General features: G+C 56.5%; 34 protein-coding genes (1 of these 34 running past the window's edge). 26 read left to right on the top strand and 8 right to left on the bottom strand.

Annotated features, from left to right (window positions below):
• The 14 genes from ilvB to odhB form a co-directional block, all read left to right on the top strand.
• Positions 1–1,727, top strand: a 1,727-nt coding sequence (ilvB, locus tag ACFSW5_RS10925; protein WP_379272646.1) for a biosynthetic-type acetolactate synthase large subunit, incomplete at its 5' end; no start/stop codon positions are given.
• A gap of 1 nt (position 1,728) precedes the next feature.
• Positions 1,729–2,214 (top strand): acetolactate synthase small subunit, encoded by a 486-nt coding sequence (ilvN, locus tag ACFSW5_RS10920; protein ID WP_379272642.1) that lies wholly within the window; start codon positions 1,729–1,731, stop codon positions 2,212–2,214.
• 192 nt (positions 2,215–2,406) lie between these two features.
• Positions 2,407–3,399 (top strand): ketol-acid reductoisomerase, encoded by a 993-nt coding sequence (gene ilvC / locus ACFSW5_RS10915; protein ID WP_379272638.1) that lies wholly within the window; start codon positions 2,407–2,409, stop codon positions 3,397–3,399.
• Positions 3,400–3,551: 152 nt separating this feature from the next.
• Entirely contained in the window at positions 3,552–5,096 is a 1,545-nt protein-coding gene (locus tag ACFSW5_RS10910) for a 2-isopropylmalate synthase (RefSeq protein ID WP_379272635.1), read from the top strand.
• Between the two features lie 198 nt (positions 5,097–5,294).
• The gene (gene leuB / locus ACFSW5_RS10905; protein ID WP_379272631.1) at positions 5,295–6,374 is read left to right on the top strand and encodes a 3-isopropylmalate dehydrogenase; all 1,080 of its coding nucleotides are present in this window, start codon (positions 5,295–5,297) and stop codon (positions 6,372–6,374) included.
• Positions 6,375–6,514: 140 nt separating this feature from the next.
• Positions 6,515–7,063 (top strand): peroxiredoxin, encoded by a 549-nt coding sequence (locus ACFSW5_RS10900; protein WP_379272628.1) that lies wholly within the window; start codon positions 6,515–6,517, stop codon positions 7,061–7,063.
• 177 nt (positions 7,064–7,240) lie between these two features.
• Positions 7,241–7,681, top strand: a complete 441-nt coding sequence (locus ACFSW5_RS10895; RefSeq protein ID WP_379272624.1) for a GyrI-like domain-containing protein — start codon at positions 7,241–7,243, stop codon at positions 7,679–7,681.
• Between the two features lie 188 nt (positions 7,682–7,869).
• A complete protein-coding gene (locus ACFSW5_RS10890) occupies positions 7,870–8,286 on the top strand; it encodes a hypothetical protein (protein WP_379272622.1) in 417 nt (138 codons plus the stop codon).
• Between the two features lie 164 nt (positions 8,287–8,450).
• On the top strand, positions 8,451–9,257 hold the full coding sequence (sigI, locus tag ACFSW5_RS10885; RefSeq protein ID WP_379272872.1) for an RNA polymerase sigma factor SigI: 807 nt from the start codon (positions 8,451–8,453) through the stop codon (positions 9,255–9,257).
• Positions 9,251–10,726, top strand: coding sequence for an anti-sigma factor domain-containing protein (locus tag ACFSW5_RS10880; RefSeq protein WP_379272620.1), 1,476 nt, complete (start codon positions 9,251–9,253; stop codon positions 10,724–10,726). Before sigI ends, ACFSW5_RS10880 begins: the two co-directional genes overlap by 7 nt.
• A 186-nt stretch (positions 10,727–10,912) precedes the next feature.
• Entirely contained in the window at positions 10,913–12,295 is a 1,383-nt protein-coding gene (locus ACFSW5_RS10875) for an ATP-binding protein (protein WP_379272617.1), read from the top strand.
• Positions 12,296–12,437: 142 nt separating this feature from the next.
• Positions 12,438–13,943 (top strand): leucyl aminopeptidase, encoded by a 1,506-nt coding sequence (locus tag ACFSW5_RS10870; protein ID WP_379272612.1) that lies wholly within the window; start codon positions 12,438–12,440, stop codon positions 13,941–13,943.
• Positions 13,944–14,670: 727 nt separating this feature from the next.
• The gene (locus tag ACFSW5_RS10865) at positions 14,671–17,517 is read left to right on the top strand and encodes a 2-oxoglutarate dehydrogenase E1 component (protein ID WP_379272609.1); all 2,847 of its coding nucleotides are present in this window, start codon (positions 14,671–14,673) and stop codon (positions 17,515–17,517) included.
• Complete coding sequence (gene odhB, locus ACFSW5_RS10860) at positions 17,510–18,763, top strand: 2-oxoglutarate dehydrogenase complex dihydrolipoyllysine-residue succinyltransferase (RefSeq protein ID WP_379272606.1); 1,254 nt, start codon at positions 17,510–17,512, stop codon at positions 18,761–18,763. Before ACFSW5_RS10865 ends, odhB begins: the two co-directional genes overlap by 8 nt.
• A gap of 212 nt (positions 18,764–18,975) precedes the next feature.
• Here odhB and ACFSW5_RS10855 read toward each other — a convergent pair whose 3' ends face one another.
• The 3 genes from ACFSW5_RS10855 to ACFSW5_RS10845 all read right to left on the bottom strand — a co-directional run bounded on the left by ACFSW5_RS10855 (position 18,976) and on the right by ACFSW5_RS10845 (position 22,442).
• On the bottom strand, positions 18,976–21,081 hold the full coding sequence (locus ACFSW5_RS10855; protein ID WP_379272604.1) for a glycosyl hydrolase 115 family protein: 2,106 nt from the start codon (positions 21,079–21,081) through the stop codon (positions 18,976–18,978).
• 236 nt (positions 21,082–21,317) lie between these two features.
• Entirely contained in the window at positions 21,318–22,004 is a 687-nt protein-coding gene (locus ACFSW5_RS10850) for an LrgB family protein (protein ID WP_379272602.1), read from the bottom strand.
• A 3-nt stretch (positions 22,005–22,007) separates the two neighbouring features.
• Positions 22,008–22,442: a CidA/LrgA family protein gene (locus ACFSW5_RS10845; RefSeq protein WP_379272599.1), complete on the bottom strand. Its 435-nt coding sequence runs from the start codon at positions 22,440–22,442 to the stop codon at positions 22,008–22,010.
• 111 nt (positions 22,443–22,553) lie between these two features.
• Here ACFSW5_RS10845 and ACFSW5_RS10840 point away from each other — a divergent pair, with 111 nt between their 5' ends.
• Positions 22,554–23,441: a LysR family transcriptional regulator gene (locus tag ACFSW5_RS10840; protein ID WP_379272597.1), complete on the top strand. Its 888-nt coding sequence runs from the start codon at positions 22,554–22,556 to the stop codon at positions 23,439–23,441.
• A 110-nt stretch (positions 23,442–23,551) separates the two neighbouring features.
• On the opposite strand, the gene ACFSW5_RS10835 is transcribed toward ACFSW5_RS10840, so the two are convergent.
• Positions 23,552–24,292, bottom strand: coding sequence for a FadR/GntR family transcriptional regulator (locus tag ACFSW5_RS10835; protein ID WP_379272594.1), 741 nt, complete (start codon positions 24,290–24,292; stop codon positions 23,552–23,554).
• 202 nt (positions 24,293–24,494) lie between these two features.
• On the opposite strand from ACFSW5_RS10835, the gene ACFSW5_RS10830 reads away from it, so the two are divergent.
• Both ACFSW5_RS10830 and ACFSW5_RS10825 read left to right on the top strand, forming a co-directional pair.
• Positions 24,495–25,910: an FAD-binding oxidoreductase gene (locus ACFSW5_RS10830; RefSeq protein ID WP_379272591.1), complete on the top strand. Its 1,416-nt coding sequence runs from the start codon at positions 24,495–24,497 to the stop codon at positions 25,908–25,910.
• Positions 25,903–27,537 (top strand): (Fe-S)-binding protein, encoded by a 1,635-nt coding sequence (locus ACFSW5_RS10825; RefSeq protein WP_379272589.1) that lies wholly within the window; start codon positions 25,903–25,905, stop codon positions 27,535–27,537. Before ACFSW5_RS10830 ends, ACFSW5_RS10825 begins: the two co-directional genes overlap by 8 nt.
• Before the next feature lie 68 nt (positions 27,538–27,605).
• Here ACFSW5_RS10825 and ACFSW5_RS10820 read toward each other — a convergent pair whose 3' ends face one another.
• Positions 27,606–28,664: an ion channel gene (locus ACFSW5_RS10820; protein ID WP_379272586.1), complete on the bottom strand. Its 1,059-nt coding sequence runs from the start codon at positions 28,662–28,664 to the stop codon at positions 27,606–27,608.
• A 210-nt stretch (positions 28,665–28,874) separates the two neighbouring features.
• On the opposite strand from ACFSW5_RS10820, the gene hxlA reads away from it, so the two are divergent.
• The 9 genes from hxlA (at position 28,875) to ACFSW5_RS10775 (ending at position 39,057) form a co-directional block, all read left to right on the top strand.
• On the top strand, positions 28,875–29,504 hold the full coding sequence (gene hxlA / locus ACFSW5_RS10815; protein WP_379272581.1) for a 3-hexulose-6-phosphate synthase: 630 nt from the start codon (positions 28,875–28,877) through the stop codon (positions 29,502–29,504).
• Between the two features lie 5 nt (positions 29,505–29,509).
• A complete protein-coding gene (hxlB, locus tag ACFSW5_RS10810) occupies positions 29,510–30,079 on the top strand; it encodes a 6-phospho-3-hexuloisomerase (RefSeq protein WP_379272576.1) in 570 nt (189 codons plus the stop codon).
• 114 nt (positions 30,080–30,193) lie between these two features.
• Complete coding sequence (locus tag ACFSW5_RS10805) at positions 30,194–30,550, top strand: winged helix-turn-helix transcriptional regulator (protein ID WP_379272573.1); 357 nt, start codon at positions 30,194–30,196, stop codon at positions 30,548–30,550.
• Between the two features lie 468 nt (positions 30,551–31,018).
• The gene (locus ACFSW5_RS10800) at positions 31,019–32,023 is read left to right on the top strand and encodes a Gfo/Idh/MocA family protein (protein ID WP_379272571.1); all 1,005 of its coding nucleotides are present in this window, start codon (positions 31,019–31,021) and stop codon (positions 32,021–32,023) included.
• 162 nt (positions 32,024–32,185) lie between these two features.
• Positions 32,186–33,472, top strand: coding sequence for an ABC transporter substrate-binding protein (locus tag ACFSW5_RS10795; protein ID WP_379272568.1), 1,287 nt, complete (start codon positions 32,186–32,188; stop codon positions 33,470–33,472).
• Between the two features lie 90 nt (positions 33,473–33,562).
• Positions 33,563–34,498: a carbohydrate ABC transporter permease gene (locus ACFSW5_RS10790; protein WP_379272564.1), complete on the top strand. Its 936-nt coding sequence runs from the start codon at positions 33,563–33,565 to the stop codon at positions 34,496–34,498.
• 84 nt (positions 34,499–34,582) lie between these two features.
• Positions 34,583–35,419 (top strand): carbohydrate ABC transporter permease, encoded by an 837-nt coding sequence (locus tag ACFSW5_RS10785; protein ID WP_379272562.1) that lies wholly within the window; start codon positions 34,583–34,585, stop codon positions 35,417–35,419.
• A gap of 255 nt (positions 35,420–35,674) precedes the next feature.
• Positions 35,675–38,032: a beta-galactosidase gene (locus tag ACFSW5_RS10780; RefSeq protein ID WP_379272559.1), complete on the top strand. Its 2,358-nt coding sequence runs from the start codon at positions 35,675–35,677 to the stop codon at positions 38,030–38,032.
• Between the two features lie 191 nt (positions 38,033–38,223).
• On the top strand, positions 38,224–39,057 hold the full coding sequence (locus ACFSW5_RS10775; RefSeq protein WP_379272557.1) for a methyl-accepting chemotaxis protein: 834 nt from the start codon (positions 38,224–38,226) through the stop codon (positions 39,055–39,057).
• A 101-nt stretch (positions 39,058–39,158) separates the two neighbouring features.
• Here the strand turns inward: ACFSW5_RS10775 and ACFSW5_RS10770 are convergent, their stop codons facing one another.
• The 3 genes from ACFSW5_RS10770 to ACFSW5_RS10760 form a co-directional block, all read right to left on the bottom strand.
• The gene (locus ACFSW5_RS10770) at positions 39,159–39,533 is read right to left on the bottom strand and encodes an IDEAL domain-containing protein (protein ID WP_379272554.1); all 375 of its coding nucleotides are present in this window, start codon (positions 39,531–39,533) and stop codon (positions 39,159–39,161) included.
• A gap of 206 nt (positions 39,534–39,739) precedes the next feature.
• Positions 39,740–40,441: an ABC transporter permease gene (locus tag ACFSW5_RS10765; RefSeq protein ID WP_379272552.1), complete on the bottom strand. Its 702-nt coding sequence runs from the start codon at positions 40,439–40,441 to the stop codon at positions 39,740–39,742.
• A gap of 7 nt (positions 40,442–40,448) precedes the next feature.
• Positions 40,449–40,477, bottom strand: partial view of a glycine betaine ABC transporter substrate-binding protein gene (locus tag ACFSW5_RS10760; protein WP_379272549.1) — the 3' portion only. The gene runs 892 nt beyond the window's last position; only the last 29 of its 921 coding nucleotides appear in the window; the start codon falls outside the window, past its right edge — the gene reads right to left on this strand; it ends in the stop codon at positions 40,449–40,451.

Raw genomic sequence — 40,477 nt, 5'->3', positions numbered from 1 at the left:
CAACACTAAAGTCAAAAGAAGAGTTAAGAGAAAAAATGATGAAGCCGGAAGTGATTTCGGGTTCGGAGATTCTGCTTCGCAGCTTGGTGCTTGAAGGAGTCGAGTGCGTATTCGGCTATCCGGGCGGCGCGGTGTTGTACATTTACGATGCGATGCACGGATTCTCCGATTTCCAGCACGTCCTTACGCGCCATGAGCAAGGCGCCATCCATGCGGCCGACGGCTACGCCCGTTCGAGCGGCAAAGTAGGCGTCTGCATCGCGACCTCCGGTCCCGGGGCAACCAACCTGGTAACGGGCATTGCGACGGCGTACATGGACTCCGTTCCGCTTGTCGTCATTACGGGCAATGTCGTGTCGAGCCTGATCGGCACCGATGCCTTCCAAGAAGCGGACATTACGGGCATTACGATGCCGATTACGAAACATAGCTACTTGGTGCGCGACGTCAAGGATCTGCCGCGCGTCATCCACGAAGCTTTCCATATTGCCAATACGGGACGCAAAGGCCCGGTACTGATCGATATTCCGAAGGACGTATCTGCGGCCAAAACGCTGTTTACGCCGGTCACGGACGTGAGCCTGCGCGGGTACAATCCGACGGTTACGCCTAACAAGCTGCAAGTCGATAAGATGCACAAAGCGATCGCCGAAGCGAAGCGTCCGCTCATTCTCGCCGGAGGAGGCGTCGTGTATTCCGGCGGCCACGAAGAGCTTTACCAATTCGTAACGAAGACCGGCATTCCGATTACGACGACTTTGCTTGGTCTCGGCGGTTTCCCGAGCGGCCATGAGCTGTGGCTCGGCATGCCGGGGATGCACGGCACGTACACGGCGAACAAGGCGATTCAAAAGTCCGACCTGCTCATTTGTATCGGCGCCCGTTTCGACGACCGCGTCACGGGACGGCTGGACGGCTTTGCGCCAAACGCCAAAATCGTCCATATCGATATCGACCCGGCGGAGATCGGCAAAAACGTCGCGACGGAAATTCCGATCGTCGGCGACGTGAAGACGGTTCTGGAGCTCGCGAACCAAGGCGCGGCCTGGGCGGCGAACGCCGACGAATGGCGCGCGGAGCTGCAAGCTTCCAAAGCGCAATATCCGTTTACGTACGAGGATTCGGAGACGGAGCTCAAGCCGCAATGGGTCATCCAGCACATTCATGAAACGACGAACGGCGACGCCATCGTAACGACGGACGTCGGCCAGCACCAGATGTGGGCGGCGCAATATTACAACTTCAACAAGCCGCGCTCCTGGGTCACATCCGGCGGCCTTGGCACGATGGGCTTCGGCTTCCCGTCCGCAATCGGCGCCCAGATGGCGAACCCGGACCGCGTTGTCGTATCGATTAACGGCGACGGCGGCATGCAAATGTGCGCGCAAGAGCTTGCTATCTGCGCCATCAACAACATTCCGGTCAAAGTCGTGATCATTAACAACCAGGTGCTCGGCATGGTCCGCCAATGGCAGGAGCTGATTTACGACAACCGGTACAGCCATATCGACCTCGCCGGCAGCCCCGACTTCGTGAAGCTTGCCGAAGCGTACGGCGTCAAAGGCCTTCGCGCGACGAACAAAGAAGAAGCGCGCGAAGCTTGGAAGGAGGCGCTCGCCCATCCGGGTCCAGTCGTCGTGGAGTTCGTCGTTCGCAAGCACGAGAACGTCTATCCGATGGTTGCCCAAGGCAGCACGCTGGACGAAATGATCATGGGGGATGCGTAACATGAAGAAACATACGATTGCAGTTCTAGTGAATGACCAGCCCGGCGTTCTGCAGCGCGTTTCCGGCTTGTTCGGACGCCGCGGCTTCAATATCGAGAGCATCACGGTCGGCGCAAGCGAGGAGCAAGGCCTCTCCCGGATGGTTATCGTAACGACGGGCACCGACCAGATGCTCGAGCAGATTACGAAGCAGCTTTACAAGCTGATCGACGTAATCAAAGTCGTCGATCTTAGCGCCAATCCGATGGTCGCGCGCGAGCTCGCTTTGATCAAAGTGAGCGCCGAGCCGAACGTAAGGCCGGAAATTCTCGGCGTCGTCGAGACGTTCCGCGCATCGGTCGTCGATATCGGCACGCATTCGCTCATGGTACAAGTCGTCGGCGATACCGACAAAATCGACGCCATGATCGAGCTGATGAAGCCGTACGGCATCAAGGAGCTGTCGAGGACGGGCGTAACGGCGCTTATTCGCGGCAACGCGCGTTAACGCGTTAAGGCTTCGCCGTCGTTTAGGTTTTTTGAAAATATCAAAATTTATAAGTTTTTCGTTATTCGCACGCTGCATGGCAATACCCCGCTTTGAGCGGGAGTTTAAGAGGAGAACGCCCGATTCGTCGGGACCGGGGTCTCCGCTTAAACACCCGCTCAAATGGGTTAAATAAAAGGAGGCAATTATATCATGGCAGTTACGTTGTACTACGAAAAAGATGCAGACCTTAACGTTCTTCAAGGAAAAACGATCGCCATTATCGGTTACGGCAGCCAAGGCCACGCACAAGCGCAAAACCTTCGCGACAGCGGCCTGAAGGTCGTTATCGGCATCCGCCCGGGCAAATCCGCGGACAAAGCGAAGCAAGACGGCTTCGAAGTATTGTCCGTTGCGGAAGCGACCAAAATTGCCGACGTCGTGCAAATTCTGATGCCGGACGAAACCCAAGCGAAAGTATATAACGAAGAGATCGCCCCGAACCTGAAACAAGGCGCGGCACTCATGTTCTCCCATGGCTTTAACGTACATTTCGGCCAAATCGTTCCTCGTCCGGATATGGACGTATTCCTGGTCGCTCCGAAATCGCCGGGCCACATGGTTCGCCGTACGTATGAAGAAGGCTTCGGCGTTCCGGGCTTGATCGCCATCGAGCAAGACGCTACGGGCAATGCGAAAGCGATCGGCCTCGCTTATGCGAAAGGCATCGGCTGCACGCGCGCCGGAGTTATCGAAACGACGTTCAAGGAAGAAACGGAAACCGACCTGTTCGGCGAGCAAGCCGTTCTGTGCGGCGGCGCGACCGCTCTTGTAAAAGCTGGTTTCGAAACGCTTGTTGAAGCGGGCTACGCTCCGGAAATGGCTTACTTCGAGTGCTTGCACGAGCTGAAGCTGATCGTCGACCTGATGTACGAAGGCGGTCTTGCAACGATGCGCGATTCCATCTCCAACACGGCTGAATACGGCGACTACGTAACGGGTCCTCGCATCGTAACCGAAGAAACGAAGAAAGAGATGAAACGCGTTCTGGAAGACATCCAATCCGGCCGTTTCGCCCGCGATTTCATCCTGGAGAACCAATCCGGCCGCGCCATGCTGACGGCTACCCGCCGCAACGAGGCTGCTCATCCGATCGAGCAAACGGGCAAGCAGCTTCGCGAGCTGATGCACTGGATCAAGAAATAAGACGGCGTTCACGACAAAGCGCTGTAATCGAATAAAGCAACGCCCATAATTCGATCCCGGTCCGCCGGCCTTCTCGCCCGATCCCACGAGGGAAGGGAGTCCAAAGGCATGCGCGGCCCGGGATGATTCTGTTCCCGGAGGTGCAGGCAGCAATGCGGAAAATTTACATGTTTGACACGACGCTGCGCGACGGGGAGCAGTCCCCCGGCGTTAATCTGAATACGAAGGAGAAGGTCGAAATCGCCCTTCAGCTCGAGAAGCTGGGCATCGACCGGATCGAAGCCGGATTTCCTGCGGCGTCGCCGGGCGATCTTGCGGCGGTTAACGCCGTAGCCCGAGCGGTCAAAAACGCGTCGGTCATCGGCCTCTCCCGCTCCCGCGTACAAGACATCGATGCCGTTCGCGAAGCGCTGCAAGGCGCGGAAGACCCGTGCATCCATCTGTTTCTCGCGACCAGCCCGATCCACCGCAAGCACAAGCTGCGCATGGACAAAGATCAGGTGCTGGAGACGGCCGAGAAGGCGATCCGGTACGCCAAGCAATACTTCAACAAAATCGAGTTTTCCGCCGAGGACGCGGGACGCACGGAGCTTGATTTCCTCGTGCAGGTAACCGATATGGCGATTCGCGCCGGAGCGACGGTGGTCAACATTCCGGATACGGTCGGTTACTTGAACCCGGCCGAATACGGACATATTTTCAAAACGCTGAAGGAGCAGGTTCCGGGTATCGACAAGATCCAGCTCAGCGCGCATTGCCACGACGATCTCGGCATGGCGACGGCAAACGCTCTGGCAGCCGTGCTGAACGGCGCCGATCAGATCGAAGGCACGATCAACGGCATCGGCGAGCGGGCCGGCAATACGGCGCTGGAAGAGGTTGCGCTGGCGCTGGAGACGCGCTTCGACTACTTCGGTGCGAAGACGGGTTTGCGCTTGAACGAAATCGCGAAGACGAGCCGCCTCGTCAGCAGACTGACCGGCATGGTCGTACCGGGCAATAAAGCGATCGTCGGCGCCAATGCGTTCGCGCACGAATCCGGCATCCATCAGGACGGCATGCTCAAGGAGAAAACGACTTACGAGATCATCTCTCCGGAAACGATCGGCCTGAAAGAATCGAAGCTCGTGCTGGGCAAGCATTCCGGACGCCACGCGTTCCGGGAGAAGCTGATCGATCTCGGCTACGAATTGACGGACGAAGCCGTCAACGCCGCGTTCGCGAAGTTCAAAGACCTTGCGGACCGGAAAAAAGACGTCAGCGACGAAGATATCCGCGCGCTGCTGGAAGAGAAGTTGATCGACACGCCTGAAGTGTTCAAGCTGGAGACCGTTCAAGTGAGCTACGGCAACCAGTCGACGCCAAGCGCTTCGGTGCGTATCGTAACGGCGGACGGCGGCGTCCGCGAGGAAGCGGCCGTCGGCAACGGCTCCGTCGACGCGATTTATAACGCGATTGACAAGGCGACGGGCGAAACGGTCGAGCTGGAAGACTATTCGATCAAGTCCGTCACCCACGGCAAAGACGCGCTCGGCGAAGTGCATGTCGTGCTGCTGCAGGACGGCGTTTCGGCGTCCGGACGCGGCGTAAGCACGGACATTCTCGAAGCGAGCGCCCGCGCGTACGTCGACGCGCTTAACCGTCTCATCGACAAGCGCAAGACGAACGGGCGCCGCGACAAGATGAGCCTGATTTAACCCGAATCTACGAAATGCAGCCTTTCCCCGTCCGGGGATAAGGCTGTTATTTTTTTTTGCGATCTATTATAAGATCAGCCTATAAAGCCAATAGCTTTCATATCTTTGTTTAAACGCCGGGAATGTGATACAAATGATAATAGAATGAGAATACAGGTGAAGCGCGGACTTCACGACACGTTAAGGAGTGTATGGCAAATGGCAGAAGTAAAAAAAATCGCGGTTATCGCCGGCGACGGCATCGGGCCGGAAGTGGTCGGCGAAGCGCTTAAAGTGCTTAAGAAAACGGAAGAACTGTTCGGTTACCAATTCGAGACGGAGCACGGCCTGTTCGGCGGCATCGCCATCGACGAGAAAGGCACCCCGCTGCCGCAAGAAACGCTGGACCTTTGCAAAAAAGCGGACGCCGTCCTGCTTGGCGCCGTCGGCGGCCCGAAATGGGACAACAATCCGAAAGAGCTGCGTCCCGAGACGGGGCTGCTCGGCATCCGCAAGGAATTGGGGTTGTTCTCCAATATCCGCCCGGCAACGGTATTCGATTGCCTGAAGGAAGCTTCCACGCTGAAGCCTGAAGTATTGGAAGGAACGGACTTGATCGTCGTCCGGGAACTGACGGGCGGCATCTATTTCGGCGAGAAATTCCGCCGCGAAGGCGCGGGCGGTCAAGAAGCCGTCGATACTTGCGTCTACAACGTGCATGAAGTGGAACGGATCGTGCGCCAAGCGTTCGAAATCGCGCGCACGCGCCGCAAGAAGCTGGCTTCGGTCGACAAAGCCAACGTGCTGGAGACGAGCCGCCTGTGGCGCGAGGTCGTCAACCGGATCGCTCCGGAATACCCGGACGTCGAAGTCGAGCACGTGCTCGTCGATAACTGCGCCATGCAGCTGCTGCGCCGTCCGTCGAGCTTTGACGTCATCGTAACGGAGAACATGTTCGGCGACATTTTGAGCGACGAAGCGGCTATGCTGACGGGCTCCATCGGCATGTTGTCGTCGGCTTCGCTGGGCGAAGGCAGCTTCGGCCTGTACGAGCCGGTGCACGGATCGGCTCCGGACATTGCGGGACAAGGCATCTCGAACCCGATCGCCACGATCCTGTCCGTCGCCTTGATGTTCCGCTTGTCCTTCGGCTATCACGAAGCGGCCCAAGCGATCGAAGACGCCGTCAAGGAAGTGCTTGACGCCGGCCACCGCACGGGCGACATCGCGGTAGACAAGAGCAAGGCGGTCGGAACGGCGGCAATGGGCGATCTTATCGTCGCAGCCATGAAAAAATAATTAATCCTATTCAATTATAATGATTATATAAAGCAATTTTGTGCAATACTTTATTTTTGCCAACATGTTACATTAACGGATAAAGTCGTTTCGCTGACAATTTTTGTAAGTAACAAGAAATCGTAAGGAGGCACATTCATATGGCAGATCGTTTGGTTGGCCGTCCAGCGCCGGATTTTACGATGGAAACGGCAACGGGTGACGGCAAAGGATTCGGTACGGTCTCTCTTTCGGATTACAGAGGCAAATGGCTTGTCCTTTTCTTCTATCCGCTGGATTTCACGTTCGTATGCCCGACGGAAATTACGGCCCTTAGCCTTGCCGCCGAAGAGTTCAAGAAGCTGAACACCGAAATTCTGGGCGTCAGCGTGGACAGCAAGCACAGCCACCGCGCTTGGATCAACACGCCTGTCGCCGACAACGGCCTCGGCACGCTGAACTTTCCGCTTGCTGCCGACCTTACGAAGAAAGTCGCAAGCGACTACGGCGTTCTGATCGAAGAAGAAGGCGTTGCGCTTCGCGGCCTGTTTATCATCGATCCGCAAGGCGAAATCAAGTATCAAGTCGTTAACCACAACGACGTCGGCCGCAGCGTAGACGAAACGCTCCGCGTCCTCCAAGCGCTGCAATCCGGCGGTCTGTGCCCCATGAACTGGCGGCCGGGCGAGCAGCATCTGGTTGAGAAATAAGACAAGCTTTTCCGGATTTTAACCCGTGCTCATAAAGCGCGGGTTTATTTTTTTGTATGGCTGTTTCTTGTTCCGTTTCGTTCTAGAGGAAGCTGCGATGGCGGGGACGAATAAGAAAGATAGACAAGCAGGACGAGAAATTGAAGGTTATTATTAGCCGATGGAGGTGCGGTGGAAATGCAGCCCGTGTTAACCGAATTTCAGAAACGCAAGGTTGTGGGCGTCGGAAGTATCGGCAGCCCGACCAATCCCGGGGATGTATGGCCTGTTTTGTTCGCCAGATTGGAGGAAGTACCCGGCCGAGTCAATCGGCTGGAGACGATCGGATTGATCAAAAGAAACGAACATGGCTACATAGCGGGCGTGGAAACGGAGTTATTAAGCGAAGTGCCGGAAGGAATGGTCGCCTACGAGATCCCGGCCGGGAAATATGCGGGAATCACGCATAGGGGACCGTTAAATCAATTGAAATCAACGTTTGAAAAGCTCGTCGGCTGGCTGGCCGACAACCGTTACGATCCGTACGACGCCGTGTTTTTCGAAGTATACGATCATAGGTACAAAGACGATAACAACGACAGCGAATTCGATATATTCGTCCAGCTGAAACAAGTTTGAACTTGCTGCGGGAGACGCGCATGATAGGACTAAAGTACCGGTCCTTTAGCCGCTTTTTGTCGTCTGGTCGAAGTTTCTTGAAGGAATCAGGGTCTGCGGCGGCGAATAAAATAGCCATAGAGTGAATCAGACCATGCATGCAAGTTTGTCGGTGAGATACATTAGTGAACCTTGGGAGGGATTGCCCGATGAGTTTCTGCTGTGGTGCCAGTATGATTGGAACGAAAGGGACTTTAAAGCATGTCCGCACGCACATTCACAATGTTCCGATAATGTTTTGCCCGGTATGCCATCGTGTCGAGATTCATTACTTGGTTGAAAGCGAATATGAGATATTGGCCGAATATGCCCATAGCGACGGCGCTTCCGAGGTTGACTTTCAGGAATACGTCGAGAAGAAGCATCCGTCGTTATACGAGAACTGCGTCAATAACGAAGACGAAAGTCCGATGGAGATCGTAGACAGCCAGATTGATATAGCGCTGGACCTGCTTACCTTTGCGAAGCAAATCGGCGATGCGGAATGGGAGCAGGAGCTTAAGAACAGGCTTGCCATGCTGAACGGCAGACGCAATAAGCTAAGGCAAAAGCGCACGTCGGCTTAATATCCGGCATCCGCAGCAGAGCCGGCTTTAGCGCGTTGAAGACGAGCCCGACACCGCCTCCGTGAGGGGGCTTTTTTTGTTTCTAAGTCGTCCGCTATCGCTTACCCCCATAAGCGGTGAGGGCCGGCCGAATGGTATAGAAAGAGGTGGAGCTTTTGATTTTGATGTTGTTCAAACGGTTTTTTCGTAAAGCTTCCGCCGATCCGGCAACGGAGCCGGCGAAAGACGACTCTCCCGAACAACAGGTGTTATGCATTGCGCAAGGCGACGAACAGCTGCGCGAGCATTTTATATATAGCTATAAGCCTTTTATTCTAAAAACGGCAAGCCGTTTCTGCAAAAAGTACGTCAATCCGGAGAAGGACGACGAATTCAGCATTGCGTTAATGGCGTTTAACGAAGCGATTAACCAATATTCTCCGTCCGCGGGGAAGTCGTTTCTCGGGTTCGCCGAAACCGTTATCCGCAGAAGGTTAATCGATTACGTCCGCAAAGAGCAGAGGCATGCGGTCGTGTCGGCCTACAGCGCGTACGAGCAGGAAGACGAGGAGCGTCAACTGTACAATCCGCTCGAAGTCAAACGTGCGCTTCAGCATTACGACTTTGCCCGTGTCGCGGACGAAAGGCGGATGGAAATCGGAGAATTTAACGAAGAGCTCCGAAGTTACGGCATCACGTTTGCGGAGCTTGTCGAATGCTCCCCGAAGCATGCCGATTCGCGCCGGATGCTGATGGACATCGCGAGAACGCTAGCCGAGGACGAGAAGCTGATGCGCGCATTGCAAACGAAAGGCAAGCTGCCGGTTAAGGAATTGACCGATGCTTGCGGGGTTTCGAGAAAAACGATTGAACGGAACCGGAAATACATTATTGCGTTATGCTGCGTCATGACCGGGGCCTATCCATATTTGCGGGATTATTTGAAGGTCGGCGGAGGGAAGGACGAAGAAAGAGAGGAGATCGAATGTTGAGACGCGGTGTCGTGATGGAAGTGAATAGAAGTCATATCATCGTCATGACGGCGGACGGACAATTCGTCAAAGCCAAGCTTTCCGGAAACCCGGGAATCGGCGAAGAGATCGTCTATGAACCGTACGCGGCCAAATTTGCGGCAGGCAAAAGCGTTTGGTTGTCCGGCTCGGCGGCCGCCATCGTGCTGATTCTTATTCCTCTGCTTCTGTTCGTGCAGCGCCCTCACCCGGTCGTTGCTTATTTGAGCATGGACGTGAATCCAAGCATCGAGATCGGCGTGGACGAGGACCGGAACGTCCGGGAGCTTGCGGCGCTCAATGAGGACGGCAAGCCGATCATCGAAGGCGTCGATTATAAAGGCAGACCTGTGGGCGACGTTGTAGCCGCCGTCATGGACCGCATGGTGGATGCTCATTATTTGGACGTGAGCAACAAGGACATCGTTATTACAAGCGTTTTGCTGGATGAGGAGAACAGCGTTCTGGAGCAGCTTGAATCGTCGATAACCGATATCGTCAACCGGTCGGTGGACGACGTGTTGGCGAAAGCGACGGAGCAGACCGGATCGGCTAATGTCGTCGTCCTGCAAGCGCCCACGGAGCTGCGGGATGCCGCGACGGAGCTTGGCGTTTCGTCCGGGAAGCTGGCCGTCTACCTGATCGCCAAGGAAGAAGGCTACGATATCGGGCTCGACAGCCTGAAAGAAGCCTCGATCGATAAAGTGACGGAGAATGTCGGCGGCGTTCCCGCTATTGTCGCCGATTCCGAGCTGGCAAACAGAGAAGGGCTGAAGGAGCTTGTCGAGAAGGAGGGGCTTACCGCTACCGCCAAGGAAGAAGGAGGGACGAAGCTGCCAGCAGCCCCGTCAACGCCCGCGGCAACGGCAACGCCCGCATCGGCAACCGCGAAACCGGCAAAAGCTTCGACCGTCAAGCCTGCGGCATCGCCCCAAGCGAATGAGGACAAGGGCAAGGGCAACAACGCATCCAAGCCGGCAAAACCGTCAAAGCCGGACGGGTCTGCAAAGAACGGCTGGAAGGATTGGCCAAACAATAACGGCAATAAGAACGGCGGCAACAACGGCTACAATGGCAACAATGGCTGGAGCGGAAATAAAAATAACGGCGCTAATTCAAGCATCTGGGACAGAAACGATGACGGCCGTAACGACGACGACGAAGAGCGCTCTTGGAACAATGGCCGTAACGACGACGACGAAGAGCGCTCTTGGAACAATGACCGTAACGATGACGACGAAGATCGCTCTTGGAACAATGACCGTAACGATGACGGCGAAGAGCGCTCTTGGAACAATAATCGTAACGATGACGACGATTGGCGGGACCGCGATTCCGATGACGAGGAAGACGGCAAAGGCGACGCTTCGTACGGAACGGATAAAACGAAGGATAGGAACAAGGACAAAAACCAGGGCTACGATAAAGATAGAAACAAGGATGACGACTAAAGGAGCGATGGAACAAACCGGCGCCGCGGCTTGACGGCCGTATGGTTATAAAGACCTTGCGGCGCAAGCCGAAAAAGACTTCGCAAGAATCACATGGTTCGACATTATTCTCCGTTGACACCGATGAATTTGGAAATTTATGATTAGAGAGTATGAGAACAAAATAAGCAACGGGGAGGCTATTGCATGCTGGCGATTCAAAAACGCTATTTCCCCGCACTTGCGGAATACATCCGCGAAGGCAAGGAGTCTTCTCTTCACCAGGCCCGGAGAATGGGACAGGAGCTGCAAGGATCCGATCCCGAGGAGCTCCTTGCTTTGCATGAAGAAAGCATGCGAATACTGGTTGCCAATGTCGAGACGGAAGAAGCGCTCAAGCTGTACAACCGCTCCGTCTATTTTCTGATCGAAGCGATGGTAGCCTATCGCCTGCACGCGGAAGAGCCCGACGGGGCGAACGAACAGAAATTTTCGGAAATGCGGGAGATGTTGTATCGATCCAACCGGTCTTTTGAAATGGTTAAAAATAAATACGAAAACATATTGCAGCATATGGACAGCGGCATCGCTTTGTTTGACAGCGAGGGCATTCTGTCGTTTATTAATTTGCAAATGGCGAAGCTGCTCGACATTCCCCGGCGGTCCCTTGTCGGCTGCAACTTGATCGAAATTTTGCGGCACAAGCAGCTCGACCGCTCGAAGAGGAAAATTATTTTAAGGCTGTACAAGGAAATATCGATTCGGCACAGCCGTTATTTCGAGCTGGAGGATAAGGACGGAAGCCATTATTTGGTGACGGTCACTTACGGCGACCAGCTGGAAGGCGATTTTCTCGTCAGCGTAAAAGACGTTTCGGAGTACAAAAAAATTGAACAAACCGCCCTGCAAAACGATAAGCTGGCCATCCTGGGCCGAATTTCGGCGGGCATCGCACACGAAATCCGCAATCCGTTAACCTCGATTCGCGGCTTTATTCAGCTGCTTCGGCCTTTTTTGGTTCAGCTGGGCAAAGAAGAATACGCGCGGATCATTCTCGCAGAGATAGACCGGGCTAACGATATCATCTATGAATTTTTAAACTCGTCCAAGCCTTCAGCCCCCATGAAGCAAAATATTTCCATCGTCGATTTGATAAAAGAAATCGTTCTGCTGGCGGACAGCGAAGCGCTTATGCGCAACTGCCAGATTAATATGGAGACTTTCGGAAACTCCGACGACCTGCGCGTTTCCGTCGATGTCAAGCAGGTGAAGCAGGTCATACTGAATATCGTCAAAAACGCGTTGGACGCGATCGAGGAAGTAAAGGAGCACCGCAGAGGCTGCATCGACTTGGTCACGCGCCTTGACGGGCGTTACGTCGAAATTATGATTCGCGATAACGGCAAAGGGATGGATCGCGCGACGCTCAATCGGCTTTTCGATCCGTTCTTTACGACGAAGGAATCCGGAACGGGGCTTGGCCTCTCCGTCAGCTATCGGATTATCCGCAATCATAACGGATTTGTCCGGGTTGACAGCGAGGTGGATATGGGCACGTCCTTTTTGATTTATTTGCCATTAGCCGATTAAACGGGTAAAATTTTTGGAGTCGGGCTTAACGGCGCTGTCGGCACTGTCGTCAACGGCTGACGACGAGCCGTTTTGCATTGAATTCATATTTGAAAATGGGCTAATGTCTTGCACAAGGACCGTTTCGGAAAGGAAGAAAAGAATGGGCGTCACTTTTACATACGGATGGAACGGAGAGCAGCCAGCAGCCATAGACGCTGTGCTGCGTTTTATCGGGCCGGGGGAGCTTGAACGGGAAGGAGCGGCTTGGGTGCGGCCCGAAATCGACGCCGCCCTTCGAACGGCCGTATCCAAAGGGATATTCAAAGGAGATACGGCTCAGACGGAAACCTATCCGACGTTTGGCTTGCATTCTGCAGGCTATGTTGTTTTTGCGGGGCTGGCCGACGACGGAGGAACCGACGAGCTTCGGCTCTCCGCAGCAGCGGCGGCCAAGGCGTTAAAGCGGATTAAAGCGTCAAGCGTTTCCGTTATTTGCGATTCGGCCGCAATCGCCCGCTGCGGCGCCGAAAGGTTCGGACAAGCTTTGGCCGAAGGGCTGCTGCTGGCGCTGCACGAGCGGCTGCCGCTTAAGCGGGAAGCGGCTAAGCGGCATGTACTGGAGAACGTTCATCTTGTCCTCGATCCGGCCGCTAATCAGGCAGCAGCGCCAGCCGGCTTGGAGTCCGGGGTGAAGCGGGGCGCGGCTTACGCCGAAGGCGTCTGCTACGCGCGGGATTTGACGAATATGGCCGGCAATGAGCTGACCCCCGAACGGCTCGCCGCGTTTGCGGAAGATTTGGCCCGGGATTACGATCTGGACATTGAAGTGATCGACGAGTGGATGGCCGCCGAACAAGGAATGGGGGGACTGCTTGCCGTCGGCAAAGGCAGCGTGCACGAGCCGCGCATGATCGTTTTGTATTATGAAGGCGCTCCGGGAAACAAGCAGACATGGGGGCTGATCGGCAAAGGAATTACGTTCGATACGGGCGGCATCTCGCTGAAGCGGGCGGCAGGCATGGAAGAGATGATATCGGATATGGGAGGCGCCGCGGCGGTGTTGGGAGCGATGCGGATCATCGGCGAGCTGAAACCCGAGGCGAACGTTATCGCCGTTATTCCGGCCGCCGAGAACATGCCTTCCCATCGCTCCTTTAAGCCCGGGGATATTATCCGGATGATGAACGGCTTGACCGTTGAGGTGGTGAACACCGACGCCGAAGGGCGGATCGTGCTTGCGGACGCGATGACGGCGGCTATTCGGCGCGGAGCCACCAAGCTGGTGGATGTCGCGACGCTCACCGGCGCGGTCGTCAGCGCCCTCGGCGATCACGTGACCGGAGCGGTGGCGAACGACGGCGGTCTGCTGCGCGAAGTCATCGCGGCCGGGGAGAAGGCGGGCGAGCGCATATGGGCGTTTCCGTCCTATCCGGAATATGTGAAGCAGCTTAAAAGCGAAGCGGCGGACTTGAAAAACGGCAGCGGCCGGTACGGAGCGGCGATTACGGCCGGGCTGTTCATCGGCGAATTCGCCGAAGGCTTGCCCTGGGTTCATCTCGACATCGGCGGCACCGCTTTTATCGACAAGGCCAGAGGCTGGGAGCCCAAGGGCGCAACCGGCGTCATGACCAGGACATTGGCGGAATTGGTGCAGGCGTTCGATTGAAGCCGTGGAACGGGGGCAGGACCCCGCTCGCGCTTCGGGAGCGCGCGTATCGCGCGTGAGCGCCGGGGGAGCCGTCTCGGCGATGAAAGAATGTTTAAGCCGAGAGGCCTCGTCTTGGACGGCTGCTTGCCACGCGGGAGGGTCGATTCATGCTGGGGGCGCTCGATTGGCGATCCGGCTACCGAGCCGGGTATAAGGTATTACCTTGTACCCGGTTTTTTATTTGTTTCGCGGGCCGCCGTAAGAGCGCTTCATAGGCCGCTTTTTGAGCTGTTTCGACAAAATCATACGGACCTTCATTGCGCTTCGAAGCTCCGATCGCCCGACGGCGGGAGCGCAATAGGCCAGCCGTTGTCAGTCTATGATAACAACCGGCCTATTCATGGATATACTATGATATGAAGGGGCTTTTTTCATGCTTGGACGATATAAATTCAATCTCGGTAAGGCATTGATTTATAGGGATAAACAAAGTTCGTGTGCCTATTATGCTCCTTGGAGATAGATCCATTCGCAAATCGAGATAGCTTTTTCTCAAAAAAGAGTTAGAATCAAAGAAAAAGCAAAGAATTGAAAGCATTTTGAATGTTTGCTTTGAGCGGCTTGCCGGCAACTCCAATCATTCTTGTAAAGCCTCTCAAATGGAAGTTGAAGCGCTTTATTTTTTTAACTACAATGAAGTTGGTTGTCACTACGTTTCTCATGAAGAGAGTGGAGGTCTTCAGCAATGAACACCGATGATTGGCATGATTCGCCATGGAGCAGTTATTACGGTCCCAATCTTGGCTATGTGCAAGAGCAATATGAGCGATATTTGTCAGATCCTGAATCCGTCAATTCGACTTTCCGCGAGCTGTTTGCCGCATGGGGGGCACCTCCGGCCGGCGGAGCGGCTGCTGCCGTTTCCGGGTCTGCGTCCGTGTCCGGCGCGCTTAACGATCCGGCGGCGCTGAAGAAGACGATTGCCGCCCACAAGCTGGTATCCGGCATTCGCCGTTACGGTCATCTGGCCGCGAATATTTATCCGCTTGAAGAAGATCAGAAGCGCGGAACAAGCAAGACCGATCCCGCAACCTACGGATTGACGAAAGCGGATCTGGCGTCGATTCCCGCTTCGCTGATTTGGGATAACGCGCCGTCCGATATTGTGAACGGTTGGGACGCGGTCCAGCGTCTGACGGAAATTTATACGAGCAAAACCGCATATGAGTTTTCACATATTCAAGATGAAGACGAACTGAACTGGCTTACACGCCAAGCTGAAGCATCCTCGTTTTCCATGACCCGCGAGGAACGTGCGGAGGTGCTGGAACGCCTTATCCAGGTCGAACAGTTCGAGAGCTATTTGCACAAGACGTTTGCCGGACAGAAGCGCTTTTCGATCGAAGGCGTCGACATGCTCGTGCCGTCCATGGAAGCGGCGATCCGCTTGGCGGTTTCGGACGGGGCCAAAGACGTGCTGGTCGGCATGGCGCACCGCGGCCGGTTAAGCGTGCTTGCGCATGTCCTGAATAAGCCCTACGAGAAAATTATGGGCGAGTTCTATCATCCGCCTCTTACCGTCACCGATCCGGCCGAACTGGAAATCAGCTTCGGTTTCTCCGGGGACGTTAAATATCATCAAGGCTGGAAGCATCAGATCAAGGACGGCGATAAAGTCAAGGCGACGATTACGCTGGCCAACAACCCGAGCCACCTTGAAGTGGTCGATCCGGTCGTGGAAGGCTTCTCCCGCGCGGCGCAAGAAGACCGCACGCAGCCGGGCTTCCCGCGTCAAGATTTCAGCAAGGCGTTGGCTATATCGGTTCACGGCGACGCCGCTTTCCCCGGCGAAGGGGTCGTTACCGAAACGCTGAACTTAAACAATCTGCGCGGTTATACGAACGGCGGAACGCTTCACATTATCGCCAACAACCGTCTCGGCTTTACGACGAACCCGGAAGACTCCCGCTCGACGCTTTATTCGAGCGACGTGGCGAAGGGCTTCGAGATTCCGATCATTCACGTCAACGCCGACGATCCGGAAGCCTGCATTGCGGCCGTGAAGATCGCTTACGAATACCGGAAGCTGTTTAAGAAGGATTTTGTGATCGACTTGATCGGCTACCGCCGTTACGGCCATAACGAAGGCGACGATCCGGACGCGACCCAGCCGCTTGTTTACGGCAAAGTCCGGAACCGTCCGACGGTCGCGACGCTGTACGCGGACCGGCTGCTGGCTGCCGGAGCCGTTACGCAAGAGCAAGTCGATGCCATGAAGCGGCATTCGACGGAACGCCTTCAGAAGGCTTACGAGCAAATGCGCGAAGAAGCGGCGCACGATCATCACCTGCCGGTCTTCCCGGTTCTGTCGGATTTGCAGGTATCGACGGCCGTGCCGCTGGAGCAGCTGCGCGAATTGAATCAGGAGCTTCTGAAGCGTCCGGAAGGCTTCACCGAATATTCGAAGCTTTCCCGCATTCTGCAGCGCCGCGGCTCGATGCTGGACGAAGGCGAGAAGGTGGATTGGGCGCTTGCCGAGACGCTTGCGTTCGCGACGATTCTCGCGGACGGCACGCCGATCCGGTTGACCGGCCAAGATTCGGAGCGCGGAACGTTCGCCCATCGCCATATTATGCTTAACGATTACAAGACGGGCGAGAAGTTCTCGCCGCTGCACGCGCTGCCGCAGGCGAAAGCTTCCTTCGCGGTGCACAACAGCCCGCTCACCGAAACGGCCGTTCTTGCGTTCGAATACGGCTACAACGTATTTTCGCCCGAAACGCTTGTCATGTGGGAAGCCCAATTCGGCGATTTCGCCAACATGGCTCAGTCCATATTCGACCAATTTATATCGGCAAGCCGTTCGAAATGGGGAGAGAAATCGAATCTGGTCGTTCTTCTTCCGCACGGTTTCGAAGGCCAAGGTCCGGAGCATTCCAGCGCCCGCCTGGAACGTTATTTGCAGATGTCGGCCGAAAACAACTGGACGGTCGCCCATCTGTCGAGCTCGGCCCAATATTTCCACCTGCTCAGAAGACAAGCCGCGCAGCTTGGAACCGAGCATGCCCGTCCGCTTATTCTGATGACGCCGAAGAGCTTGCTTCGCAATCCGCGGGCCGCGGCTCCGGCCATTCAGTTCAGCGAAGGATCGTTCCAGCCGGTTCTGGCTCAGCCGGGACTCGGGATGCAGGAGAAAGAAGTGAAACGGCTTATTTTGTGCAGCGGCAAGGTCGCGATCGATCTCGAAGAGGCGTTGCCGGCGGAAGGCATGGAATGGCTGCACATTCTGCGCGTAGAGCAGCTGTATCCGCTGCCTCAGAAAGAAATCAAAGCGGCGTTCGACCGGTACAAAAACGTTGAAGAAATCGTATGGGTACAGGAAGAGCCGAAAAACATGGGCGCTTGGACGTATATGGAACCGCGGCTTCGCGAGCTTGCTCCTCAAAAAGCGGCAGTGCGCTACATCGGCCGTCCGGACCGTTCCAGCCCGGCTGCAGGCTCCCCGGACGTACACGCAGTAGAACAAAAATGGATCGTAAACACGGCATTAAACGGCGAAGCATACGTCAAGGGGGTAAAAGCAAATGTCTGATATCATCGTACCAAGCTTGGGAGAATCGATTACGGAAGGCTCCATTTCCAAATGGCTCGTCAAGGTAGGGGATTCCGTCAATCAAGGCGACGTTCTGCTTGAGCTTGAAACGGATAAAGTCAATATTGAAATCAGTTCGGAAGAAAGCGGCGTAATCGCCGGCATTCTGAAGCAAGAAGGAGACACCGTAAACGTTGGCGAAGTGATCGGAACGATCGGCGCCTCCGCCGGCGGAGCGGCTCCTGCAGCCGCTCCGGCGGAAACGCCTGCAGCGCCGGCACCGTCCGCAGCCGAACCAACTCCGCAAGCCGCCGGTACGGCGGCCGCGGCTCCGGCATTCGTACCGTCCGCAGCCTCCAAGGACGTCATCGCGTCGCCTGCCGCCCGCAAAGCGGCACGCGAGCAAGGCATCGACCTGGCCCAGCTGAAAGGCACGGTAGGCACCGTTCTTGCCAGCGACGTTCGGGCCGCCGGACAAGCACCGGCGCCTGCGCCTGCACCTTCGGCCGCTCCCGCAGCGCCTGCCTCGGTATCCCCGGAAGGCAAACCGGTTGAGCGTATCCGGATGTCCCGCCGCCGCGCCACGATTGCGAAGCGGCTTGTGGAAGCGCAGCATACGGCTGCGATGCTGACGACGTTTAACGAGGTCGATATGACGGCGATTATGGATATCCGCAAACGCCGCAAGCAATCGTTTACGGAAAAGCATGAAGTAGGCCTCGGATTTATGTCCTTCTTCACCAAAGCGGTTGTCGGCGCGTTGAAGCAGTTCCCGCTGCTGAACGCCGAGATCGACGGCGAAGATCTGATCGTGAAGAAGTTTTACGATATCGGCATTGCCGTATCGGCGAAGGAAGGACTCGTCGTTCCGGTCGTCCGCGACGCCGATCGCTTGAGCTTTGCCGAAATCGAACGCTCCATCAGCGATTTGGCGAAAAAAGCTCGCGCCAACCAGCTCGCCTTGTCCGACCTGGCGGGCGGCAGCTTTACGATTACGAACGGCGGAACGTTCGGTTCGCTAATGTCGACGCCGATTTTGAACGCGCCGCAAGTCGGCATTCTCGGCATGCACAAGATTCAATGGCGTCCGGTTGCCATCGATCAGGAACGAATGGAAAACCGTCCGATGATGTACATCGCATTGTCTTACGATCACCGGATCGTAGACGGAGCGGAAGCCGTCCGCTTCCTCGTCACGGTGAAGGAAATGCTCGAGGATCCGGAACAATTGCTTCTTGAAGGTTAATGCGAACTTATAAGCAAAAAGCGAATACGATAGGAAACGGGCTGTCCCGCAAGTGTCATTGAAGATGACTCGCGGGACAGCCCGTTGTTTTGTTACCGGCAATGCAGCAAGATGACCGAAACCCGGCACGGCAGCCGAACCGAAAAATGCCGTGCCTGCAAAGGGACGAGCGGGCACCCGGGCACCGCCCGCCCGTTCGGTCGTTTGCAGGCTTAACGGTAAATGCCTTGCGCTTTGAACTTCTCCCGCAGCCGGTCGGCCAAATCGTCGTCGGAGAGCGGATTGCGGTGCGTATTTTCCAAGTAAATATACTTCTCCGTCTCCGGCATAATGTACTCCTTGTACCAGAGGAAAAAGTCCGGGCTGTCGCCGTGCATCCGGATAAACTTAAGCAAGGTGTCCATATTGTATACGGTGCTTTTTACGTTCGTCAGCCAGTCGGCTTTATAAAATCTTTCCCACTTTCCGTGCTCGGCTCGGGAAAGGAGCTTAATCCCTTCCGCATATTCGCGTTTGGCGTCCGTCGCATAAACGAACGACAGCGCAAAGCTGCCGCCGTCAAACGCTTCGTAAGCCTTGGCGAGGGCGATAAATCCGCGGCATCCGGACCGATGCAGCTCCCCGTGAAACAGCAGTTGATCGTATAAGCGCATCTTCTCGTTTTCCTCCAGCCGACCGGCAAGCGCTCTGCAGCTTGCAACCCACTGTTCCCAGCCGGGCAACGCTTCCTCGCATTTGCGTCCGAACCATTTGACCTGTTCCGCGAAGGGGACGTCTCCGGTCGCCCAATGGAGCCGCTTATCCGACTGATCCCGCTTGCCCTGTATCCAGCGGCCGACGATTTTGCGGGCCGGATGATGGTAAAATTCATCGCCGGCACGATCATCCTCATGCGGGCCGTAGCGAATCGTCAGCTCGGCATATTGGCGGTACAAACGGGCAATGCCGTCATGCTCTCCGGAGAACAGGCGGCCGATCCAGTCCGCTAAATGCCGCTCTACGTCCTCTTGGCCGGTTAGCCACAGCTTGCCGATGAAGTCGAGCAGGTACGCATGCTGCCGGATATTGCCGCAGTTGATCAGCCAATAATCTTGAGCGCCGGCATGGAACGCTTGCTGAAGCTCGCGGTTTACGAAAGCGGAGGATGACGGGAACATCGTCAAATGATTGGATGCCTGAAGGTCGTGGAACGTGACGTGATAATACAGCCCGTGCTTGCCGCGGTCGCCCGCATCCGGCAGCGCCGGTTTTCTAAGGTTTGTATTGCCGTGCCGGCGAGATACCATTTTGCCGTAGCCGTTGTCCGCCCATACTTTAATGACGTCGTCCGGCAGATCGATATGGCCTTCTTTGTACAATTCGGCGATTTCGCCGTATAAGGCGACGCAGCAGACCGGTTCCGGCACCGCTTCGTGCACCATTTCGTATTGCTTGCGGATGACCCGGCTAATCATCTCGCCCCGCGATTCGGACGTCACGAACGAAGGATCGTATTGCCAGAACGGCGCGTCGCCTTGCCCCCGGAACGACAATACCCATACGAGGGATTGCTCCTTCTGTTCCTCTATCGCATCCCGCCACAGCTTCTCGAAAAGCTCCGGATGCTCCTTGTAGCTCGGCGTCTTCCCCGGATAGGCACGCAAAAACATCTCCGCCCCAAGCGGCTCCGCATGGTGATGGGTGATCCATAGTCCCATCTCGGACGCCAGCTTCCAATGGATGCCGTCTCTCGGCAAATCCGTGCCGGGAATGACCATGTTGCCGCCGCAGCGGAGCAGCGCTTCGAATACCGGCATCCATACCTCCTCCGTCGGAGGGTAGCCGTCCTTCCAGCCGATGAGACATACCTCGTCGTTGACGAACCATCCGCGGAATCGGACGGCGGCTTCCGGCGAGATGTAATCGGTTGCAACAATCGAGACGGAGGATTGCGGCAAGATCGGAATATCCGCCCAGAACCAGAACGGGTCGACGCCGAGATAAACGCGGGACAAATGAAGAATGCCGTACACGAGGCCTAAGTGATCGCGTGCGGCTATAACCATCGCGGCATCGTCTCCGGCGGCTGCAGGGAAACGGATCACGAACGCTTCCGGCCGTTCCGGGCATTCGTCCTGCGGCTGAGCGTAGCGGATGGCGATGGAGAAATCCACCGCTTTGGCCGCGGAACTTTCCGAGCCGAAAGAAGGGGCTTGTCCGAAGACCGCCTGCCAGTCTCTCGCCAGCATATCGAGCGCGTGACGAACCGGCTTCGCCGGCCGCTCGGGTACGGAAATCGGGGTATCGGGAAGCAGCTTGTACACGTTTGCGTTGCCCATGACATACTTCCTTTCGAATGAAGTGGATTCATCCCTCATTATACCGTTGTTCAAAAAGACGGCGGAAGCGGACAAAAACGGTTATTTCCGTTAAATATCCGTGTTTCTGGCCGATACGGCGAAAGCAACGAAGCCGCCTTCCGACTTCCCGGCGCGCGCCGCTTCGTAGGGACGCGCAACGGGGACGGACGATCGGAGCGGAAATTTGGAGATTGCAAGGCCGAAGCAGCCGCCTGTTACACGAACCAGCCGATCAAAAGCGGCGCGGCGCAAAGCGTTACGAACGCGGTAATCATCATCGCGATGCCGGCTACGGAACCGGTCGCCGCATTGTATTCGAACGCTTTGCTGATGCCGGCGGAATGGGCGCTTGTTCCGAATAGGACGCCGCGGGAAAGCGGGCTGTCGAAGCGGAACCAGCGGACGACAAGAGGTCCGGCGATCATGCCGACGAGCCCGGTGACCAGCGTCGATACGGCCGTAATGGTCGGCAGCCCCCCGATCATATCGGAGATCGGCAGCGCGATGGCGGTTGTGGCGGAGCGGGGAGCGATGCTTTCGACGAGCTCGGGGCCAAGCCCGAACAGCTCCGTCAATCCGGCGGAAGTGACGAAGGCGGCAAGCGCGCCGCAGGTGACGCTGACGAATATAACCGCCGCATGCTTGCGCAGCATATCGAGATGCTTGTAAAGCGTAACGGCAAGAGCGATCGTGGCCGGCTCGACCATGGCCGTCAGCCATCGGCCGCCCCGGTTGTATTCGTCATAAGGCACATGGAACAGCTTGATGGCGATAATGACGACAATAGGCGTAACGAGCAGCGGCGTCAAATAAATTTTCGGGTGCGAGCGGTATAGCCGTTTCGCTCCCCAATAGACGGCAGCCGTAAACAAGAGCCAGAAGAAACCTGTCATTTCGTTCATCGCTTATCCCTCCCGTTCCCCGCGCGCCTGGTTGCGCGATAGCAGCTGCGCCGCATATCCGGCGCATAACATAACGGCGACGGTGCTGGATACGATAATGGCCGCAAGGCTTAAGCCGCTTGATCGGATAAGGCTTTCGTAATTGACGATGCCGACCGTCGACGGAACGAAAAACAAAAGCATTTCCGCAAGCAGCCATTGGGCGCCCAAGTCGATCCAGGACAGCTTGACGACCTTCAGCTTCAACAAGGCAAACAGCAGCACGATGCCGAGGATGCTGCCCGGTACGGGCAGCCGCAGCGCCTCGACGGCGAAGTCGGCGATTCGGGACAAAGCGACGATAAAAACAATTTGCAGAAGGATCAATCCGATTTTGCGCAAATCGACCTTTATACGCAGTCGTTCATGCTTGAGCAGCTTCGATATAGGTTTTTCCATGTTCTCTCCCGTTCCTTTCTCTCTATCAGGTAGTGTACAGCAAGGCGGTGCATGGGTAAAATGGATTTACAGTATCGTTTACATTCCATAATGGCATAAAGGACGGGCGTCATGGACATTAAACATTTGCAGTATATCGTCGAAATTATTCGCCAGAACAGCTTTACGAAAGCGGCGGAGAAGCTGCACGTCACGCAGCCGACGATCAGCAAGGCGATTAAGGGGCTGGAGAACGAGCTGGGGCAGGACGTGTTCGTCCGGGAAGGAAAACAGGTGAAGCTGACCGATACCGGAGAAGCGATCTACCGGTATGCGCAGCCGATCATGCAGCTGTTCGACGGCTTGACGACGGAGCTGAGCGACCTTGCTTATTTGCGCAAAGGCTCGGTTCGCATCGGCTTGCCGCCGATGACGGGGGCGAATTTTTTCCCGGAAGTGATGAAGCAGTTTCAGGAACGTTATCCGGGCATTGCGGTCCATATGGTTGAGGAAGGCGCCAAAAAAATCGAGGAAGCGATCCGGGAAGGGGAGCTGGATGCCGGGGTCGTGCTGCTGCCGGTCGATCAAGCGTCGTTCCATACGATTCCGCTTGTCGCGGAACGGATAATGGCCGTCGTTCATCCGGGACATCCGATCGCGGAGCGCGATGAAGTTCGGCTGGCCGAGCTGGCGGAGGAGCCGTTTGTGATGTTCAGCGCCGGTTTTGCGCTGCATGAGCGGATTATTGCGGCATGCCGGGAAGCCGGATTTGAACCGCGGATCGTTTACGAAAGCTCGCAGTGGGATTTTTTGCGGGAGATGGCGGCGGCGGGTCTTGGCGTATCGATGCTGCCGGAGACGATATGCCGGTCGTTTGCGCCGGAGAAGGTGAAGGCCGTTCCCCTTGTCGACCCGGTCATTCCGTGGCTTCCGGCGATGGTCTGGCGCAAGGAAGGGTATTTGTCGCTTGCTTCGCGGGCATGGATCGATTTTACGAGAGAGAAGTTCGGGAAGGAGTGACTTCGACGGGAGGAAACGGCCGCTTCGCCCGTCGCGCCGTTGTCGGAGAGCCGGGAGCTGCGCTGCTCCGACGAAAGCCGGGACCGAGCCGGCATAGAACTAACGGCCGTTCAGCCCGAGGCTCCGTTGGCGAAGATGACCTGCTCCACCTTGGCGATATGCCGTTCCATTTTGCCTGCCGCCGCTTTGGCGTCGCCGGCCGCGATCGCTTCGTAAATCGCGGCATGTTCCCGGAGCAGCCGTTCCGCCGTGGAACGCTCGGCGTAGAACCAGAGGGCGCGCATGTCCCGCATATGGACATGAAGCTTGTTCGAGAGCGAGTCCATCAGTTCGGACAGCACGGGATTATGCGTGGCCGCGGCGATCGACCGGTGAAAGCCGACGTCCGCCTGCTCGCTTGCCTCTTCGTTGCCGAGCGTCCGCTCCATCTCGTCCAGGCGCTCCTTCAGCAAGGCAAGATCGCTCTCGGAGCGGTTCGTCGCGGCCAGCGCCGCGCAGCCCGTCTCCAGCACCCGGCGCACCTCCAGCAAATGCCGCAGCGGCAGGGCGCGGTCCGCCCAAACGTCCGGCTGCAGCATGCCGGGATGGAGCGGACTTCCCGTCCCGCTTTCGGCTTCCGGGCGGACGCTCCGCACGAAAGTGCCGCCGCCTTGGCGGATGTCCAGCATGCCCAGCGCCTTAAGCGCGCCCAGCGCCTCGCGAATCGTCGAGCGGCCTACTCCGTATTGGACTGCAAGCTTTTCGACGGAAGGCAGTCTTGCGCCTTGTTCGTACTCGCCGTCCTCCATTTTTGTTTTTATATCCCGCATGACCCACTCGTAGCTTTTGAGCGGCCGATTGTCGTTGTTCATCCCATTGTCGCCTTTCTGCATAGAATAATATCAGCATCGAGCGTCTATGACAGCCGCGGTCGGTTCATGAATCTTCGAACTTCTGCGATAGACGTTTTAATCATTTTATTGTATAGTAAGTTTCGGAAAAAGTCATCTGATGACCTGACTAATTATAAGGCGGCAGGTTATTCATTTTTATGGGGGAAGAGGTGCTCTAAACGTGCTGGATCCTCGTTTAAAGCGGGAATTGGCCGCGATTATCGGAGAAACTTTCGTGAAAGACGACCCGCAATCGCTCGTAACGCATTCTTACGACGGAACGCCGATGCTGCAGTCGATGCCGGACGCGGTCGTATATCCCGAAAGCACGGAGCAAATATCGGAAATGATGAAGGCGCTTCACCGCTACCGCGTACCCGTCGTCAGCAGAGGATCGGGCACCAATCTGTGCGGAGGAACGGTACCCGCGCAAGGCGGCGTAGTGCTCGTCACGCACCGGATGAACCGGCTGCTCGAGATCGATACGGACAATCTGACGGCCACCGTGCAGCCCGGCTTAAACACGAAGGCGTTTATCGAGCAAGTCGAAAGCCTCGGCTTGTTCTACCCGCCCGATCCGAGCAGTATGGCGGTCTCGACGATCGGCGGCAACATTGCCGAATGCTCGGGCGGGCTGCGGGGGCTTAAATACGGTACGACCAAAGACTACGTCATCGGCTTAACCGCCGTATTGGCGGACGGCCGAATTATCCGGACCGGCGGCAAGCTGATGAAGGACGTAGCCGGTTACGATCTGACCAAGCTGCTTGTCGGTTCGGAAGGGACGCTTGCGATCATTACCGAAGCGATCCTGAAGCTCATCCCGCGACCCCAAGCGAAAAAAACGATGACCGCCATGTTCCGCGACCTGAACGGCGCGGCGCAGGCCGTTTCGGCCATCATCGAAAACCGCATCATTCCGGCGACGCTCGAAATTATGGATCAGGCGACGATAAGGGTAGTTGACGATTACGCGAAGCTTGGACTTCCTCGCGACATGGCGGCGATTCTGCTCATCGAGCAGGACGGCGACGAAGCGGGCGTGGAGCGGGATATCGGGCGCATCGCGGAAATATGCCGGGAGCAGCGGGCGGACCGGGTCGAAGTCGCGGCTACCGAGGAAGAAGCGCTCAAACTGCTGACGGCGCGGCGCAGCGCCTTTACCGCGCTGGCGCGGCTGAAGCCGACGACCATTCTCGAGGACGCCACCGTGCCGCGCTCGCGCATCGCGGACATGGTAGCGGAGATCGGCCGGATCGCGGCGAAATACAACGTGAGCATTTGCACCTTCGGCCACGCCGGCGACGGCAACCTGCATCCGACAGCGACGACCGACGCGCGGGACGCGGAGGAAATCCATCGGGTCGAGCAGGCGTTCGAGGAAATATTCGAGGCGGCGATCCGGCTCGGCGGGACGATTACGGGCGAGCATGGGGTAGGCATGGTCAAGTCGCCTTATTTGGAATGGAAGGTCGGGGAGGCGGGAATGGACGTCATGCGCGGCATCAAGCAAGCGTTCGACCCGTACAACCTGCTTAATCCCGGTAAAATGTTTCCGAAGCAATCCCGCAAAAGGCTGGTGATCGGTCATGGCTGATCTAAAGAAACAAGCGCCGCCGGAGGGGAGCGCTGACGCAACCTCCGGCGCCGACCCGGCAACCGGAATCCCTAGCGGCAGCCCGCTTGTTGCCGATCCGGGCGCTCGCGCGCAATCCGGCTCCTCCGGCCCCCATTCGCTTGCCGCTGCTCCCGCCGGACATCGGCAGCCCGAAGCCACCGGCGGCAATCCGCTGGCGGCGAAGCTGAAGCTCCGGCTGGACGAGGACCAGTTGACCAATTGTATGCGCTGCGGCTTTTGCCTGCCCGCCTGCCCGACGTTCCGCGAAACCGGCATCGAGGCGGAATCTCCGCGCGGGCGGATCGCGCTGATGAAGGCGGTTGCCGACGGACTGATGGAGCCGGACGCGGCGTTCGAGGAGCAGATGAACCATTGCCTCGGCTGCCGGGCTTGCGAGCCGGCATGTCCCGCCGACGTCAAATACGGACGGCTGATCGAACAGGCCCGGGACGCCATCGAGGACCATACGGACAGTCATCGGCGGTGGGTCAAAGCGGTGCGCCGCGCCGTCTTTCGCTCGATATTTCCGCATCAGCGCCGGATGCGGCTTGTCGGAAGCGCGTTGCGGCTATACCAACGTTCCGGGCTGCGTCAGCTGGCGCGCGGCAGCGGCATGCTCAAGCTGCTTCCCGAGCATCTGGCCGCGATGGAGCAAGTGCTGCCGGAGGCTTCGTCCAAGGGGGTTGCGGAGCGGATCGGCGTCCGCCATCCGGCCAAAGGGGAACGAATTGCAACCGTAGGCTTGTTCCGCGGCTGCATGATGGACGTGTTGTTCACGGAAACGAATATCCATACGGTGGACCTGCTAACCGAAGCGGGCTTCGAGGTGGTCATTCCGACGGGCCAAAACTGCTGCGGCGCGCTCCACGCCCATAGCGGGGAAGCCGCGGGAGCCAGGGAACTGGCGATTGGCAACATAGAAGCGTTCCGTGAGGCGGGCGTCGACTACATCGTGTCGAATGCGGGCGGCTGCGGCGCGATTATGACGGAATACGGCCATTTGCTTCACGAGGACGGAACATGGTCCGAAGAGGCGTCCCGGTTCGCGCAGCGAGTGATCGACGTCGGCGAGCTGCTTGTCCGCTTCGGCAGGGAGTTGCCGTTTAGCACGGAAGCGGCCTTTCCCGAAGCGGCTGCGAGCGGAGATGCCGCATCGACAGGAACGAGGATTAACGGGCATCCACCCTATGAAGGAACCATGCGATGCGAAAGGATGCATGATGGCGGAAACGACGAAGGATGCGGGACGTCGAAGCTGCGGGTTACCTATCAAGATTCCTGCCACTTGCGCAACGTGATGCGCACCCCCGGCGCGCCTCGCCGGCTCATTCGCCGGGTGGACGGCGTCGAATTCGTCGAAATGGCGGAAGCCGACCGCTGCTGCGGCTCCGCCGGCATTTACAACCTGACCCAGCCGGAGATGGCCGGGCAGCTTCTCGCGCATAAAATGGAGCATGCGAACGCGACCGGCGCGCAGGTGCTCCTGACCAGCAATCCCGGCTGCTTGCTGCAAATGAAGCTGGGCGTCCTGAAGCACGGCCGCGCGGACATGCAAGTCATGCATGTCGTCGACTTTTTGCATAGACATAGATCGAGCGACAGCTAATGCTTCAGGCATGCTAATACGGATCGCACCTCTTTGTGCGGCTCGCGCTAAGCGGGCCGCGGCAGCTTCTATCTATCGGAAGCCGCAGATGAGGCAGAAGGCGAGGCATCGGCGATTTTCCGATAGGTAAGCTCGTCGGCGATAATGAACAGCCGGGCATGCTCGGGAATCGGCTGCTCCAGCTTGCGGATAATGCCGGTATCGTCGTGGTCGGACACCAGCACGGCTCCCAACGATTTCAGCTCTTCGTAAGCGTCGTTATAGGTGATCCAGTGTTTTTTCTTGCCGATCGCATACAGCTCGTCTCCGTGCTGCTTGCTCAGCAGGTTCATGAACAGCTTGGACGCTCCCTTCTGAATCGTTGCGCTGGCGATTAAGTAGGAGATCGATTGCTGCGATAAAATAAGCTCGTCGACCTTGGCGTGTTTAAAATGAATGCGGTGGTTTTCCTTCAAAATTTCGGCGACGGTGTAAATGTCGCGGTTCGTTTTCTCCCCGTAGCTTTCGATGGTCGTCGCAATGAGGAGCGTTTGCCCGTCCGCCAGTTGGGGCGTTATGCCTTGCGGGGCGAAAATGATAACCGCCTTGGCTTCGGCCGCGTTCGCGCGGTCGAGCGTTTCATGCTCGGTCGGATCGCCGCTGATATAATGGATCCTTTCATGCTCGAAAGGCGTCTTGGGCAAGTCCGCGATCAGGACGATATCGGCCCGCAGGTCCGCATTCAGCATTTCGCCCACCGCGTCTTTTATTTTATCCTCCGACCACCCGATGACGACGTAATGCCCTTTCCCCTTGTAATCCAATTTGCCCTCCTCCTTTTGCCGCTTCCAGGTCAGAAATTTATCCGTTATTTTTCCGATGCCCGCCCCGATGATAAAAAGGCCGGCGAAGATGACGATAACGCCAAACGCCATTCCCGCTTTCGTTACCGGAAAATAATCGCCGTAGCCTACCGTGGTCGTCGTTACGACGACCCACCACAACCCTTGCCAATAGGTCGGAAACTTCTCCGGCTCCAGCCAATGAATGATCGCCGGGCTTGCCGCAAAAAAAACGGCGATAAACTTCAGCAACGTTTTATCGTTCATTTGAATGATTTTTTCCAGCGCTTTCTGAAAGAAGAACATGGCCGACTAGCACCTTTCGTATGAGGATTCGCCGCTTCATTCTTTAATAGTACAGCAAACGCCGCGGGGAATAAACCAAAATCAGGGATAAGCCAATAGTATCCTCCGCGTAACTAACTGACGGCAAAGTGCGTACTTCCGCTTCGGCGGCAAGGCGTTTATGATCTTCCTTGTAGCGCGCGCGAATGAAAACAAAGGAGCGATGATCGGATGCAACTGCAACTCGCGTTGGACCTTGTCAATATACCGGAGGCTATCGAACTCGTCAAAGAAGTGGAGCCTTACGTCGATATCGTCGAAATCGGGACGCCTATCATTATCAACGAAGGACTGCATGCGGTAAAAGCTTTGAAGGAAGCTTTCCCTTCTCTTCAAGTGCTGGCCGACTTGAAAATTATGGACGCCGGCGGATATGAAATCATGAAAGCGGCGGAAGCCGGAGCGGACATCATTACCGTACTGGGGGCCACAGACGATTCCACGATTAGGGGAGCGGTCGACGAAGCCAGGAAACAAAACAAAAAAATTATGGTCGATATGATCAACGTTAAAGATATCGCAACCCGCGCGAAGGAAATCGACGCGCTTGGCGTGGATTACATCTGCGTTCATACCGGCTATGACCTGCAGGCGGCCGGAAAAAACTCCTTTGAGGAGCTGCAAACGATCAAAGCCGTCGTCAAAAACGCCAAAACGGCCGTCGCCGGCGGCATCAAACTTCATACGCTGCAGGAAGCGATATCCGCCGAGCCGGATCTGGTCATCGTAGGCGGCGGGATTACCGGCGCCGACAATAAAAGCGGCGTGGCCGCACAGATGCGGCAAATGTTAAGGGGCTAAGCGCTATGCTGCCGGAAGGATCATATACTTCGGCAATCGCCCTCGAGCTAAACCGGCTGATGAACGATGCGGCGCTTGCCCAGCCGGATGCCGTCGATTCGTTTGCGGATCGGCTGCTTCGGGCGAACCGGGTTTTCGTCGCGGGAGCGGGACGTTCCGGCCTAATGGGCAAAGCCTTCGCAATGCGTCTCATGCATCTGGGCATCGCGGCTTACGTCGTCGGCGAAACGATTACGCCCGGCATTGCCGAATCGGACGCGCTTGTGCTCGGTTCGGGTTCGGGCGAAACGGCAAGCTTGACGGGTATGGCCCAGAAGGCGAAACGGCTTGGCGCTTCCGTTCTGCTCGTGACCGTCAACCCGGATTCCCCGCTTTCACGGCTTGCCGACGAGACGGCCGTGCTGCCGGCGGCGGCCAAAGATGCGGCGCCCGGTTCGGGAACGACCATCCAGCCGATGGGATCGCTGTTTGAGCAAGGTTTGCTCGTATTTTACGATGCTGTCGTATTAAAGATGATGGAACGGAGACAGATGAGCGGAAGCGCCATGTACGGCAGCCATGCCAACCTGGAATAAGCGGCCGGCCAGAAAGCCCATAGGCTTCCATGCGTTTCCCGTTTAGTTGCTTCGCCCCGGTATATAACATATACTTAGTATCATTACGAAACTACGTATCGGGGGGCGAAGCGAATGGCGCTTGAAGTGAAAGATCGCATTAATCTGAAAGCCATCAATTGTGAAAAAGAGCTGACCCTTGCCGTAATCGGCGGAAAGTGGAAGCTTATTATATTGTGGCATCTCGGCTTGGAAGGAACGAAACGGTTCAGCGAGCTTCGCAAGCTTATTCCGGGCATCACGCAAAAAATGCTGACGAACCAGCTGCGCGAGCTGGAAGAAGACAAGCTGGTCAAGCGCAAAGTATATCCGGAGGTTCCCCCTCGCGTCGAATATTCCATGACCGAATATGGCGAAAGCCTCATGCCGGTACTTCGCGGCATGTACGACTGGGGCAAAAATTACGGCGAAAAAGTCGTATGGAACGATTAACGTTCCTCGGCCGAACCTATGAAAAGAAGACGGATCGCCATCCCGATGAAGGATGCGGCCGTCTTCTTTTTGCCGTGCCGTATCTTGAGAATCGAGTTCTCTTCAATACGGATAACGGCGCCGCAACGGATGGCCGCGCGCGCAAAGCGCCGTTCTGGCGAATCCGATCAAAAAAAGCGACCCGCATCGCTGCGGGTCCAAGGTACTGCTATATATATAACATTGGGGTTGAGTCTTATTATAGGGGCGAAACCTTAACGGAAGCTTAGTAGAACCTTAATCGTTCCATAAATTCGGGTTAGAAATCTTTAAGAATCCGTTTATCGAGGTTGTTTCGATTGCGGCAAGAACGATTCTTTGTCGTTTTTGTACAGCGGCGATGTCCTGATTTTAGACTAAAAAGAAATATATGGCTGTGCTATTCTAGTGGCAGATGTCTGATATTTATACAAAGGAGTGCTGGCCGCTATGATCCGAATCGGCAAAATCAGTTATTGGCACGTACACGCTTGGGATTATACGAAACAAGCGCAGCAGCATCCGGAAACCGAAATCGTCGCCGTATGGGACGAGATCGAGGAGCGCGGCAGAGAGGCCGCCGACCGGATTGGCGCCCGGTTTCATGGAACGCTTGGCGATCTTCTGGCAAGCGACGATATCGACGCCGTCATCGTGGACGCCCCGACCTCCATGCATCGCGACGTCATGGTGGAGGCGGCACGGGCGGGCAAGCATATTTTTACGGAGAAGGTGCTCGCCCCGACGCTGAAGGAAGCGAACGAAATTGTGGCGGCGGTGAATGAAAACGGTGTCAAATTGACGGTTTCGCTTCCGCGCCTGAACGACGGGTATACGATTGCGATTCGGGAGCTGCTGGCGGAGGAAGCGCTTGGGCAAATCACCCTCGTTCGCGCCCGGCTGTCCCATAACGGGGCGACGGCGGGCTGGCTGCCGGAACATTTTTTCAATAAGGAACAATGCTTGGGCGGCGCTTTAATCGATTTGGGCTGCCATCCGATGTATTTGACGCATTTGTTCCTGAACGAAGCTTCGACCGGCGTGTCCGTGCAGTACGGATTCGTCACCGGCAAGGAAGTGGAAGACAATGCCGTTGCGCTGCTGTCGACTCCTTCGGGCGCGGTAGGCATTGTCGAAGCGGGCTTCGTCAATGCGCATTCGCCTTTTACGATCGAGATCCACGGCACGGAAGGCACGCTTCTGTACGGTACCCCGGAACCGAAGCTGCTGCTTCGGACCTCGAAGAAGGGTGCGGGCAGCGCGGAGGCTTGGCGGGAGGTCGATACGGCAGCGAAACGCGAGAGCGCGTTCGAGCAGTGGGTAGGCCATATCCGGAACAATACGGCGGCGGAGGAAAACATCCGGCTTGCGCTGGCCTTGACGAAGCTGATGGAAGCTGCGGGACAATCGGCTCAAGAAGGCCGGAGAGTCCGGCTGGAGGAGCTGCAAGGATAAGAGAAGCAAGAAGCGATCGGCGCATGCCGATCCAGATAATTTTGAAAGCGATTCCATACTGTTGATGAAGCACAGACGTTAATAACCGATCTCGTTAGTCGTCGCAATCAACCATTAAGGATTCTCTGAGTCTTCTACCAATTAAAAAGGAAGGTGTAAGGGATGATTAGAGGTACGATATTGCTCGCGATCGCGGTTATGTTCTTTACGGCGCTGGCCGGCTGCTCGGGAGGCGGCAATGCTGGTTCAGGCGGGAAGGAAGCGGGCAAAACGACGGTTACGTTGTGGCACCCGATGACCGAATTGACCGGCGAGGCGATGGAAGAAGTCGTCAAGGCGTTTGAAGCGAAACACCCCGATATTAAAGTCAATCCGGTTTATATCGCGCAGCAGGGCGAAGGCAAAAACGAAAAGCTGCTTGCCGCCGTAGCGGGAGGCAATCCTCCCGACGTCGCGTACTTCGACCGGTTCGAGGTCGCGACATGGGCGGCGCAAGGCTCGCTGACCGATCTGACCGAATTCGCCAAGGCGGACGGCATCACCGCAGACCAGTTCTATCCGTTCGCATGGGAGGAAGCGAACTACGAGGGCAAGCTGTACGCGATGCCGACGACGACGGACGCGCGACTCGTATTTTACAACAAGGATCATTTCAAGGAGGTTGGCCTTGATCCGGAGAAGCCGCCGCGCACCATTCAAGAATTGGAGGAAGCGGCAGAATTGTTGACCAAGAAAAACGGGAAGCGGTTCGAGCGGATCGGCTTTATTCCGTGGTACGGCCAAGGCTGGTTTTACGGCTGGGGCTGGTCGTTCGGGGGCGAATTCACCGATGCCGAAGGGAACGTGACGGCAAATGATCCGAAAAACGTAGAAGCGCTCACCTGGATGGCGGAATACGCCAAAAAATATAACATCGAAGATATCGCGTCGTTTACGGATTCGCAAGGCACGACGACGATGGACCCGTTCTTCACCGGTCAGCTCAGCATGCAAGTATCCGGTCCGTGGACGGTGTCCCAGGCGAAAAAGTTCAACCCCGATCTGAACTACGGCGTATTTCCGATGCCGACGCCTACCGGCGACAATCATACGACGTGGTCCGGCGGCTGGGCGACCGTCATGCCGAAAGGCTCCAAAAACCAGGAAGCGGCATGGGAGTTCATGAAGTTTTTCTCCGGCGAGGAAGGGCAGGAAATTTTCAGCCGGATTTCCGGCGACTTCTCCATTAACGATAAAGTGAACGAGAAGCTGGGGTATAAAGAAGATCCGATTTTCAAAGCGTTCATCGACATTTTGCCGGTGTCGCACGCCCGTCCCGTCATGACCCAAGGGTCGCTGTATTGGAACGAGCTGGCGACCGCGGTCGATATGGCTACGCGGGGCAACGGCACGCCGCAGGAGCTGCTGGATCAAGTAACGGAGAACGTATCGAAAGCGTTGGGGAAGTAAACGTTCGTTCAAGGGAAGGTTAGCAGCCTTCCCTTTCCTTCACGCGGAAGAGGAAACGCCGATTACGGCTTTGGCCAGGAGGGATGTTGGATGAAAGCAAAGGCAGCGATGGAATCGACCCCGGTTTTGCAGAGAGCGACAAGGACAAAAAGGAGCGGCGAAACGTTTTACGGCTGGCTCTTCGCTTCGCCTTGGGTGATCGGACTGCTTGTATTTTTTGCAATACCGCTCGTTTCTTCTTTTTATTTCAGCCTGACGACGTACAGCATTTTGCAGCCGGGCGAATTCGTCGGCTTTGGAAATTACGCCGCGTTATTGAGCGATTCCGTCTTCTGGAAGTCGATCTATAACACGGTTTATTTTGTCGTCTTTTTCGTTCCGCTCAGCATTTTTTTCGGCGTGGCGCTTGCCATGCTGTTAAATATGCGGGTGAAGGGAATGCCGGCGTACCGAACCGTGTTTTTCCTTCCGACGCTGGTGCCGAGCGTAGCGATGGCCGTCTTGTGGATGTGGCTTCTGAATCCCGGCTTCGGTCTCGTGAACGGCATGCTCGATGCGGTAGGCATTCAAGGTCCGGCTTGGCTCGGCAGCGAGACATGGTCCAAACCTTCGCTCATTATGATGTCGCTCTGGGGGATCGGCCAGTCCGTCGTCATTTATTTGGCGGGGCTCAACGATATCTCGTCCGACTATTACGAAGCTGCGGAGATCGACGGGGCGGGCTGGTTCGGCAAGACGCGGAACGTGACGCTCCCGCTGCTGACCCCCGTTATTTTTTACAACCTTGTTATGGGCATGATCCATGCGTTCCAGCAGTTTACGCTTCCCTACACGATGACCGGAGGGAGAGGCACCCCTGCCGATTCGATGAAGTTTTATGTGATGTATCTGTACGACAATGGGTTCAAATTTTTTAAGATGGGCTATGCTTCGGCGATGGCCTGGATTTTGTTTATCGTCGTTATGGCGCTGACCGCGCTTATTTTTGCGACGTCGCGAAGATGGGTCCATTACCAGGGAGAGTAGAGGCAGGCTATCCGGAAGCAAGCTTTTGTCGCGAAGCGGAGCCTGCGATCGCGGCTCCACAAAACTTTTTGGGAGGGGATGTTTATGTCTGCCACAACCAACCGGACGGTCAAAACGATCGCGGCCCAGCTTCTATTGATTGCGGCCTCCGTATTTTTTCTGGCGCCGTTCTTCTGGATGGTTTCGACGTCGCTGAAGCCTGCCACGCAAATCCATACCTTTCCGCCCCAATGGATTCCGAAGCCGTTCATGTGGACGAACTACATCGAGGCGATGGACTATATCCCGTTCTTCGCTTATTTGAAAAATACGGCCGTCATTACCGGCTTCAGCACGCTTGGCGTCGTGCTTGCTTGCCCGCTTGTCGCCTACAGCTTCGCCAAGCTGAACTGGAAAGGAAAGGGAACTTTGTTTTTTATCACGATCGCCGTCATGATGATACCGGGACAGGTCACGATGATTCCGCTCTTCCTGCTGTTCGAGAGGCTGAATTGGATCGGCACGGCGCTGCCGCTTACGGTGCCGGCGTTTTTTGGCGTACCGTTTTATATTTTTTTGCTGCGCCAATTTTTCTTGGGGCTTCCGAACGAGCTGAAGGATGCGGCAAGAATCGACGGAGCGGGCGAGTTCAGGATTTATTGGCAAATTATGCTGCCGCTGGCGAAGTCCGCCGCGCTGGCCGTCGGGTTGTTTCAATTTATGGCGAGCTGGACGGACTTCATGGGGCCGCTGTTGTACTTGACGGACCAGCAATCCTATACGTTGTCGCTTGGCCTTCAGCAGTTCCAGAGCCAGAAAGGAACGGAGTGGGGGCTTATGATGGCCGTATCGACCATGATGACGGCGCCGATCATCGTGCTGTTCTTTTTCCTGCAGAAGACGTTCATTCAAGGAATCACCTTCAGCGGCATTAAAGGGTAAGCGGCGGCATTGGCCGGCTTCGTAAGGTTAGCTGCTCTTGTTAAAATATGAACATTCCGCCAGGCGTCCTGCGCTTCCGCAGTTGAATATCCTTATATTGAATTGAAACGCTTTCAGACCTAAGCTTGAGTTAGCGCCCGGCGCGCGTCTCAAGCTTTTTGGCATGGACGGGCTTAAGGCGACAAGAAGATCGAAACGGCAAGGCATGCGGCGGATATGACGCAACTGCCGCCGTAACAGATGGAGGTGCCAATCGTGGCTTTATACCGTTTGAACTTAGACGCGCCGGACAAGGAGATTGTCCCGTCGACCCTTAAACTGGGAGGGACCAGCCCGTCGGGCGGACGCATTTCCTTTACGAATTATTATATGGAGCTGGACGGCAAGCCGTATTTCGGCATTTGCGGCGAATTCCATTACTCGAGGTATCCGAGGGAGGAATGGGACGCCGAGCTTTCCAAGATGAAGCTGAACGGGATTAACATCGCAGCGACTTACATCTTCTGGAACCATCACGAAGAAACGGAAGGGCGCTTCGAATGGGACGGAAGGCTCGATTTGCGATATTTTATCGAGCTGTGCGGGAAACACGGGTTATTCGCCATCCTCCGCGTCGGCCCGTTTTGCCACGGAGAGGTAAAGAACGGCGGCATGCCGGATTGGCTGTTCGGACGGCCGTTCGAAATCCGCTCCAACGATGAGCGTTATTTGGCTTACGTGCGCCGTTTGTACGAGCAGATCGGCATGCAGGCGGCGGGGCTTTTTTACCAGGACGGCGGGCCCGTCATCGGCATTCAGCTGGAGAATGAATATATGCATGCCGCGGCGATCTGGGAGCTTACGGCGAAGCAGGGCGACGTCTATATGACGCCGGGGGCGGACGGCGAATCGCATATGCGGCGTTTGAAGGCGATCGCCCGGGAAGCCGGGCTCATCGCCCCGATTTATACAAGCACGGGATGGGGAGGAGCGCCCGTATTGGAGGACGAGGTGCTTCCTTTGTACGGCGGTTACGCCTATACCCCTTGGACGGTCAACGAAAGCAATCCCGAGCAGAAACCGACGGGCGAATATGTTTTCGCCGACTACCATAACGACGAGGGGGAAAGTCCGGGGTTCGAGCCGCCGTATTCCAAGTCGAAATATCCGTTTGCGTGCTGCGAAATGGGCGGCGGGATGCAGACCTGGTACAAGTCGCGCTTCGTCGTGGAGCCGCAAAGCGCCGCAGCGATGGCGGTCATGAAAATCGCGGGCGGATGCAATTTCGTCGGCTACTACATGTTCCACGGCGGCACGAATCCGGTCGGCCGTTCGGGTTATATGAACGAAAGCACCACGCCGAAAATCACGTACGATTTCCAGGCGCCGATCGGGGAGTTCGGGCAGGTGCGGGAGTCGGCCGCGAGGCTGAGGCTGATCCACTCGTTTCTCCGAGCTTTCGGCGAACGGCTGGCGCCCATGGGGACGGTGCTGCCCGAAGGCGCGGCCCGCATTCAGCCGGACGATGCCGGCACGCTCAGGTATGCGGCGCGGGTGCGCGGCGGCTCCGGCTTTTTGTTCGTCAACAACTACCAGGACCATGCGGCGATGGCCCGCCACCGCGACGTCCGATTCCGGATCGGGCTCGGCGGCGAAACGTTGTCGTTCCCGCAGCGAACGACTTTGACAATCGAAGACAAAGCGTACGCGATCATGCCGCTCAACCTTCGCATCTCCGGCTTGCGGCTTAAATATGCGACGGCTATGCCGGCGGCGATGATCGAAGGGGACGACGGCGTCCCGGTTTATTTGTTCGCGATGCCGGGAGGGACGGAAGCGGAGCTGTGCTTCGATTCGAACGGGATCGCGGAGATCGAATCCGGCGAAGGGGTAACGGCGTATCGCGGAGATGAGGATATCGTTGCTTTATCCGGCGAGCGGTCCGGGGCTTTCGAGGTGCGCAAAAGGAACGGGGAGCGGGTCCGGTTCTACGTCATGACGGAGGCCGAGTCGTTAACGATGTGGGAAGCCGAATGGCGCGGCCGCAAGCGCGTTATTTTCTCGGAAGCGCCCATTGCGGATACGGAACGGGGACTTCGGTTTATATTGTCCGGGGAAGCGGAGCTGCGGTTTCGCATGTTTCCGGGGAGCGATGCGAAGCTCATCGGCCCGGGCGGTCTTTCGCTGGAGGCAGAACGGTGGAGAGCGGAAACGGCCGAAGGCGGCTGGTTCGATTCGTACCTCTTAAGTATTCCGCGCCGCGAAGTGAAGCCGGATGTCGAATACCCGGCCGAGCATAAAGCGGTCGTCCGCGTACCGGACGACGCCTTCGAGGGCCATGACGAGGTGATGTTGTCCGTCGAATACGACGGGGACGTCGGTTACGCTTTTGCGGGCGGCGAGCTGTTCCATGACCACTTTTATAACGGGCAACGCTGGGAAATCGGCTTGTCCCGCTTCCGGGACCGATGGCCGGGCCGCGAAATCGTCCTGCACGTGACGCCGCGAATAGCGGGCAAGCTGCGTTTGTCCGCCGATGCGGGGATGGCCTTGCAGCAGGAGCTGATCGGAAGCAAAATAGCGGCCATCCGCTCCGTTCGGGCCACGCCTGTATACGGTATTACGCTCGTATAACCATCGGAATGGGGCAAGCATTTCCGGACGTACCGGCCCGGGAGGCTTGCTCTTTTTTCTTTTCGTCCTTGGACAACGGCGGCGAAACCGTTTTCGCCCGGTTTCTTCAGAAACGGCGGTTTCCGGCCGATAAACTATTAAGTCACTGTAAGCAACCGGAATAAACGCAAATCGGAAAGGAGTGGCGAAAAATGAACGCCGTTGAAGCGATAATAATCAGCATGCCTTATATTAAGGAGGTTATTAGGGAAGACGCCGCGCTGGCGGTCTTTGATAAAGAGAAGATTTTGTACTGGTCCGACAGCAAAACGCTGAAGCTTGGCTTTAAGCCGAATCACCCGCTCGACGAAGAACAACGAAACCTGTCGCTGCTAAAAGACGGAAAGGAAAGATTGTTGTCCCGCATGCGTTATCCGGGAGTCGATTTTCCGTTCGACGTGCTCGCTTTGCCGATAACGGACGAGAACGGTGAGGTGGTGGCCGCGCTTAGCATCAATTACAGCCTTGAGAACCAGGAAATGACGGACCGGCTGATGAAGGAAACGGAAGCGATTGCGGAAAATCTGCTGAGCGGCATTCAGCAGGTAGCGGCCCATTCGGAGGAGCTTTCCGCGACATCGGACGAAATTTTGCGCAATACGCGAAGAGCCGTGCAGGATTCGGAGGGCATTACGAGCGTTACGGGGTTCATCCGGGAAATTTCCGCCCAGACGAATCTGCTTGGCTTAAACGCGGCCATCGAAGCGGCGCGGGTCGGCGAGGCCGGAGCGGGCTTCGGCGTCGTGGCCAAGGAAGTGCGCAAGCTGTCCGAGGACACGAAGGAAGCGACGAACCGCATCGAAGGCTCGCTTAACGCCGTTCAGCAGTCCATTCAGCAAATGGAGGAAGAAATCAAGCAAATCGCCGCCGCTTCCCAGGATCAGGCGCAGCTGGTCATGAACTTTATGGAAAGCATCGAGCACCTGAACGAGACGAGCCGCAATTTGCGGGCGTTTATTAACAAAGTGATCAGTTACGAGCAATGACGGACTAGTCACCACATGCAACGGCAGCCCCGGGACGATGCGTGAACCGTCCTAGGGCTGCCGTCTGCGCTTCATCAATCGGACCGGGGAGCGGAAGAACATTATTTGTTCCCGTAGATGCCAAGCCGGTTGACGATGCCCGGGGCGATCCGAACCGCCGCTTCCTTGCCGCCGCTGCTGCCGCGAACCTTGTTCAAATCCGCCGTAAGCTCATAGAACCAGGCTTCGTCTTTCGCCGCCAGAGCAATATCGATCAAGCTCTCGAGTTGAACGGCACTGCGTTCGGTATATTCGGGCAGCTCCCGCAGCCATGAATGACGAACCGCAATGAGCTTGCCGGCCGAGCCTTCGTTGTCGGACTGTACGACGCGCACCTTCGCGACGCCGTGCGTATGATCGGACGCTTCCAGATAACCCGTGATGAACTCGCCTTCCGCCGACCTTCCTTGCACCCAATCGCCTACTTCGTATTTCATCATTCCACCGCCTATCTGCAGGTTTTTGCCTAACTGTAATCAGAAATGTTACATTTCAAAGAAATAAACGCCGAAACCAATCGGCGGCTTTCTTTGTACTGTAATATTAATGGATACAGTTAACGGTGTCAACCATATTCGGAATTATGCGATAACGGGCGTTTTTAGCCGCGAAATAGGCTAAGCGCGGTCAAGAAGCGCCGCGCTCAGCCTTGCGTTTTGGGCACGGGAGGAACCGCGTCGCTTTTGCGCGACTTGCGTCCTTCCATGTTCAGCTTGCGCTGCGCCGCTCCAAGCGCGATGTCGGCGACGATCGCAAGCAGGGCGGCAGGAATGGCCCCGGCATAGATGCGAAGCGGGTTCTGGTTGTTAATGCCGGCGTAAATTTCCCGGCCGAGCCCTTCGCCGCCCACAAGCGGAGCGATCGCGGCTACGCCGACGGCGATGACGGCGGCGATGCGGATGCCCGAGACGATATACGTCAAGGAGAGGGGCAGCCGAACCTGCAGCAGCATTTGCAGCCGGCTCATGCCGACGCCCCGGCCGGCCTCCACGTAGCTCGGATTCACTTCGGTCAAGCCGACGTAAGTGTTCCGCACGACCGGGTTCAGCGAATACAGGAACAAGCCGATCGTGACGGTAAACGTCCCGAGCCCGAGCCACATCATGAGCAGCACCAGCATGGCCAGGCTCGGAATAACCTGAAGCACGTTGGTGACGGCCATAATGAACCGGGCGACCGCTTTGTTCCGGCTGCACAATATGCCCAAAGGGACGCCGATGACGATCGCGAGCCCGACTCCAAGCAGCACCATGAGCACATGCTGGAGCAAATATTCCCACAGCATCGCCTGGTTGCGGGACACGTAGCCGATAAAGTCTCTGAACGTCAAATTCGTTGCTTCCATTCCCATATCACTCCTTCAGCAAGCCGACCTGCTTGA

The organism is Paenibacillus thailandensis (assembly GCF_042685365.1).
Taxonomy (GTDB): domain Bacteria; phylum Bacillota; class Bacilli; order Paenibacillales; family Paenibacillaceae; genus Paenibacillus_AP; species Paenibacillus_AP thailandensis.
Note: the sequence above shows the minus strand (reverse complement) of the source record. Positions and strands in the feature narration are given on the sequence as shown.

Bases quoted from the DNA above. Each gene is read 5' to 3' on its own strand.
- ilvN (WP_379272642.1), top strand. From the start codon at position 1,729: ATGAAGAAACATACGATTGCAGTTCTAGTGAATGACCAGCCCGGCGTT.
- ilvC (WP_379272638.1), top strand. From the start codon at position 2,407: ATGGCAGTTACGTTGTACTACGAAAAAGATGCAGACCTTAACGTTCTT.
- ACFSW5_RS10910 (WP_379272635.1), top strand. From the start codon at position 3,552: ATGCGGAAAATTTACATGTTTGACACGACGCTGCGCGACGGGGAGCAG.
- leuB (WP_379272631.1), top strand. From the start codon at position 5,295: ATGGCAGAAGTAAAAAAAATCGCGGTTATCGCCGGCGACGGCATCGGG.
- ACFSW5_RS10900 (WP_379272628.1), top strand. From the start codon at position 6,515: ATGGCAGATCGTTTGGTTGGCCGTCCAGCGCCGGATTTTACGATGGAA.
- ACFSW5_RS10895 (WP_379272624.1), top strand. From the start codon at position 7,241: ATGCAGCCCGTGTTAACCGAATTTCAGAAACGCAAGGTTGTGGGCGTC.
- ACFSW5_RS10890 (WP_379272622.1), top strand. From the start codon at position 7,870: ATGAGTTTCTGCTGTGGTGCCAGTATGATTGGAACGAAAGGGACTTTA.
- sigI (WP_379272872.1), top strand. From the start codon at position 8,451: ATGTTGTTCAAACGGTTTTTTCGTAAAGCTTCCGCCGATCCGGCAACG.
- ACFSW5_RS10880 (WP_379272620.1), top strand. From the start codon at position 9,251: ATGTTGAGACGCGGTGTCGTGATGGAAGTGAATAGAAGTCATATCATC.
- ACFSW5_RS10875 (WP_379272617.1), top strand. From the start codon at position 10,913: ATGCTGGCGATTCAAAAACGCTATTTCCCCGCACTTGCGGAATACATC.
- ACFSW5_RS10870 (WP_379272612.1), top strand. From the start codon at position 12,438: ATGGGCGTCACTTTTACATACGGATGGAACGGAGAGCAGCCAGCAGCC.
- ACFSW5_RS10865 (WP_379272609.1), top strand. From the start codon at position 14,671: ATGAACACCGATGATTGGCATGATTCGCCATGGAGCAGTTATTACGGT.
- odhB (WP_379272606.1), top strand. From the start codon at position 17,510: ATGTCTGATATCATCGTACCAAGCTTGGGAGAATCGATTACGGAAGGC.
- ACFSW5_RS10855 (WP_379272604.1), bottom strand. From the start codon at position 21,081: ATGGGCAACGCAAACGTGTACAAGCTGCTTCCCGATACCCCGATTTCC.
- ACFSW5_RS10850 (WP_379272602.1), bottom strand. From the start codon at position 22,004: ATGAACGAAATGACAGGTTTCTTCTGGCTCTTGTTTACGGCTGCCGTC.
- ACFSW5_RS10845 (WP_379272599.1), bottom strand. From the start codon at position 22,442: ATGGAAAAACCTATATCGAAGCTGCTCAAGCATGAACGACTGCGTATA.
- ACFSW5_RS10840 (WP_379272597.1), top strand. From the start codon at position 22,554: ATGGACATTAAACATTTGCAGTATATCGTCGAAATTATTCGCCAGAAC.
- ACFSW5_RS10835 (WP_379272594.1), bottom strand. From the start codon at position 24,292: ATGAACAACGACAATCGGCCGCTCAAAAGCTACGAGTGGGTCATGCGG.
- ACFSW5_RS10825 (WP_379272589.1), top strand. From the start codon at position 25,903: ATGGCTGATCTAAAGAAACAAGCGCCGCCGGAGGGGAGCGCTGACGCA.
- ACFSW5_RS10820 (WP_379272586.1), bottom strand. From the start codon at position 28,664: ATGTTCTTCTTTCAGAAAGCGCTGGAAAAAATCATTCAAATGAACGAT.
- hxlA (WP_379272581.1), top strand. From the start codon at position 28,875: ATGCAACTGCAACTCGCGTTGGACCTTGTCAATATACCGGAGGCTATC.
- hxlB (WP_379272576.1), top strand. From the start codon at position 29,510: ATGCTGCCGGAAGGATCATATACTTCGGCAATCGCCCTCGAGCTAAAC.
- ACFSW5_RS10805 (WP_379272573.1), top strand. From the start codon at position 30,194: ATGGCGCTTGAAGTGAAAGATCGCATTAATCTGAAAGCCATCAATTGT.
- ACFSW5_RS10800 (WP_379272571.1), top strand. From the start codon at position 31,019: ATGATCCGAATCGGCAAAATCAGTTATTGGCACGTACACGCTTGGGAT.
- ACFSW5_RS10795 (WP_379272568.1), top strand. From the start codon at position 32,186: ATGATTAGAGGTACGATATTGCTCGCGATCGCGGTTATGTTCTTTACG.
- ACFSW5_RS10790 (WP_379272564.1), top strand. From the start codon at position 33,563: ATGAAAGCAAAGGCAGCGATGGAATCGACCCCGGTTTTGCAGAGAGCG.
- ACFSW5_RS10785 (WP_379272562.1), top strand. From the start codon at position 34,583: ATGTCTGCCACAACCAACCGGACGGTCAAAACGATCGCGGCCCAGCTT.
- ACFSW5_RS10775 (WP_379272557.1), top strand. From the start codon at position 38,224: ATGAACGCCGTTGAAGCGATAATAATCAGCATGCCTTATATTAAGGAG.
- ACFSW5_RS10770 (WP_379272554.1), bottom strand. From the start codon at position 39,533: ATGAAATACGAAGTAGGCGATTGGGTGCAAGGAAGGTCGGCGGAAGGC.
- ACFSW5_RS10765 (WP_379272552.1), bottom strand. From the start codon at position 40,441: ATGGAAGCAACGAATTTGACGTTCAGAGACTTTATCGGCTACGTGTCC.